Source organism: Planktothricoides sp. SR001, from assembly GCF_001276715.1.
In the GTDB taxonomy this organism is placed as follows: Bacteria; Cyanobacteriota; Cyanobacteriia; order Cyanobacteriales; family Laspinemataceae; genus Planktothricoides; species Planktothricoides raciborskii.
Genome location: NZ_LIUQ01000019.1, coordinates 24,441 through 82,111 on the forward strand (window position 1 = coordinate 24,441; position 57,671 = coordinate 82,111).

Sequence of the window (57,671 nt, forward strand, 5' to 3'; positions counted from 1 at the left end):
CCTGAAGCTCCTGAAGCTCCTCATCCCCTCCGCCCCTCTGCACCTCTGCCCCGAAAGCTCCGAAAGCTCCCCATTTAAAATATGATTCAATTTTGCCGTTGCTTTAGAGCCGCTTGTAGCTGGTGCAACAAAGTGTCGGCTTCGACGTGGAGATGCAGCAACTTAACCTGATGATCGGCTTGGTAAACGGATCTCATCAAGTGAATGAGGCGATCGCCCTCTGCGCCATGACCAGAACCGTGACGATGCTGCGGTGTGCTAACGGTGGGTGAAGTTTCTCGGCTTGATAAGACAACGGTAGACATTTGCGTTTTAATAGTAATTTTTACTTATTTACAATAGTTAAATATTCTACAGCGATCCGCGAAACATTGTGCAACAAATTTGTCATTTTGCCAAATTCTTTGCCCCAGGCTTCAGGGGAAACCGGGCAAAAAAATATAAAATAAATGTTGCAAAAATGTAAATTATAAAATTTATCCTAATTTTTACGCCTGATCCAAGGGAGAACGCCCGCGATCGCGGTACACTAAAAATAGACTTCGATTGTATCCAAGTCTATGTGAATTCGACCCCCAACATGAACTACAGTGACCCTGAGTTTATCTACGACTGAATCTAACGTATCTACTTCTAAATCCGGCGCTGGTGCCACATCAGCGCATTCCGCATGGCCAGGTTTAATTGAAGCCTATCGCCCGTATCTGCCGGTGAGTGAAAACACGCCGGTAGTCACCTTAAAAGAAGGCAACACCCCACTGATTCCCGTGCCAACGATTGCCGAAATCATTGGCAAGCAAGTAAAAGTGTTTGTCAAATATGATGGCCTCAATCCCACCGGCAGCTTCAAAGACCGAGGCATGACGATGGCCATTTCCAAAGCCAAAGAAGCCGGAGCCAAAGCAGTCATCTGCGCCAGTACCGGCAATACTTCCGCAGCCGCAGCCGCTTACGCCCGACGGGGTGGAATGCGGGCTTTTGTGGTGATTCCCGATGGCTATGTGGCTTTAGGAAAATTAGCCCAAGCTCTACTTTATGGCGCTGAAGTGCTCGCGATTAAAGGAAATTTTGACCAAGCATTACAATTTGTGCGGGATATGGCCAATGATTACCCAGTCACCCTGGTTAATTCCGTCAATCCCTATCGCCTGGAAGGTCAGAAAACAGGGGCTTTTGAATTGGTGGACGCTTTGGGTGATGCTCCCGACTGGCTTTGCATTCCCGTGGGCAATGCAGGCAACATCACCGCCTACTGGATGGGTTTTTGTCAATATCATCAACTAGGGAAAAGCGATCGCCTCCCGCGAATGATGGGATTTCAAGCGGCAGGAGCAGCGCCCATTGTCAACGGGGCTCCCGTAGCACATCCAGAAACCATCGCCACGGCGATTCGGATTGGCAACCCCGCCAGTTGGCAACAGGCTGTGGCGGCGCAACAATCAAGCAAAGGTGAATTTAACATCGTCACGGACGCCGAAATTTTAGAAGCTTATCGCCTCTTGGCTTGCCAAGAAGGAGTCTTTTGCGAACCCGCATCGGCGGCATCGGTGGCTGGCTTACTCAAAGTCAAAGACCAAGTGCCTCAAGGGGCGACCATTGTTTGTGTCCTGACGGGCAACGGACTCAAAGATCCTGATACCGCCATCAAGCACAGCAATAACAATTCCTTTAAACAAGGTATTGAACCTAATCTAAAGGCGGTAGCTGAAGCAATGGGCTTTTAACCGACTCCAAAGCAGTGGCAGGCCGATCGCTGGCAGGAACAGAAGATCCGGGGAGCGTTGGTTCTGGACGTTTCTTCTTTGCGGCAACAGTGGCTTGGGTCAACAGTTCTACCGTATCACCCAAGGCTGTGGTTAGACTTTTGCGGGTTTGCTCGTGAGCGATTTGCTCTTGCCTGAGGGCTTCCCGCAGTCGCTCCGCTTCTGCTTTGCCTTGGTCGATTTGGGCGATCGCCTCCAAGAGTTTCTGTTTAATTTCGTCAGTTTCCAGACGGTTTAACTCCTGCCAAAGCTGCCGCTCAGTGGCTGCTCGCTCCTCTGGAGATTTTCCCCCCTGTTTCAACAATTGGATTTCTGATTGTAAAGTATCGATCCTGTCTTGGTAGACCTTAGTTTCTTTCCGCCGCTGTTCCGCTTCTTGGTTATACAATTCTCTCCAGCGATCAATTCGCGATTGCGCCTCCTCATACTCTTGTTGTAGTTGAGCAACTTGTTGTTGTAAAGATTTAATTTCCGCTAACCATTGGGCGATATCCTGACTCATAACCGGGGAAATTTAAGAGTTTAAAGAGCTTTTAGAAAGATTTTACCGCTTTAAAGACGAATGGAAAATTAGTAATGGTTGATTGTTGATTGTTGATTGTTGATTGTTGATTGCCAACATTTAATAATTAATATTTTTTCAATCAACAAATAACCAATAACAATCAACAATCAACAATCATGCACATTATTTGTGCCATGATTTTCTCAATTTTAGAGCCAAGAATGAGTCCCAGGAAAAAATATTAACCAAAAATATTAATAGCGTTTGGTGGCCGAAAAAAGAGCGATCGCTCCCAGACCCATTGATAACAGCAACAACACCCAAATCACCCCTGATGAGAGGAAAGGCAGAATTTGTAACCCCCGAAGCACCCAAACAAACAGGGTAATCAGCAGTAAACAACCAAACCAGCAAAACCAAATGAAAGTTTCAGACTTGTTAAATTGAGTCATAAGGCAAAATAGTCGGTTTTAGAGTCAAGATAAATTTCAGAATATTTTATGATTTTTGCATACAAATCAGTTGCATAATGAAGATAACCAGAGTGTTATATTTCAATAGAGCATGAATCAGGGATGCGACTCAGCCGTCGGTGGGCGATCGAGATGCAAATTCGATATATCCGCTTTGATTGGTTATGGATTCGTGGTTATGGGAGCGAAACAACCAATAACTAATTCGTAATAACTAATTTCTGATCAACAATCAAGCAAAAAAAATGACTAAATCTTGGAGGTCGTTCCAATCTCTGACGATTTGCGATCCTGAAGAACCTTAAGTCCAGCCACGCAAATCTGTGCAAATCTGTTGATGTCTGTCAAGGTTTGCTGAAAAAAGTTGGCTGTTTGTTATCAGTGATTACACCCTTGACAGTTAACATAACTTCATGCAACGCTGTCATCTAAAAATATATATAGACCAGTTATGTCAGAAGCAAATATCCGATTCAGTTTATTACCCAATTCCTTATCAGATACAACGTTTGTTGACTCATCGGTCAATCAAACTAGCATCTCCGAGGAAACTGAAGTATATTCTACCAATGATCGTCAAACGGAAATTCCTCGGCACAGGGGACCAATGACCTGGGAAGATCGCCTCCGTGAAATTGGTCGAGAATTCGCGGAAATCCGCACAGCCCAGGGAATTTCTGTCTATCAGCTTCATGCCCAAACCCTCGTGCCATTGCATACAATCCAAGCTTTGGAAAAAGGGGACTTCAAGCGATTGCCGGAGAAAATCTACGTCCAAGGGTTTGTACGGCGGATTGGCGATTACCTGGGCTTCGATGGGGCTAAACTGGCGGATTCTTTACCTCCAGATGAGGCGATCGCCCCTGTGTCACAACGGAACCATTTCTGGACATTTCAGGGATTTTACTTCACCCGTTTTCATTTATACCTGAGTTATATTGCCCTGTTGATTGCCGCAGTCAGTGCTTTGAGTGCGATCTCGAATCCATCACCCCAAGAATCCTCGGCACAAAAATTTATCAATCCGGTGACTGATGCCGAAACACCAGCCTCAGAACCATCCGGCGCCAAAAAATCAGGAACAGAAACATCAGGAGCAGAAAAACCATCAACAATTAAAAAATAATTCGCCCTAACTATCTATACCGGATTGGCGGTTGAGGAAACCTTATGGTTTTTCTCCGTAGTCATAATGAGAGGATTCGGAATGTATTTTTCTAAATCTTAAGTAATAGCTAATTGCTTTTATATAGAAAAAAGAAATGGAGATTTAAATTGAGTCGAATGAGTCAAAGTCATATACTTAAATTTGGTCTAATTCCAGCGATCGCGATCGTCACCCTTGTGGCTACGGCTCAAGGGTTGACAACTTTATCAGCCGATGGACATGGGCAGACTGCCAGCCAGCCTAATGTTGAAAAAACTAAAGTATTCAGTAGTTTGACCACTGCTCGTGGTTCGGATAAATCTCAAACCGAATCGGCAATTATTCAACCATCAGTGAAAATTGCGGCGGAAAAAAATAATTCTGTCGAGCCAAAAGTTGAGCAAAAACAAGAATTATCCTCGGCAGAGATATCGGCGGGAAAAAACAGTGCCACGAGTTCAACGAACCCCGGACAAAAGTTATCCGCAGTTCCATCAGCAACAACCCCGGTTGCCGATAGATCCAAACCAGAACTCCCGGAATTAACACCGGGTAAAAACCCTCTACCAGAAAAAGATGCCCCAAAATCTACCCCGCTAAAATCTCCGCAGTCTGAGTCCCCAAATCCATCTGGGTCGGTGGAAAAACCCCATACAGTTTCAGATTCTCAACCAGAAACTAATTCTCTGGATAGCCAGAAACCAGCAAGCAGCCCGGTTGTGGTTCCCTATCGGGAACTGCCTCCGATGCCGCAGCCACAAACCACACCTGTTGTGGTTCCATATCGGGAACTGCCTCCGATGCCGCAGCCACAAGCCACTTCAGAAACAAATTACCATAAAATTATTCCGACAGATTGGTCGGAAAATAATGTGCTGTTTGAGTTATTTGCGACTCCTGATGCTCCTGGGGTGCTGGCGATTGGGACAGCCGAAGGAACAGTCACGGCCAGCGGTCAGTTAAATTCAAGCTATTGGGGTCATACAGATCCGGGGAATGGCGCAAATAATTTGGGGACTTTCAGTTACCAACATGGAGCACCTACACCGAGACAGGCTGATTGGCGTCAGCTTAGACGATTGCAGAGGCAGGTGGAAACGATCCTGGGTCAAGCTCAAGAGCAGAATGTTAAGCTTTCCGCCCTGGAGTTGGTTGCGGGTGCGGATTTGTTGAACCAAGCACCGGCAGCGGGGATGAGCTATGTGGAGAATTTAAAAAAGGCTCGCGCCAGGGGTAATCAAGGAATTAATGCCGTGTTAGAAGCTCGTGTGATGAGTTTTGTTAACCCCGAAACCGGAGTTCTCGAGGCATCCGGTTTTGGCAATAATTGGGAAGTGCTCAGACAAGACCAATGGCGTCGGTTAGTGGAATTGCACCAAACTTTGCAGTTGCATGGGGCGATCTAAAGCAATATTTTAAAATCTACCGGGAGCAAATTTGTTTAGAGCGATCGCCCATGTGGAGCGATCGCGAGCGCGTTGCGTAGCAATCTCGCCATATTGTTTGGAATTGCCGTAATCCTAAGCGCATCCGCGCCGCGATAGCGCTCCGCGAACGGTTAATTCTGAGGATTATCCAATGGTAAAGACGGAGGAGTTGGCGGGGCCACGGGACAAGATAATGTGACTTTATGGCTTTCTCGTTCCGTCTGCATTTCCACCGCGATCGCCGTAAGCTCAATTTCTACTGTCCCATAAGGAATCAGCAACTGCATCGTTGCCTCCATATCCCCCATTCCCGTAGCCCAAAAATCCGTAATCCAGTGCGGGCCATCCAGCAGAGTGCGAGTTTGCCGGTCATGCAGCCATAATTTCACATAAATGCGGGGTTCCAGTTCTGGCAATAGCACCAGCAACTTTACCGGACGACCGGCGATTAATTCCCCTGGTGGCAACTCCAGGTGTGGGTTGGGTACGGGTTCATCTTCGGGCAAAAGTAATCCCACACTCGACAGATTGGCTTTCTTGTCGCCCACGGAAAGCTGAGTTTGGCTAGTGACTTCCGTTTCCAGTTCATCATCCACCACAATCTCTTGATCTTCAGAGTCGATCTCCTCCTCTTCAACTTCAGAGTCGATCTCCTCTTCTGGCGGATTTTCCACCCCCATTCGATCGGCCACCGGATGTTCCTCAGCTTGGGGACTTTCTAGCTCAGAAAAATGACTCTTTAACCATTCAGATAACTCATCATCACTCGCCAAAGCATTGAGGCGAGAGAAAAATCTTTGTTGTAAATTTAGCTTTTGAAAAGCTGTTTCTAACAAAGAAGGTTTGCGAGGTTCTGGGGTAGAAGGTTCCGGGGAAATTGTCAGACTATCTGACGAAAAAGACTCAAGAGATTGATCTTTTTGTTTGGCTTTTTGCTGAATTTTTTTCGTAAAGTCAATCACATTGGTCGCCTCGGCAGTTTTCTCTGCGGGCAATTCCGGCTCCGGTTCTGGGTCAGGAGACTGAGCCGGATCCTCTGGAGGATTCTGATTTTTCACCGGAAACTGTGGTTGACGAGCAAACACCGGAAATTCAATCGATTTAAATGGTGAAGGTTGATCCGGCGGCAATGGTAGGTCTATTTTGGGGGGAATTGCCGGTTTTTTCACCCGTTGAAATGATATGGGTTCAGGATTTTTCAGGGTTTCTACGATATTTAAAAAAGCTTCATCAATCCTCGTTAAATTATGTTTAATGGTCGATTCTCTGGATAAGTCTAAGAGTTCTTCCTCGATTAAATTATCAGAAATTTCTTCCATCAACTGATTGACATCGGCTGTAATGGAAAACGATGCACTGGCTAAGGACACAGGGGCATCCTGTTGATTTGATTCTGCGGGTGCATAGAGGTTGACTTCTCCTAAAAGTAAACTGGTGTTGCACTTTAAGGGAATATCCACGTCACAGGAAAAGGGTACTGGTAGCTTTTGGGCAAATAAGGGTTGCTGTACTTCGGCTAACCATTTGCCGGTTTCCGGATTGCGTAAACCAATGTGCAGTTGACCTGTAACCACAAACTCGCCTTGCTCGGTGGTATCGGCCTCAATTCGACCAGAGAGGGTAAACCGTTCGCCGCAATTGACGATATAGGACTGACGCGCTAGGGTCAATTTGACTCCTGGGGCTGCCAAAAAATTTTGAACTTGGGGCGCGGGAGGTTTCCCAGATGATGGGCTGGGTTCTGGATCGGCAGTGGAATCAAAGGATGAGTCTTCACCGTTGCTGCTTGGGGCTGTTTCTGGCTGATGGATAGTTTGATTTGTCCCCTGGGTGGGAGCCGGTTCAGATAAGAAGGTGGGGGGCTGTGTTGGTTCTAAATCTAAGTGCTTCCGCACCGCTCCGCGAACGTCCAGTTCTGCATCTTCATCAATGGGTAAGACCTGTAAACGCACGGATTCTTGCCAGGTTTCTTCCTGGCCATCGGGGTTTACGTCACCGACACAGCGCAGTTCCCAAATGCCCGGTTTGAAGCGCATAAATGGAATGACCACCATTAATCCTTCGGGACTGGTGCGATTGGTTCGTTTTTGGACTCGACGTTTTGGCGGGAATTCTTCCGGGGGAGTTTGATGGGTAATCCTAATTTCTACGGGCACGTTGTGCCGACTCGATCGCGCAACCAGCCGATATCTACCTTCTAAAATTTCCACATCAGCGGTTTCTAGAGGTAGCCAGGAGCGATCGCCCTCTTTTTGTATGAGAAATTCCCAGTAATCCATTGCTTGCCGTGGAGATAGTGTCTGCCTGACAGGTGATCAAAATTTTCCTGAAGCCAGTGTAACCTAGTTTTGCCTGATTGCGTCTGCCACCGGATTCTTTTCTGGGGCGAAAGCGCATCCGCGCCGCGAGAGCGATCGCCCGATCCTATAGGCTTTGACAAGTTCGTTGGTTCTAAAATCGAGTGTTAATTATTAATTGTTAATTGTTAATTGTTAATTGTTAATTTTTGACATGATTGGTGATTTTGCTTATGTTTCCAGGTAAAGTTAAGTCAATATTTACCCGTTAATTTTTGCCTGTTTAATTAAATTCAATTTAAATAATTGAATGGTTTTTTTTTATTAACTCAAACATATTTATTTTTTTAAAATAAACTTAACAAATACTTGATAAATAACCCCTATAAATTAATTGTTCGATATGTCGTAATTCCTATGCCGTAAGTCCTATGGCTTTTTGAACATACAAATCATTCTGAAAACATTGTAGCATAAAAATGCGGTTAATTTATGCATATTAAATTACATGAATTAACCGCATTTTTTCTTAGTTGGATATTTCTAGGTTAGGATGAAATGTACTCACAACTATACGCACAACTAGGATAGAAAAGTTATGATCGACCAATACCGACATAACGGAAACCGGCGGCTTCAATGGCCTTGCGATCGAGGAAGTTCCGGCCATCAATCATCACCGGATTATTCATCGATTTAGCCATCGACCCATAGTCTAAATGCCGGAACTGGTTCCAGTCAGTAATTAAAACTAGGGCATCACAGCCAAAAGCCAGTTGTTCGGCGTTGGTTTCCACAAGTACCCCAGAAAGTCCTTGACCAATCCCACTTTGAGAGACAATTGGGTCATAAGCTTTGACTTTTGCCCCTAAGCGGTTGAGTTGTTCAATAATATTCAACGCGGGGGCATCGCGCATATCATCGGTATCGGGTTTAAAGGTCAAGCCTAACAAACCAACAGTTTTGCCTTTGAGGATTTTCAGTTCATGCTGAAGTTTTTCGATCGCAATCACTCGCTGGTGTTTGTTGACTTCCACAGCGGACTTGAGTAGCTTGGCATCATAGCCATAGTCGTCAGCAGTGTGAATCATCGCCGAGACATCTTTGGGGAAGCAGGAACCACCCCAACCAATGCCCGCTTGTAAGAATTTCGGGCCAATCCGAGAATCTAAGCCAATGCCTTTGGAGACTTGTACCACATCGGCGCCTACGCGATCGCAAATATTGGCAATCTCATTAATAAAGCTAATCTTCGTAGCCAGGAAGGAATTCGCCGCGTATTTAATCATCTCCGCCGAACTCAGGTCTGTTTTCACCACCGGCACTGGAGGCAACGAAGGATCTTCGCCAAACTCCCGCTGAATTAGGGGTTGATAAAGTTCTTCCATCAGATTCAGCGCCCGCTGGCTATTGCCACCGAGGACAATTCGATCCGGATTAAACGTATCGTAAATCGCTGAACCTTCGCGCAAAAATTCGGGGTTGCTCACCACATCAAATTCAATTCCCAATTTAGCGGCGATTTCATCCCCGTTAGCGCCAGATTTTTCGCGTTCGGCCAGTCCATCGAGGACAATCATCCGCACCCAGTCCCCAGAACCAATCGGCACCGTGGATTTATTCACAATCACCTTGTAGCCTTTTTGCAGGTGACTACCAATCCCACGGGCTACCGCTTCCACATAGCGAGTATCGCTTTCTCCCGTGGGTAAGGGTGGAGTTCCCACGGCAATAAATAAAATTTCTCCGTGATTTACCCCAGCGGCTAAATCACTGGTAAATTCCAGCCTTCCCGCACTGGTAGATGACTGCATCAGTTCTGAAAGTCCCGGTTCATAAATCGGGGACAGTCCAGATTTCATCATCTTGACTTTTTCTTCGTTGTTATCCACACAGATCACATGATGCCCTGTATGAGCCAAGCAAACACCTGTGACTAAACCAACATATCCTGTACCAATGACGCAAACGCGCATATATGGGTAACTCCTCATTTATTATCAGTGAGCGGTTCTTAAGCGAAAAGAAGCCTGATTTCCGATTATTGACGATTGATGAAGTGGAAAAAAACGATGCACCTGTATTTCTGTGATTCTCAAGCCCTCGAATTATTGATTTTCAAGGGTGTTTCCCGGGCAGTTCCCGAAGATGAGCGATTCCTTCCGGGACGCTTCGCGAAGGGATCGTGACTTTTTGCCAGAAACCATCTTTACTGGTCGCTATTATATGACTCAGGATGCCGTAAAAAGCAATTGTTAAATTAAGTCGAGGAAAGGCGATCGCGGAAATCTTGAATCATCAACTCTAACCCTTGATCCAAAGGCACCGTCGGCTGCCACCCTAGGTAATGCTTGGCCTTAGTAATATCCGGTTGGCGCTGACGAGGATCGTCTTGGGGCAGGGGCTTAAACTCAATTTGGGCATCGGGATTAATCATCTTTTGAATCTTCTCGGCCAACTCTAAAATAGTATATTCGCCCGGATTTCCCAGATTCACCGGCCCAATATAATCCCCATTCATCAACCGAATCAGTCCTTCGACTAAATCCGACACATAGCAGAAACTGCGGGTTTGGGAACCATCCCCATACACCGTCAGAGGAATTCCCTGCAAAGCTTGCACCACGAAATTACTCACCACTCGTCCGTCATTTTCCAACATTCGAGGGCCATAAGTGTTGAAGATTCGCGCTACCCGAATATCCACATTATTTTGATGATGATAGTCAAAAGCCAGGGTTTCTGCGACTCGCTTCCCTTCGTCATAACAGTTACCGCACCAAGCAGCCCGTCCGTTGCGACGCACGCAGATCACATGATTACGGACATTCACGCAATACACTTTGCCCACATAGCGAACGCGGTCGGGGGAAACCAGGTGAGCGTCAACAGCCGGTCGAATATTAACGTGATAAATATCCCGTCCTGCGGCGTGGGAAACTACTGATGCCGCATATCCGCAACGCAACGCTAACTCTTGCACATCGTCAGCAAGCTGCTTTGACTTGGTGTAATAAGTGTAACAATTGCCTCTTTGGGAGCCATCTCCGAGAATCAGCGCTTTTAGCAAAATCCAGGACTGTCGCGGTGATAGCTGAAGCAGTTCTCGCGGAATGTATTTGTCTCCTGACTTGCCAAATGGCAAGAGAATTTCCGCCAGTTGCTTGCTGCAAATTCTAAACTGGTGGTCGTCGGATTGGAAAAATTTGAAGCCCAGACGACTGAGACAAGCCGCTATTTTTGCCCGTCCTTCTGGGTTTTCTTGAGCAATCAAGATGTTGTAGTCAGCCACATCGTAGTCGGATCCATTGACGACGCGCCCCCGTTGGCGGACATGGACGCATCCTTCAGAAATGTAGTAACCGAAGAATTCCAGCCAGTCATCCATCGCAATGCGTTCTACGCTGACTTTGGCATTTCGAGGAGGCTGACCTAGCTCAAACCATTCTGGTTCTTCTCCGACAAACTCCCCACCTGTAAGCACGCGCCACGAATGCCAGTGTTTGTCTTCATCAGCGCGGACAAACTTCAGAACGCCGGTTTTACTACGGACGTACATCCAGTGATTGGGGGTGACGCAAAAATCGAATTTGGCATTGGCAAAATGTAGCAATTCGCCAATATAAGGCTGCTCGATATATTCGTCCGGGATATGGTATTCGACTTGGTTATTTGGATCTAGGGTGGCTACGCGAACCCCCGGTTTTAAATCCGGGAAAGCTACCCAGCCTTCCTCTGTTAAAATTTCGGTTTTTGAGTCGTAACATGATCTCGGTCCAATACAGTTCACATTGCCCCGATACTCTTCGGTCTGGGGATGCACATCCGGGTCGCCATAGACCTCAGAGGTAGACGCTAGGAGAAATCGCGCCTTAATCCGCTTGGCTAACCCCAGCATATGCATCGTCCCGATTACGTTGGTTTTAATCGTTTTGACGGGATTGTATTGATAGTGAACTGGGGAAGCGGGACAAGCGAGATGATAAATCTGATCTACTTCCAGGCGAATCGGTTCGGTGACATCATGGCGAATCAGTTCAAAGTAAGGATTATCCATCCACTTGAGGATATTCCGCTTATTGCCGGTAAAAAAGTTATCTAGGCAAATAACATCGTGTCCTTGCTCCATTAATCGGTCGATCAAGTGGGAACCAATAAACCCCGCCCCACCCGTGACTAATATTCTCATGCTTTTCAGATCCTAAATTGCTGAATGTAGCAGACTCTAGGATAGCAATTCTCAGGGGGTTATTCATAGGATTATATTTAACAAAACAATTACAGGCGATAGAATATCTAAGCAAACCCTGTTGGGGGAGATTGGTAAATTACGGCAAACGGATGAATCAATTAAACTACGCCTTTACTCTGTGGATGAGTCTTTTAGTCGAAGCAATTCCTTTCTTGCTGCTGGGGGTAATCTTCTCCAGTGTGCTTTTGTTGTTTGTGGAAGAGCGCAAGCTGATCGCGAAGTTGCCGCGCAACCCGATCCTCGGTGCGTTTGTGGGCAGCTTGATTGGCTGTATCTTTCCGGTGTGTGAATGTGGGAATGTACCCGTGGCCCGTCGATTGTTGGTTCAGGGCGTCCCACCCCCGGTGGCGATTGGGTTTTTGTTTGCGGCGCCGACGGTAAATCCGATTGTGGTTTGGTCTACTTGGACTGCGTTTCGGGAGTTGCCGGAAATGGTGGTGTTGCGGTTGGGCTTTTCTTTGGCTATTGCCACTCTGTTGGGCTGGTTGTTTAGTGTGCAGCAAGATTTACGACCATTTCTCCAACCAGCGGTGATTCGGGCGATGCCAAAGTCGATGAGTCCGGCGGATTTATTCGGGGCTAAATCGGACAGTGGCGCATCTCAGGAATCTCAGGACGAGCCGATTTCTCCTCTGTTACAGTCTGGCAGTTTTTTGCTGGGGGAAACCGGCGGTCCTCAAAGGTTAGAAACGAATATTTTGCAGAGTGGCTGGACTGCGGTGAACGATAGCGGTCAAAATTTCGGGTCTAAATTGTCTCGTCGGCCCCGTTGGGTGCAGCAGTTGCCGATGGTGGTGGATAATATGGTGCTGGAACTGCGGGAACTGGGCGGGGTGTTGATTCTGGGTAGCGCGATCGCGGCGATCGTTCAGATTTTCGTCCCCCGTGAAATTATTATCAATTTGGGACAAGGCCCCGTCAGTTCGATTATTGCCATGTTGATTTTGGCCACAGTGGTGTCCATTTGTTCAACGGTTGATGCGTTTTTTGCTCTATCATTTGCCTCTACTTTTACCACTGGTTCCTTACTGGCCTTTTTGGTTTTTGGGCCGATGATTGATATCAAAGCGATTGGTTTGCTGTTGTGGATTTTCCAGCCGAAAACCGTGGCTTATTTAATGATTATCGCCGCGCAACTCACCTTTGTGGTCTGTCTGGCCTATAACCTGAATATTAGCTAAATTAGCTAACTCTCCGTAAGACAATCCCTAGAACAAATTTCATCATGGCTATATTTAATGAATCAAACTCTGCTCTCTGGAAACAAGTCCAACCTTGGTTAGACGTTGTAGCTATTTTCGCTTGGGGAGTGTTACTGATTAAACTCTGGGTGACTGGGGAGTTAGCGATGCTGATCCATCCCAATTACTTTGGCCTGACGGTGTGTGGGGGTCTGGGGTTAATCGCTATTGCTGGCTTCAAAGCATGGCAATTTGTACTTATGGGTCGCCGTAAGCAGAAGACTCAGAGTTTAAACACCCCAAGTCCGATGCCACATCTCAGTTCAAAAGCCTTGGGTTGGAGTGGTGCGGTGTTTTTGGTGTCGGCTTTGGTGGGTTTTATGATCAAACCGACGGTTTTTGCCAGTGATAAAGCTCTGCAACGACAGGTGACGGATTTCGTGCCTTTGGCGGGTCAGACTGTCAGTGGTGATTTGACGGCGCTTACCAAACTCAGACCCCAAGCTTTTAATGGGAATAATAAGCCGGAAGAGCGATCGCTCATTGGCTGGGTTAGGACACTGACGGTTTATCCCGAACCCGATGCTTATACGGGTCAGCCGGTGAATGTTCAAGGGTTTGTGATTCATGCCCCGGAACTGCCCGAAAGATATATTTTATTGTCCCGATTTATTATTACTTGTTGTGCCGCCGATGTTTATCCCGTCGGTTTGCCGGTGAAACTGAAGGAAAATCGCAGTGCTTATCCCCCAGATACTTGGTTAGAAGTCAAAGGGGTGATGATTACCGAGAAATTTGGCGATCGCCGACAATTAACTATCCAAGCCAATTCGATTACACCCATCCCCAAACCGAAGAATCCTTATGATTCTTAAAAGTTATTCCTTTGCCAATGTTTAACCCGTGCCAGTAGTTCCTTTAATTGCTGGAGTAATTGCGGAATCTCTTGCGGTTTATTTTGTTGAGCATACTTTTGTACCTTGGCAGCAATTTCTGGCATGAAACGCACCCCGACCGTAGATGAACTGCCCTTGATTTGGTGTGTACGAAGGGCTAAGGTTTCCATATCGTTACTGGCAAAGGCGGCGATCGCTTGTTCCAGATACATTTCTGTATTGCTGATAAATGCCCCCAGCAATTTTTCTAGGAACTGTCGATCTCCAAAGCTAATTTGTTGTAGGCGATCGCTGTCTATAATGTTGTCTGTAATGCTGTCTGTAACTTTGTCAAGGATTAAATCATCAGCCGTTGCCGTTGTCGAGCGAGCGCCTGGGGGTTAGGTTGTTTGCCACCGAGAAATTTTCCCTAAATGCTCCCTATATTCTGCCGATGAACCATTCCGTAACTTTAAATCAGCCACATAATTCTTTAACTGCTGTAAAAGACTATTTAACTGATTTAACTCACCGATTAACCCATCGGCAACTTTGATGTGATGGGATTTAGCATTTGCTTGCAAACTTCTGGCAATTTCTGCAATATCTTCGATGCCAACATTCGCACTAGCCCCTTTAATTTGATGCGCCAGTTTAGCCACCAATACCGCATAATAATTTATCAAACCTTTCTTTAAATCCGCCAAATATCCTTCAGTTTGTTCCAGATAAATTGCCAGTAATTTGATTTCAAAAGCTTTATCCCCGCCGCTAATTTCTGCCCAACGATGGGGATTAATCAAAGCTAATTTTTCTCCCGGTATTGTTGGGGAATCCATTTTTGCAAAAGCCAAGCTCTTGAGTTGTCACAGGTTTAGTCAGATAATCATCCATTCCCGCATCCAGGCATTTTTCGCGATCGCCTTTCATCGCATAAGCCGTAAAACCCACCACCACCCTAGGGGCATTTTCTCCTTCCCGTTGCCGCAGCAACCGAGTCGCTTCATATCCGTCCAACACCGGCATATGACAATCCATCAATACCAGATCATAAGCTTGTAAAGCTAACCGATCCAGGGCTGCTTGTCCATTTTCCACATCATCCACTTCATAAGCAGGTGAACATAATTAATTGCACTTTTCGCTCCCTGGCGTAAATCCTTGGATTCCCGCCTGTAGGAAGGAGAGAGAATAGAGAAGAGAGAGTAGAGAATATATTTCCTCTTTCCTATGCATCCTCTTTCCTCTTTCCTCTGATGGGGTCTGTGGTGAATTTATTACATCTACTTATCCTAGTTGTTTAAGTTGATTTCGGGTTAATTTTCGATTTATGGGAATATCTTCAAACAATAAAATTTTGATTGAGTCATAATCTTTTTGGCGGTCAAAATCAGTCAATACATAGTCAGAATAAATAGAAATTTTGCTGGAATTTGTTAACATAGTGTCCTCCGGGATCAACCCCTTACTGGCATTTTGATCGTCCCTCACTCCCCCTGACTTTTAATTCTGGGGAATTATGGAAGATCGATGATGATTGGATGTTGTGATTTAGGGCATTTTTGGGGTTTCACTGGATTTGGTCAATTTTACTGAATTCGCCCTAACTCAATTTGGCTGGGTTAATCCTTTTTTTTGATTCAATATTAATTGAACGTATTTTCTCTTTTTTTTACCTTAATTTACCAGACTTTATTAAAAAATTAAATAGATATAATAATTATATTTATCTACCGATAAAAACAAGTTATGTTTACCAATTAAATTTAAATAAAACAATAAAAATCACGAATTAATTCGTAAAAATACTATCAGTAATAATCCCAAATTGATTAGACTAAATACGGTCAAACCAGCCGGGTAAAGGCGCTGGATAAATTTGTGATGTCTCCTCCCTATATCGATTGATTTTTCCGGGTCTTAGCAGGGGAGGAGTTAGGAGAGCAGTTAGGAGAGGAGTTAGGAGAGGAGTTAGGGGAGGAGTTAGGGGAGGGAGGGGACACCTCTTTCTTAAGCAGCAGTGGGGGTTGACTCCTGAGAAAGAACGTTGGGGCATTTGGTAGGTTTGAACCAAAAGTGAAATGGATCGAACAAATAGGATTTTCCAGCAGTTCTGTGTGGTGAAATCTTCTAAGACCCGTGAGTCAGGGGATGAATTGTGCGGCAACAAGGTAAAAGTCCAGTGGGCGATTCCCTCGCCTGAGCAACGCGCGATTCCCTCGCCTGAGCAACGCGCGATCGCACCCCCCGATTAAACCCACCATGAAAAGTCCACTCCCTGAGTCATGGTCAAAACCAGATCAATCTATCAATCTATCTACCAATCTATATATATGATATATATGTGGCGTTTGTTGTTGAAGCCTGGATAAGTTTTTTCCGTATTTTTACTGAGTTAGCAACAACTGTCGATGATAAACCGGGTTATGCGATCGCGCCGACCGGATTAACCCGATGTGATTAAATGGATCGCCAGACCATAAATCTTGGTTGACCCAGGAAACTGTCTGATTTTTCCCCAATCATCATCCAGCCCAGGGGCGATCGTTATAGGACGAACCCCTCAAATCTTATCGGTTAATGTCAGCAGTTTGTGACGATAGTTTTGCCCGTCGTCTTGGTTGGATCCCATCAGTCTGCATCGGCAAAAGTTTTAGGGCTGACCATCATTACTCGGAGATTTATTAGCCTCCTCCCCTGGGTTTGCATGGGACAATTCTCTGCGGGGATTTGATGATTGCGACTGAATCAGCCCCTTGACCATTGCCACTGAATCAGGGGATGATGTGGAACTGCGTAACGCCTCCTTCTAGGCGATCGCACCTCAAATGCCGCCGCTGAAAATATCTTTCTATCGCTATTTTTCTCTACTGGAACCTCTCGGACAGGGAATTGCCCAACCATCACTGGATCGTTGGACTGATTTTGCCCAGATTCTCTTTAGCTTTCCACGTCTGGGTTGTTTCGCCTGATTCGGTGGTTTACTCCATCCGGGCTAAATTGTTCCAAAAAAATATTGATGGATAAATTGGATAAATTTTTACAGAATTAATGATACAATACTTTCAGTTGTCGAATAGGAAATCAAAAAATGTCTAATCAACCAACCCCGCTTACTGGAGAAGAACTGCTCAAAAAAGTTAAAGAGTTAGAAAAAGCCAGCAAAGAGGAAAAAGCCAAAGCAGCCGGGTACTACACTGTCACCAAGAATGGTCTGGAACGGGTGAATATGATGGCGTTTCTGAATGCTCTAATTGATGCTGAGGGCATTACTTTAGATAGTACCGGCACTGGAGAAGGCCGTCGGGGAGGCCGTCAAGCCAGCTATCGGATTACAGTCCAGTCCAATGGGAACTTGTTAATTGGCTCTGCTTACACCAAACAGATGAATCTCACCCCAGGAGATGAGTTTGAAATTACCGTCGGACGTAAGCATATTCACTTGAAACAAGTTGAGCCATCCTCAGACAGTAAATAATTTAGTTGTGGCGCTAAATAATTGTTAAACTGGGATTCCCGTTTTTTAAGCTGCGATCGCCTGTTATACCTGTAGGTGTTTTCAGTCCGTTGTCATGGTTTGTTGCGTTTTAAGGATTTTCTGGACTATTCTTGGCCAATACTCGACGATGGCCTACAGGTAAACAGAGAATGCGGATTCCTAAATCACTCAAAAGTCTAAACATAATATCCACATAAGCACCAATAGAGGTACAAACAGTACCTCTATTGGTGTTGGGAATTAGATCCCGTTGTCCATCTGTCGATCATATGTCGATCTTAGGACTTACGGAAATTTTGTGATTTTTTCCTTTGATCCATTTAGGTCAGGAGAATGACTTCATCTCATAGAAAGCAAAAATACTAGGGAACAGTCAGGGTAGCGAAGGGTGGGGGGGGGTGGCAAGAGTGGGGATTTTATTAGTGTTTTTGGTTAATCACACAATTGAGATACTCCAGGGGCAATTGAAGAAGATTCTCAATTGACTGAGGAACAAAATTGAATCTTTGATGGAAACATTGAGGGAATTAGGGACAAGGCAATAGGGAATTGTCCGTCATCAACCAGAGAGGGACTATATGAATGATACAGAAGCAATCCGGGTCTTGGTGGCAAGTTCTATCAAGAAAAATGGTTGTTTAGGGGCGTATGCAATACGCCCCTAGAAACCGACCTTGACGGGGGCTGGGTTATAAATCAGCGGACTATTACCAGCGAACAGCGAACCATTACACCAAACCCTGATGAAAAAGCGGATGCTTCAGCAAAGTCTAACAAGTAATTTTAACCAGTATTTTAACCATTAATTTTCTTTGATCCATAAGCGAGACAGGCAATGAAAACCACTGCTCAGTTAAGATTAGCTGCCGCAGCTTTGTTTATTTCTTCGACGATCAGTTTGGGTTCTGTGTATTATTTTCTTAATCAGATCAGAAATGTTGTCCGAGGGGTGAATACAGCGGGAATTGTCAGAGGTAGGACGCAGCGACTGGTTAAGTTAGAGTTAGCTGGGCAACGGTCTGATGAGTTAATTGCGGAAATCGATCGCCTGACTGCTGGACTGATTAACGGGGATGTCAGTTTGGGGTTGCCTCGGGTTCAGGATCCAGAGGTTTTGCAGCAATACCAGGCGATCGCGAAATCTTGGCATAACCTGAAACGATTTATTGCTGATTTCCGCACCAATCCCACTGCCAAAGATAGTTTGATAAATTACAGTGAGAATTATTGGGAGATTACTAATGACGGGGTGACGGCAGTAGAAAATTATTCTAGCACTAAACTTTTCCGGTATCAAGTCAATATCTTAATTATATTTGCCCTTAACTTAGTGGTTGCATCCGCCCTGGTCGGGATAATTTTTCATCTGCAAAATAACTTAAAAAATAACCTGAAGACTTTGGCCAATTATTCTACGGAAATTGCCAGCACGATTATAGGCCAAGAATTGCTAACCCAAAAACAGGCGATCGCGGTTGACCAAACTAAAATAATCATGGGGAAGCTGAATCATTTTTCTCAAGATTCAATTGAGCAGGTAATTCAAGTAAATTATAGGGCGGAGGAAGTAAAAAATTTAGTTGAACATAGTCATAAAACAGAAGAAAAAATTTTGGCTGATCTGGTTGTTTTAAGCGATAACATAGAAAAATTTTACACGGAAATTGTCGATATACGGGAGCAAACGAAACAAATTGCCACCATATCTGAGTTAGTCAGTGAACTGGCAAATCATACGAATATGCTGGCTTTAAATGCTTCAATGGAAGCCACTCGTGCCGGGGAAAAGGGGAAAGAATTTGCCTTGGTAGCTAAAGAAATTCGTCAGTTAAGCAATCAAAGTCAAAAAGCTGGAGAAAAAATTTACTTATTGATTGCCCAAGTTAAACAAAATATTAAGTCTACGGTGAGTTTCACCGATAATAGTCGGCAAATTTTTCAGCAAAAACTTAAGATAACGAGGAAAATGCTCAATGAATTTGAGCAAATTGTTGAGGCAATGAATGCAGTGTTTCTTAATAGTGAAGAAATTACCGCGATCGCCCGACAGCAAGGGGCAATTGTCCAAGAAGCCTTGGCCGCGATTCAAGAAATTAATCGCGCTGCCCAAGCAAGTGCTGCGGGTATGAGTGAGGCGAAAAAAGAAATGGAGCAGTTGGAAAAGGTGGCGAGTAATTTAAAGGCGATTATTTAATTTTTATTTATCCACGGTTGCTAAGGCTGGACAAACGACGGACAACAGACGACGGACAACAGACGACGGACGACGGACGACGGACGACGGACGGCGGACACTAGATGTACTATTAAATTAAATCATATCCTCTCAAATACCTGACCATGCTGACTTCAGAAACAACCACAGCCACGATGACACCAAGGAACTGGAAACCCATCATCCAAGAATTTGAACGGGCGATCGGTAAAGATGGGGTGATCCAGCGGAAAGAAGAATTGCTGACTTATGAATGTGATGGGTTAACCAGCTATCGGCAACGTCCAGCCCTGGTAGTCCTACCCCGGACTACGGAACAAGTCGCCGCAGCAGTGAAAATCTGCGATCGCTACGAAATCCCCTGGGTAGCGCGAGGGGCAGGAACAGGACTATCTGGAGGCGCCTTACCCGTAGAAAACTGCGTCCTTATTGTCACCGCCCTCATGCGGAAAATCCTTTCCGTTGACCTAGAAAACCAGCGGGTGGTGGTACAACCGGGAGTAATTAACAACTGGGTCACACAAGCAGTCAGCGGTGCCGGATTTTATTTTGCTCCCGACCCGTCCAGTCAAATTATTTGCTCCATTGGCGGCAACATTGCCGAAAATTCTGGTGGAGTTCACTGTTTAAAATACGGCGTCACCACCAATCATGTTTTAGGGTTAAAATTAGTCCTCCCCGATGGTTCAATTGTCGATGTGGGCGGCGAAATTCCCGAAATGCCCGGATACGATCTAACGGGTTTATTTGTCGGTTCCGAAGGCACCCTCGGTATTGCCACAGAAATCACTTTACGCATCCTAAAAACCCAAGAATCAATCTGTGTTTTATTAGCGGATTTTACCAGTATGGAAGCGGCGGGGGCGACGGTTTCTGATATTATTAGTGCGGGCATTATTCCTGGTGGTATGGAAATCATGGATAACCTGAGCATTAATGCCGTAGAAGACGTAGTAGCCACTGGCTGTTATCCCCGTGATGCGGTCAGTATTTTATTAGTAGAAGTGGACGGTTTGCAAGTAGAAGTAGATGCAAATAAAAAGCTGATTACGGAAATTTGTCAAAAAAATGGGGCGCGTAATGTCACCACTGCCAGCGACCCGGAACAACGCTTAAAACTATGGAAAGGAAGGAAAGCGGCTTTTGCGGCGGCGGGGCATATCAGTCCAGATTATTATGTGCAAGATGGGGTAATTCCTCGGACGCAACTGTCTTATGTCCTCAAAGAAATTGAAGCTCTCAGCGAAAAATCCGGTTATAAAATTGCCAATGTGTTTCATGCCGGTGATGGCAACTTGCATCCGTTAATTCTTTACGATAATTCCGTGCCGGGTGCTTTGGCAGAAGTGGAAGAAGTGGGGGGCGAAATTCTGAAAATTTGCGTCAAAGTTGGCGGCAGTCTGTCTGGTGAACATGGCATTGGGGCTGATAAAAAATGCTATATGCCGAATATGTTTACGGAGACGGATTTAGAAACGATGCAATGGGTGCGAGAAGTTTTTAATCCCAAAGGTTTGGCTAATCCAGGGAAAATGTTCCCCACTCCGCGCACTTGTGGGGAGTCTGCTAATGCTCAAGCCCAGAAAAAGTTTGAAGGAGTTGATTTATTTTAAGACAGCAGTTTACTCTGCTATACATCTCGATCCCCCAACCCCTCCTTCAAAGGCGAAGGGGGGGTTGGGGGACTTTATTTGCGTCCCTATTGGCTGGCCCCCGTTCCCCGTTCCCCGATCCTTCCCTACACTTGACGAGAGGATTTCCCGATCTGACGGGGAGCAGGTGTAGATTATTCTAAAGATTAGATGGTAAAGGTTAGATGCTAAAGATTAGATGCTAAAGATTAGGCAGCAGATCGCGCTGTTTTTTCACCGATTACGTTTATATGTTCCTCTCTCACACATAAATCAAAAATATTGTTATGTTTCGTCGATGTTTAATTCTGTTATTAACCCTATCTTTGGGGGCAACCCCCCAAATAGTGACGGCTCAATCCGTTGAAAATTACAGGGAAGTTTTATCCCTGGAAAGTTTGCTTGAAGCGGGTAAGTTGGCTCAAGAAGCAGGTAATTATGAGCAGGCAGAGTCTTTGTGGCGTAAAGCAATTTTCCTGGATCAAGATAATGCGATCGCTTATTATAATTTGGGCAATAGTCTTTATGCCCAAAATAAATTAGATGAGGCGATCGCGGCTTATCGAGAAACGATTAAATTAGACCCTAATTATGCCCCAGGTTATTATAATTTGGCCAATGCACTGCATAATTTGGGTGAGTTCGATGAGGCGATCGCCAATTATCGTCAAGCGATTTCCCAAGATGCAAATTATGCTCAAGCCTATAATAATTTAGGCAATGCCCTGAGAAAAAATGGTGAATTAGATCAGGCGATCGCAACTTATCGCCAAGCCATTGAACGCCTGCCCAATTATGCTGCTGCTTACTATAATCTGGGCAATGCTCTTTACAATCAAACCAAAATTGAAGAGGCGATCGCTGCTTACCAGAAAGCTTTAGAATTTGAACCGAATAATGCCCCAGCTTATTTTAATTTGGGGAATGCCCTTTATAATCTCAATCGGATGAGAGAAGCAATTGTGGCTTACCAGGAAGGATTGAAACTAGACCCCAATCATACCTCTGCTTATTATAATTTGGGCAATGCTTTACGACACCAGGGGAACTTTGCGGAAGCGATCACCGCTTATCGGCAAATGTTGGCGATGAATCCTGATTTACCTCAAGCTTATGTGGGGTTGGGGATTACTTTCAAACATCAGGGGCAATTGAATGAGGCGATCGCCGCTTATCAACGGGCAATTGAGTTAGATCCCCAGGAAGGTTTAGCCTATTATCATTTAGGAATTGCTTACAATGAACAGGGAAAAATTACCGAGGCGATCGCAGCTTATCGTCAAGCCATCCAAATCAATCCCAATAATGCCGGTGCTTATGGAAATCTCGGTTTGCTGCTGCGAAAACAGGGCAATCTTGCGGAAGCAGAAGCGGCATTTCGAGAGCTAATTTTGCTCAGACCCAACTTACCTCAAGCTTACAATGATTTGGGAGAAACCCTGAAATTGCAAGGTAAATTATCGGCAGCGAGGGCACAGTTTGAGCAAGCTTTAGAAATCGATCCGAACTTTCAATCAGCCCAAAGAAACCTTCGTACTCTTCAGTAGTCTTCAGTAATCGTCAGTATTCATGGAAGTAGTAGGGTGGGCAAAATTTTGCTATAAAATAAAGTATCTATTCTATATTCAGTAGAAAAGTAGGGGCAATTCCTAAAGGCGGTGGTTGCCCCAAACATCCCCGGTTGCCCCAAACATCCGTCCGTGGTTGCCCCAAACATCCCCTGCCCCCAATATCCCCCAATATAGAATCAATAGGTAACTCCTGAACAAGTTAAAATTAAGTTAAAATTAAGTTAAAATTAAGTTAAAATTTTCATCATGCGACAACTCTACCGATTTTTGCTAACTTTATCCCTCACCTTGACCCCTTCTGTGGTCGGTGCTCAATCTCTCGATCAACTGTGGCAAATGGGTTTGGAAGCTGCTAATGCCCAAAATTACGCTCAAGCGGAATTGATTTGGCGTCAAATTGGTCAAAGTCGTCCCACGGATCCAGGGGTTTATAATAATTTAGGTTTGGCGTTAATGAATCAAGGGAAATTGGATCAGGCGATCGCCTCATTTACTCAAGCCATTCAGCGCGATCGCACCCTAGTAGCCGCCTATAATAACTTAGGTTTAGCACTGGCTCAACAGGGAAAATTGAATGATGCTGGGGCTATTTATATGGAAGGAATTAAGCTAAATCCTAACTTAGCAGCCCCTTATACAAATGTGGGTGATGTCCTCAGAAAACTCGACAGAGTTGAAGAAGCAATTTCTGCCTATCAACTGGCACTAAATTTACCAGATATGATGGGAATCCCGGCTAGTTCTCATACTTTAGCCCATTATGGTTTGGGTTTATTGTACCAAAAACAAGGGCAATTATCTCAGGCCATCGCGGAATTTCAGCAAGCCTTGAAAATTAATCCTAATTATCAACCCGCCCAACAAAGTTTGCGTCAGATTCAACCGTAAAATTTTTAGTCACTTTCATTAGTCAAGTTCAAAAGTCACCTTGAAGCATCAAGTTAAAATTTTTTCATTTTTTCGTCAAAGCAAATTTTTCTGCATTTGTTAATGTTCTCCAATGGCTATTATTAGGACAAAATAAATGCTGGTTTTAACCTTTTGGTTAATCATCCAAAGTTTATAACTTTTTAGAACTATTAATTTGGGCGATATCTGAAATTAAAACTAGAATTAAATCCGGATTAATTGTCCTAAAAAAAGAGGTGAAAAAGAAAAAAATTAAGATGTTTTTGTGGCAATTGCAGGTGATGTTAAGGGCGGTATGGGAAGTGGTAGTTCAAGGGGTGTGGCTACTGGTTCAGGTTATTTCTTTAATTCTCTGGGCGGTGGAACTATTTCTAAAATCTCGTTCTGGCCCCAAAAAATAAACCGGGTTTCTTCTGTGAATATCAACAGTTATCTGTGGGATGAAAAAAAACCCGGTTTCTAGGTTCATTCACAGGCGATCGCTAATGGTAAAATTTTGGGGATATAATTGGGGATATAATATTGACATTAATATTTGGATATGGCAAGTTTAGCCGGGAGGCAAGCATGGGAACGCATCATACAAGCTGTGATTATAGGTAGTCAGCCAAAAGCCAGTGACTTTATCATTTGGGCTGAAGCGCAAAAAGGCTGGCAGCCAACTCAAACCCCGAACGGGCCGTTAAAATATGTTGATAAAAATGGAATCACCAGATTAACTTTAAAACAAGGAAGTCAGCGAACACCTGGAAGCCATCATCCCCATGTTGAACTAAGAAATGCTAAAAATCAGCGCATCGATCCACAAGCAAATCTTGTTTCCAGACTATAGCTAATCATACTCCGATTAATTGGGATATTTAACCATGCAACACTTAAATTATTGGCAGTTTCCGGGATTTGAAAATATTTATTTATAAGATAGCTATGTTCTCGGTTGTAAGGCGAAAAAAGCCTCGGTAGAAATCTTTATTGAAGCGGTGATTACGGAAAATCATCCGTTATATAGTCAACCATTACCAGGGGAAGTCTATTGTTATCGACGGATGAAAATCCAATTTCCCCGATCGCAACGCTATCATTTAATTCCTAATCCGATGAATCCTATTCCCAATGCAGATGGTAGCATTGATTGGGGCAATATCGATGAATTTTTTCTCGCTGATGATGGCACATATCACCTGATCGGAGAATGGGGAGAAATTGCGATCGCTTCCGAAGACCCTAAGCTGATTTTGGATGCAATATTAGTCAAGAATGGGGACGATTTAATTCAAATTGATAAAGATAAAATTCGTGCCTTAGAATGGAAAGCAGAAGGGGCGATCGCTTTAGTTTATGAGGACGATTTGGGTAATCCTAGATCCGCGCAGATCGATCGCCACCAAAATGCCGAAGCATTTGCCGCCGCTTTAGGATACTTGGGCGAACTTCAAGGAGGATTTGTCACTGATTTTACTGGGGTTACAGAACTAACCTTTTCTAAATAATTCAATAACCTATCCTAAGAAAAGAAACCGGGTTTCTGCTGTGAATATGTAGGGGCGTCCTTGCGGAGCCCATGCCGTCAGGCTATATGGCCATTCGCCCCTACTGTGGCATGAGAAAAAGAAACCCGATTTCTAGGTTTTGTTACGCAAAACCGATCGCCTCTATCGCCGCTTCCAGAGCGATCGCGACGTGAGTCCAATGAGTACCCCCTTGGCAAAACACCACATAAGGTTCACGCAAGGGTCCATCCGCCGAAAACTCCGACGTACTGCCATCAATAAACGTCCCTCCAGCCATCACCAACTCACTCTCATATCCGGGCATGGGGGCGGGAATTGGATCTAAATATGACCCAATCGGCGAATACTTTTGAATCGCCCGACAAAAAGCAATTAACTTATCTGGAGAACCTAATTTAATCGCCTGAATCACATCACGCCGAGGGGCAAAAGGATCGGGTTTTACCGGATAGCCTAACTGGTCAAACACATAAGCAGTTAAATGAGTACCTTTCATAGCTTCTCCCACCATTTGGGGGGCTAAAAATAAGCCTTGAAACAATAGCCGATTTTGATCCAAAGTTGCGCCCCCACTACTGCCAATTCCCGGCGCCGTCAACCGACAAGCCGCAGCTTCGACTAACTCAGCCCGTCCTGCCACATAGCCCCCAGCAGTAACAATTGTCCCACCGGGATTTTTAATCAAAGAACCGGCAATTAAATCCGCACCCACTGCGGGCGGTTCCCGGTCTTCAATAAATTCCCCATAGCAGTTATCCACAAAACAAATAGTCTGGGAATTTTGGGCTTTGACAATTTGGACAATTTTTTCAATATCTGCGATCGACAAAGAACTGCGCCAAGAATAACCGCAAGACCGTTGAATCAACACCAAACGAGTATTTGACCGGACGGCGGTTTTCAACCCTTCCCAGTCAATTTCTCCCGTATCCGTTAACTCCAGTTGTCGATATTGAATCCCAAATTCCATCAGGGAACCTTGGCCTTGTTCCCGCAAACCAATCACTTCCTCTAAAGTATCGTAGGGCGCACCAGCTACCGCCAGCATTTCATCCCCAGGACGCAACACCCCAAACAAAGCAGAGGCGATCGCATGAGTACCGGACACAAACTGGATCCGGACTGCTGCCGCTTCCGCCCCCATCACCTCAGCAAACACTTGGTCTAACGTATCGCGGCCCAAATCATCATGGCCATAGCCGGAAACACTAGCAAAATGATGGACTCCCACACGATAACGCCGCAAGGCATCCAGCACTCGTTTAAGATTTTGCTTGACCTGAGCATCAATTCTAGAGAAAATAGGTAAGAGCTCTTTCTCTGCTTCTCGCAGCTTTTCGGAGCTATTCATTTCAGTTGATAATTCTTCCTTGGAAACGATCAAAAAGGATTTTACACGAGATAGTGACAGTCCGAAGTGAAATCTCTAGGTCTTCCCTGGTTGATTCTCTTCTAGTTATTCGTGGAAAGGTTAATTTAATGACAATTGCTCCTGCAACAAACGCAGAAAAACAGACTGCCCCTGAACCATTAGACTACAACTGGCCGATCATCATTTTTATGCTGATCGTTCATGCCGGTGTCCTATTGGCTTTGATTCCCGGCACTTTTAGCTGGGCTGGAGTTGGGGTAGCTTTATTTCTGCACTGGGTAACAGGCGGTTTGGGGATTACCCTGGGATTTCATCGCCTAGTTACTCACCGCAGTTTTGAATCTCCCAAGTGGTTGGAGTATTTTCTGGTTTTGTGCGGCACCCTCACCTGTCAAGGGGGGCCAATTGATTGGGTAGGACTGCACCGCATCCACCATTTATATTCAGACCAAGCCAACGATCCCCATGATGCCAACAAAGGATTTTGGTGGAGTCATATCGGTTGGCTCATGTATGAAAATCCCAGTTCAAAAGATATCCCTCGGTTCACCAAAGATATTGCCGATGACCGTTTTTATCAATTTTGCCAATCCTATATGTTACCGATTCAAATTGTCTTAGGTGTGCTGCTCTACTTTGTAGGCGAAGCTGTTTCACCAGGACTCGGATGGTCTTTTGTGATTTGGGGCGTTTTCGTGCGTTTGGTGTTAGTTTACCACTGCACCTGGTTTGTCAATAGCGCCACCCATAAATTTGGTTATCAAACTTATGATGCTGGGGATTTGTCCACCAATTGCTGGTGGGTAGCTTTGACCACTTATGGCGAAGGCTGGCATAACAATCACCATGCTTTTCAATATTCTGCCCGTCATGGCATGGCGTGGTGGGAAATTGACATCACCTGGATGACCATTCAGTTGCTGAGTTTAGTAGGTCTAGCCAAAAATATCAAACTGCCTAAAACAGAATCCTAATCATTAAGATGATTTAGTTTACTGTTGACGGTTCACAGTAAACTGTTAACAGTGAAACCTTAACAGTTTACTGTGAACCGTCAACAGTAAACTGTTAAGGTTTCACTGACAAAAAATTACCAAAACATAATACCCAATTCATCAAACATTCCCCCATCCTCCCTATACTCCCCATCCTCCTTATTTCGCTTCACCAATTAAAGTAAACGCCGCCCAATAGAAGGCGGGGGTTTAAACGTTGGCGGCCTCATAGCTAAAGTCGGTTGAAACCGACTGAAAATTCGATTTTTCATGCTTCATAACAGTCGGTTTTAACCGACTTGCGCTATTCGCCAGGGATTTTAATCCCTGGCGGTCTTTCTCTTCTTTCCCTGGGATTTTTCCCGAAGCCATCCCGACGGCCAAAGCAGATGTTGCAGAAAGGTTTCCTGTAGGCGTTGGGCTGGCTCGTTCAAAATATTTGGCTACTCAAATATTTTGAACCTTGGCCGATCGCTCTACTTGGCGAAAAGGTATCCTACTCTCCGTAAGCTACCCAATTAGTCCAGACCGAATACAGAACCGTATCATACCAGGTTTTGTATTCCACTACAAACCCGCTTTCCGTTATATTCTTAGCCGTCACTTGCACGCGATTATTCTTAGTTCCATCCACATCTAGCCCACTCAGTCCAATCACAACTTTGGGCGGCTGCGCGAATTTCGACTCAAAGGTCACAGCCCGCGTGAAAATTCGCTCTCCCACAGGCCCTTGATTGAGCTTCCAAGTATTATCTTGATAGGAGCCGTTGTAGGTGTTGCCGGATTGCAGCTTCATAGTTTAATACCTCTTGGTTTGTGAAAATCATACATATGCCCCAATCATCACCAAAAACTGGTTATAACGATACATTTGGGGCGGCAGAAAGCGATGATGTTTTGCGGTCTATTCTCCGAATGCCATCCAGTTAGTCCAGACCGAGTAAAGAATCGTATCATACCAGGTTTTGTATTCCAGATCGAAGCCGGATTCGGTGATGTTTTTAGCCGTCACTTGCACGCGAGTATTTTTGCTTTCATTCACATCCAGTCCGCTCAGATCCAGGAAAATCTTGGGAGGTTTTGTGAATTTGGACTCAAATTGTACGGGTCGGTTGAAAACCCGCTCTCCCACTGGCTCTTCGTGCAGCTTCCAAGTGCTATCTTGATAGGCGCCGTTGTAGGTGGTGCCGGATTGAATTTTTAGAGCGGAGGCGCTCACCCCCGACCAGTTGACTGTGATGGAACCGCTGTTATCCGAGTAGCCCCCCCACATATCATTGAGGACAAAAACTAAAGTTTCACCCGGTTTGACAGGAATGGTTGTGGCTTGCGACACTTCCCCCACCACAGCACCCGTTGCTTTATTGATTGCCAGCAGGGCAAAGGGGGTATGGTTAGCATATCTCATGTACTGTCCCAGCCCGCCCGGGACAACATCCAGAATCCCTTGCTGAATTTCCGGAGGATAACCTTTGACACCGGCAGCCGTACATCCTGACAGACTGGGATTGTTGACGTTTGGCGTCCAATTGCCGCTCGGAGTAAATGTGTAAGCGACTTCTGTGGTTTGGGTGTTGGTAAATTCGATGCCAGCTTCCGACGTACCGGGAACTTGAATTTGGCCATCTAATGCTGTCATAGGCTTTGGTTTTCCTTCAGTTGTTAGTTATCTGCTATGTCTGTTTGCCCTGGGATTTTTCCCGAAGCTCTCCCGACAACACAAACAGGAGTTGGAGACCAGTTTCCTGTCGGCTTTTGGCTGGTTCGGTCATACTTTTGGCTATCCCCAACGCACCGGGTCTGTCATTGGCAACACCTAAATCCCTGCCCATTCTGCCTGCACCCAATTCCAGACTTTAAGTTGAGAATTTGCGATGTTTACTACCCTGAAATATTTTGGCTCTTACTCAAGATAACTTAGTCCAGAGGCACACAAGAAATTTTATAGACCAGATCTTGCCTGTCCCTATAACTCTTCTGTCTCTTGGCGTATTCCACGGTGCGGGGATTACTACCATTTATATGAATGTCCTGCTGAGATGCTGTATTCGGGCCGCAGGGTTTGTCACCGATGGCAAATATAGCGCTATCTCAACAGGTTGTCAATAAAAAAATCCCTCAAAAATTGAATAAAATGCCGTTGATGCGGATTGATTTACGTCCGGCGTTGTGTGGCAGAGATGTCCGGCGAGCCCCTACTGGTATTGATAAAATCAGGACGGGCTATTGCCCGACGAATTGACAAAAGTTAAAAATTGGGCGTTGCACACTGGTGGTATGCTATAGAGACAGGGTTGGCAATGGCTCTCCAGAGTAAGTCAATGGAATAGGTACATTTTTATGCCTTAAATAATAAATCACTAATCTGACTGATAGTTGCAACATTAAGAGAGATTTAGAATAACAAAGGGTTTTTCTATGTAACCGATCGCTTGTAATGTCTTAGTCTTGTATTTTCTCCTTCCACACGATTCATGTATGTTTTACTAATAATATGAGCGGTCTCGTCAATAAATTGGGGATAAACAACATAACCATATTATGTCACATCAAAAAATGATTGCCATCCTTTAATAATTTTCCACAATGGTTTAAATGTTGCCGCCGAACGATCGCCTATTACATAAGCTAAAATTACGGCCAACCCTTTGTTTACCGCATTCCTCAGCCATATTTGATTTTTTTTACCTATATAAGTCTGTAATTCATCTATTTGAGTCACTTCGGAAATTTCCTGATAATCGGGTTGTTCTGGCAAGCTTAATGCGGCGGCTTTTATCCAATTAATAACTGTGTTATGACAAACACCTGTTAATCGTTCTATGGGACGAAGACCATTTCCCTCAGCATAAAGATGAAGGCAATGTTCCTTGACATGATCTGGATAGCCTTTCGGAGAATAGCTATCAATAAATTGACGCCCACAATCCTTACAATTTACAATAATGATTTTGTTTTCCTCTTTTATGGCCGTTTTTCTTAATGTTTGTAGATTGGCATACAGGACAAATCATCGCCATTTTTTGTTTTAATGTTAATCCTTAGCATACTACGAATGTGCAACGCCAAAAATTGAGCAGATATCTGGGGGAAGTCTGGTAATATTGTGGAAATCCAAGAAAGGTTGATTGAGCGCGAGGTGAGATGGAAAATCAAATCGCAGGCAAAGCAAATGCCACCACCGAAATCGAAACCCTTAACAGTAAAGGCAAACACATTGTATTGACAACATTTGGCTCCCTGGGTGACTTGTTACCCTACATGACGATCGCGCAGGAATTGCAGGCGCGGGGTCATCGAGCGACGATCGCCACCTGCTCCTGCCACCGCCGCTACATTGAAGCCAGGGGGGTTGAATTCCATCCCGTCAGACCGGAGAGTGTCGCCAAACTCCAACAGGACTGGGAGTTTTTCACAATGCTTTCCGACAGCCAGAGGGGTATGGAATACCTGATTAGCTACCTGTTGATGCCGCACCTGCACGCTAGCTACAGCGACCTGATGGCCGCCTGTGAAGGCGCAGACCTGCTGCTGACGCACCCGCTCACCTTTGTGGCAGCCCTCGTCGCCGAGAAAACCGGCATTCCTTGGGTGTCGAGCGTCCTCTCACCGGCTTCGTTGGTGTCCGCCTACGATTTGCCTTCCGCTGCCGCTGCCGCCTCCTTTTACGAACGGGCGATCGCCGCCGTGGCAAAAGATACCGCCTTGCGCAACTTCCGCTGGCAGGCACGCTTGTGGAGCGCTCCCGTGCGGCAACTGCGGGCCAAACTCGGCATGAAGCCCAGTGGTGACCCGCTGTTTGAAAGCCAGCACTCCCCCAACTTGCTCCTAGCTTTGTTTTCCCGCACCCTGGCGGCTCCTCAACCTGATTGGCCGCCCCAGACGCTGGTCACGGGCTTTCCCTTCCCAGAGCTAAACACCGGCACCTCCCTTACAGATGAGCGGCTCCCTCCCGAACTGGAGAACTTTTTGAATTCCGGACCGCCCCCAATTGTGTTCACCCTCGGCTCGACAGTGGTGTGGACGCCGGGGAACTTTTATGCAGAAGGAGCTACAGCCGCCCAACAGCTTGGCTACCGCGCCGTCTTGCTTATGGGAGAGGGAGCGCGCCACATCCCGCCCAACCTGCTGCCAGAGGGGGTAGCCGCCTTTGAGTACGCCCCCCACGGCCAAATCTTTCCCCGCGCTGCCGCCATAGTGCATCACGGCGGCGTAGGAACCACTGGGCAAGCCCTGCGATCGGGTCGCCCCATGCTCGTCGTCCCCCACAACTACGACCAGCCCGACAATGCCGAGCGCGTTGTGCGTTTGGGTGTAGGGCGCACGCTCTCACGCGATCGCTACAGTGCGGCAACTGTGGCAGCCGAAATCCATCGGCTCTTGTCTGACCCCAGCTATGCAGCGCGTGCGGCGCAATTAAGTCACGAAGCCAGGGCAGAAGATGGCGTCAAAGTTGCCTGCGATGCTCTCCTTTCTCTGACCAGGTGACAGCCAGATTATAGAAGCCACTGGGGTTCCGCATCCCCCCAGTCCCCCAATGAATCGGGGGGTCAGTTTAGTTCCCAAAGTCATGGTGTTTGACGGGGAAGCCGATTATGTCACACTGCCAGCGATAAGTGTCAAGCGGGTGGTCTAACTGCGGATGTCAAGCATAATTATGTTCAGAAATATGTGAGTAAGGATAAGCTTAAAAAGGGGGGGCTTGAAATTGCTCCCCCCCTTAAAAAGAAAGACATGGCATCGAGAAAATTAAAACCATTGGCGATGCTTATATGGTGGTTGGGGGGCTGCCGGTACATCGCTCGGATCATCCGGAGGATATCGCGCTCATGGCTTTAGATATGCAGCAAGAAATTAACCAATTTAGCGCCGGGCGAACCCTTTAGCATTAGAATTGGCATCAATAGTTGGCCTGTGGTTGCCGGAGTCATTGGCTTAAAAAAGTTTACTTACGATTTATGGGGAGATACCGTAAATATTGCCAGTCGTATGGAATCTCATGGCATCCCAGGATCGATTCAAGTCACCCAGGAAACTTATGATATTTTAAAAGATAAATTATTATTTAAAAAGCGGGGTATAATTCATGTGAAAGGCAAAGGATAAATGACCACCTATCTACTGATTAAACCCCTTTATCCCAGTAATTTTTTCCTAACTGGCGCTTAATTTTTTCCGAGCGTAATTCAGTAATTAAGCATGAGGGCGATCTCGCCTCACTCAGTCGGAAAATAATCAGCATAAAATTTATTTACCACAGAACTCTGTCGGACACAAAGAAAGATTTTACTCTTTGTCCTTTGTGGTTAAATATCGAAACTAATGGATTCCTAAACTAGGGAGCGGACATGGGCGATCGCTCCTTATTTTTTTGGTAGGTATGAACCGGGAAACTATGAGAAAAGTTACCGAGAAAATTTACCACAGAGACACAGAGGACACAAAGGGAGATTTCCTTTGTGTCTTCTCTGTTGTTAAATATGGAAATGAATGGATGCTTAAGCTGGGGAATATTGTTGACCCAGTTCTCGCAGTAATTTAGTCAGACTATCCTGCTCTGATTCATTGCTTAACATTTTGACTAAATCTGCCATCTTGAATAAGTCCTGCTTAAATTGCTCATCAGATAGCTGTGACACTAATTTTTCTGGGAAAAAACGGACTAAATCAGGATTATTAGACCATAGTTCCAGGAGATTCTTTAATTGGGGAAATTTCTGAATTGACTGATTGTTAGTTAAAACAACTAGAGCATCTTTTAGCTTAGACAATTGACCTTTGTTGATTTGATCGGAAACCAAATCGCCTAACTTCGGTTGAGCATCGGTAATCTTGACTAATTTTTGGAGCTTCCGTAAATTACTTTTGTACTTATCGTCATATCAAATGTCAATTACCTGGCTCAAATGAGATAATTATTCTTGTTTTTTTTGTCAGCAAACAGAACACCTAATTGTTTTTATGTCTTGACAAATGTGGCTAAATACTGGTAATTAATATTAATAGATTTATTGTTCCAGATAATTCTGTCATCAGTAAATGCAATTCCTCCTGTAAACCCAAAACTACTGGTATCTATCAGAGCAATAAATTTTTCGTTATCGTTGTTGATAGATAGCCATTTTTATAAAGCCTTTGAGAGCTTATGCAAGGGAATATTAGGAGCAGAGAAAGTATTAGTAAAGCTGTATCTAGGCTATTCTTACTGCTGACTGGCAAACAGACCATAGAAACCGGGCTTTTAGCAAGTCTTACCGGATGAAAGCCTATATTTTGCGTTGATTTACTCGATTTTTCAGTTAGTTCCCGGATCCAAATGACTAAACCCATCCATAGCTATGTTCTCATAAAAAGTGACATAAATGCTATTAATCTATTAAGTTAGCAAATTCTATGGATAAATTCTACAATAGGATTTAGGCAACGACTCTATATCTGGGGTATTGGTGCGTTACTGCTGGGAACAACACCCTACAGATAGCTCAACCAGCCTTTGAAATCCCCGCGATCCGGCGGGGATTAAAATCCCCGTAGGGGTCAACGGCCGTTGACCCCTACAGGCGGTTAAAACCGACTAGGAAGCTGATATTAAAAGCATTTTAGTCGGTTTCAACCGACTTGATGTGTTAGGAATTGATTTTAATCCCCGCCGGTTGTGGCGACTGGTGCAATATTTCAGATATTTCCGATATTTAAATTTACTAGGTATTCTACCATTTATTTGTGATTGTTGAGTAGAAAAAAATCAACTATTTTTATATGATATCACCGTAAATAAATCAGTCTATGGTTATATAGCACTTGTCAGAGTTATGAAGTACAAAAAACCTGTCATTCCCGCGTTAGCGAAGCATGCGCGTCAGCGCTATATGCGGGAATGACATAGAATACAGCAGATAAATGCTATAATTAACTATAATTAAAGTGAAGTTATTATGAGAAGTTAATTATGATCGCTATTCCCCAACAACCGGCAAAAATGACCGTCGAGGAATATTTCCAGTGGGAAACCCAACAATACCAGCGCTATGAATATGTTAATGGCGAAGTCTTTGCGATGACTGGAGGGACAATTCCTCATAATGATATTGCCTTAAATTTATATAGTGCGTTGCCCCCTCATATGCGATCGCGGGGTTGTCGGGCAAATGTGTTCGACGTGAAAGTACAAGTCAATGATCAAGGCCGTTATTATTATCCTGATGTGGTGGTTAGTTGTGCGTCCCAAGACCAAAGTGATCGTGAATTTATTCAATACCCTAAACTGATTGCGGAAGTGCTTTCTGAAAGTACCAGCGCCAGAGATCGGGGAGAAAAATTCACCAATTACTTGACAATTACCAGTTTACAAGATTATCTTTTAATTGATTCGGAAAAAGTCTCCGTTGAGGGTTACTCTCGCGGGGAAGGGAGAATGTGGCTTTATTATCATTATCTGCCGGGGGATGTGATGAATTTATCCTGTTGTAAATTAGATTTGCCCATTGAGCTTTTGTATGAAGGTATTGTTTGGGAAAACGAGTAAAATTTTGATATTTTTATTTGTTTTTTTCACCCTAAAAGACGCAAATAACATAAAAATGTAGTTATTTCAATTAAGATTAGTACAATTATGTAGGGGCGCAAGGATTGCGCCCCTACAGCAAATCAACATATATTGTAGGGGCGCAAGGATTGCGCCCCTGGCAATGCTTGCGCTTCTGCCAATGCTTGCGGCCCTAGATAATTGTATTAATTTTAATTTAAACAACTATAAATATCCACAATTAGCTACGGCAATCAGGAAGCGATCGTGCTATTCTGATGATTCACAATGCCTGAATTACTTTTTCTTAGGATACATGGTTACTCGCACGTCCGATCGCGTTTCTGCCCGTCCTTTTCTCAAATGGGCTGGGGGTAAAAGACAGTTGATTCCCCAATATGAGCGCTACATCCCCCAAACTTTTGGCACCTATTATGAGCCTTTTTTGGGTGGAGGAGCGATGTTTTTTCATTTATTACCACATCCAGCGGTTTTAACGGATATTAATGAAGAATTGATTAATACTTATTGTTGTGTACGGGATAATGTAGAGGAGTTAATTTATCTGTTGTCAAATCATCAGGAAAAGCATGAAAAATGCTCCCATGAGTATTATTATAAAATCCGCGAATCTCATCCGAGGGATAATTTGAAACGCGCTGCTCAATTTATTTATCTGAATAAAACTTGCTTTAATGGGTTATATCGGGTGAATTCTCAGGGAAAGTTTAATGTGCCAATGGGTCGCTATAAAAATCCGAAAATCTGCGATCGCGAAGCATTAATAGCCGTATCGGATAGATTGCAGAATGCTACCCTGGAAGTTGCCCCATTTACGGCAGTTTTGGCAAGAGCGATCGCCGATGATTTTGTCTATTTTGACCCACCTTATCATCCCATCAGCACCACCAGTAATTTCACCGCTTATAGTCGTTATGCCTTCAATGAACCAGAACAAATTCAACTGCGAGATACCTTTAAACAATTAGCAGAAACCGGGGTCAAAGTAATGCTATCAAATTCTGACTGTGACTTGATTAGAGAAATTTATGCTGAATTTAAAATTCATAAAATATCCGCATCTAGGGCGATTAATTCTCATGGCAAAAAACGCGGTAAAATCTCAGAAGTTTTAATTACTTCTTATTAATGTTTGTTGTTGCTTAAGGGAACGGGAAACGGGGTGTAGGGTGTAGGGGGAAGAGAGAAAAGAGAATAGAGAAAAGAGAATAGAGAATTTTCCTATGCATCCTATGCATCCTCTTTCCTATGCATCCTCTTTCCTATGCATCCTCTTCCCCTACACCCTACACCCTACACCCTACACCCTATTAAAGATGATTATTCGCCCAAACCATAAATGATGACAGGTCATAGACCGCGAAGAGATTGGGGTTGGAGGGAACTTGTTCTTTTAACCAGGCGATCGCCCCTGGTTTCATCCCGCCCCCATCAATCAAAACTATGGCTGGGGCTGAATAACATTTTTCAATATTTAAATTCACATAAGGCAGCTTTTCATCCACCGATCCGCCACTTTGCTGCCACTTACATTCAATAATCAATCCTTTCGGGTATTTCTCTGCATCAATCAGATAAAAATCCACAAAAATATCCGTGTGATAAATGCCCAATCCGATATAAACCTGCTGGGCATATCGTTTGGGGTTTTCATGGCTATTCAGCAACCAAGTTAATCGCTGTTTTTTGGGCAGATTAGGACAAATGGGGACATAACCATGACCGTCGAGCACGGCAGCGACAGTATTTTCTAATACATTACCCGATTGATTCGCCCTAGCACCTGCGGTCATGGTTATTTCCGGCTAAAGATTTAATAGATTTATTCTAAGTAGGTGAACATAATTAATTGCACTTTTCGTTCCCCGCCAATAGGCTTTGGATTCCCGCCTTCGCGGGAATGACAGCCTTTCTTCTCGTGGGGTCTGTAGTGCATTTATTTCTGCCCACCTACTTAGCTTTTTGCCGTCACGAGAAATTATTTTAATGGCTATTTTAATGGCCACCAGGAAACTTTATCTCTCGTGGCACTATAGACGGCTTTTAACGCTTCTGGATCCATCACTTCGACTAAATCCCCGGATGCATCACTATCTTTGATCGCTTTTAATAGACCAATCTGCTGCATCCCTTTTAACACTTGTTCCACGGTCCGCTGATTCAGTTGACAAGCGCGGGCGATCACATCCACCGGCAGATCAAAAGTATATGTCTGATTGGGGGTGGGTTGGTTGCCCAGTTCTCGTTCTTGGTAAATCAGGCCACGCAGGAGGGCCGCTACTGCTTGCGGGGGGTAGCTACTACAGTTGAGCATATGATACTGAAATTTCGTCCGCAGTTCAAAAAGCAGATGGTAGCGATCGCGGAAAGTCTCGCTTTCCTGATAAATCCGCTGCACAGTCTCCAGGGGAATTTTGATCACTTGAGTGGTTTTGTACGCTTCCACCAGACTGGGAAAAGCCCGGTACGCCATCCCATAACTAAAGGGTAAATTTCTCATGCCAAAGCATCCCCCCGGATAGCTAATGGCAATAATCCGGTCAAGCGGGGTGCTGCGGGTAATCACCAGCCCCTCATCCAGAATCACATACAACACATCCAGATATTCATCGGGCAAGTAAGCCGTGTAAACCGGACGGTTAGAAAATAATTTCTCGATTTTCAGGCTTTCCGGCGGCAGATAGTCTCTCAGCCACGCTTCATCTAAGCCTCGAAATAAAAAGTTGTGCTGGATCATCTGCTCCAACAGATTGGGTTCTTGCTGTTTGGCTCGTTTTGCCATCCCTGCAACCTTGCTGAATCTCCCTTCCATCATGGCATAAAGCCCGATCCATTACATTTTTTCTTAAAAATTTCTTAAATCACTTTCAAAATGTATTGCAAAACATTTGAACTTGATATATAATTTAAATATAAGCTAGGGATTTGGCAAGCAAACCCCTACGGACAAACATCCGTGACCTGTCAGCAGAGAAACAACCATGCAGAAATACTTACGCTTTACCAGTTGGGTCTTAGTCGGGTTATTGGCTAGTGGTGCGATCGCTGCTTGCAGTAACTCCGGGCAACAAGCCACCCAAGACACCGGCAATACCGCCAAACCCGTGACCATCACCCTGGTTTCCTACGCGGTGACTCAAAGTGCTTATGAAAAAATCATTCCCAAATTCGCCCAAAAGTGGGAAGCGGAAACCGGACAGAAAGTTGAGTTTAATCAAAGCTACGGCGGATCCGGTTCTCAAACTAGGGCAGTGATTGATGGCTTAGAAGCGGATGTGGTGGCTCTCGCGTTAGCTATGGATACGCAGAAAATTGAAAAAGCCGGACTGATTGACCCCGGATGGGAGCAAGAATTCCCCAATGAGTCGATTGTGCATAAATCTGTAGCGGCGATCGTCAAACGGGATGAAAACGTCCAAGTCAGCAAGTGGTCTGATTTAGCCAGCGACCAGATCCAAGTGATTACCGCCAACCCCAAAACCTCTGGGGGCGCCCGGTGGAACTTTCTCGCCCTTTGGGGTGCTGTGACCCAAGCGGGAGGAACTGCCCAAGAAGCGGAAACCTTTGTAGAAACCGTCTTTAAAAACGTGCCCCTGTTACCGAAAGATGCCCGGGAAGCCAGCGATGTTTTCTACAAACAAGGACAAGGGAATATCCTGATTAATTATGAAAATGAGTTAATTTTAGCCCAACAAAAAGGAGAAAAACAACCTTATTTTGTGCCAACAGATTACAATATTTCTATTGATAGTCCGGTGGCAGTTGTCGATAAAAATGTTGACAAACATGGCACCAGAAAAGCCGCTGAAGCGTTTGTGGCATTTCTCTTTACTCCCGAAGCCCAGAGGGAATTTGCTCAAGTGGGATTTCGTCCCGTAGATCCTAATGTGGCCACAGAATTTACCAGCCTATATCCCAAAATTGATAAGTTATTTACGGTAAAAGATTTAGGCGGTTGGGATGCAGTCCAAAAGCAATTTTTTGATGATGGGGCAACTTTTGACAAAATCTTAACCCAAGCAGGCAAATCTTAATTACTAAATACCTTAATCCCTTGATTTGATCCGTGATGTCCGATTGGACTGCAACAATCAATCAGTGAATCATTTATTACCTTTACGGAAAGGATATAAACATGGATAAAACCAATTCTGTAACCCATGATGTGGCTTCTGCACCTCGCTCTACTCAAGTTAGATTAATCGTGAGAATACCTAAAGATTATCATCACGATCCGGTGATTAGTAATTTGGCGTCTCAGTATCGTTTAGATGTGAACATTTTAGGCGCAATGTTAGGCGCTCAAGCCCAGGGAGATGGCTGGTTTGATCTGCAATTAAGTGGGAAATCCGCCCAAATTGATAGTGCTTTGATTTATCTTTCTGATTTGAATGTTGAGATTCTCAGTCGCAGCGATCGCGAAACTGACGGTTGGTAGTCAAGGAGTAAGTAGAGATTTTATGTCTACAAAGTCAAAAAATGATAGAAAAATTGAATTACCCCGTGTACGATAATTTATTCAATGGATTAAAGCGAATTTTCGGTAAACTGCCCAAAATTTCCCTACCTTGGGTAGTTATGCTGAGTTATTTAGTGCTGATGCTGTTGCTACCGATCGCCGCTTTAGTCACCAAATCACTAACATTAGGAATCGGTGAATTTTGGCGCATTGCCACCCAGCCGATCGCCTTATCTGCTTATGAAGTAACATTTATTACTGCATTAGCGGCAGGCATCATTAATGGGTTCATGGGCACCCTGGTGGCTTGGGTATTAGTCCGCTATAATTTTCCCGGCAAAAAAATTATTGATGCGGCAGTTGATTTACCCTTTGCCTTACCCACTTCTGTGGCCGGTTTAGTGTTAGCAACAGTGTACAGCGATCGCGGTTGGATTGGACAAATCTTTGCCCCCTTTGGCATCAAAATCGCCTTTACCCGCTTAGGGGTATTTGTGGCCATGCTGTTTATTTCCTTGCCCTTTGTGGTTCGCACCTTACAGCCGGTGTTACAGGAAATGGAACAGGAAATCGAAGAAGCCGCCTGGTCGTTAGGTGCCTCGCAATGGCAAACCTTTCGCCGGGTGATTCTGCCCCCATTAATTCCGCCAATTTTAACCGGAATTGCCCTAGGTTTTTCCCGCGCTGTGGGAGAATATGGCTCTGTAGTAATTGTCTCGTCTAATATCCCTTTCCGCGATTTAATTGCCCCAGTTTTAGTGTTTCAAAGACTAGAACAATATGACTATGCCGGGGCAACGGTGATCGGTGCGGTACTCTTAATTGTGTCACTGGTGCTGCTATTGGTGATTAATTTCTTGCAACAGTGGGGGCGTCGTTATGCAGTCCGCTAAACCTTCAAATCAATATTATAAATTAATCCTTATTTTCTTAGCTGTAGGCTATCTAGCGCTGATTCTGTTTATTCCCGCTGTCACTGTGTTTTATGAAGCCTTTCATCAAGGATTTAATGCCCTAGGAGAAGCGATCGCCAGTCGAGCTTTTCAATCCGCTGTTTTTTTAACTATTATTATTACCGCGATCGCGGTTCCTCTGAATACAGTTTTTGGCCTTTGTACCGCATGGGCGATCGCCCGCCATCAATTTCCCGGTCGTACCTTATTAATGAGTATTATTGACCTGCCATTTTCTATATCTCCAGTGGTTGCCGGGTTAATGTTAGTCCTATTATATGGTAAGAACGGCTGGCTCGGCGGAATATTCGACGCAATGGGCATCAAAATTATTTTTGCCCTACCGGGAATGGTCTTAGCCACCCTATTTGTCACCCTACCTTTTGTCGCTAGAGAAGTCATTCCCGTGATGGAAGAAATGGGAGAAGAAGAAGAAGAAGCCGCCCGGACTCTAGGGGCAAAAGATTGGCAAGTTTTTTGGCGAGTTACTCTCCCGAATATCCGCTGGGGATTACTATACGGAGTGCTATTAACTAATGCACGGGCAATGGGAGAATTTGGGGCGGTTTCTGTGGTATCCGGGAGCATTATTGGTCAGACTTCAACCCTGCCGCTTTTTGTGGAACAAGCCTATAAAAATTATCAAACCGAAGCCGCTTTTAGTGCCGCCGTAATTTTGGGTTTACTTGCCGTAGTGACTTTGGTTTTAAAAGAAATTTTAGAACGAAAGACTGGACATAAGCTGGAATCTTAACTCTTAACTGGTAAGGGCAAAGCACTCGCGTAGACATTTCGGTAAAGCCCCCCCTTTTTAAGGGGGGTTGGGGTGATAGAGATCAGTATGAAAGCATTCTTGTCTAATGTCTACGCGAATAATCAGGGCGAAGCATTCGCGCATAAATATTTCGGTTTAAATTTCGGTTTAAACAATCTTATGTCTACGGGAATAGGGCGAAGCATTCGCGCATAAATATTTCGGTTTACATAATCAAATTTATACGCGAATGCTTCGCCCCTACACCCAAACCCGACACCCTACACCCTACACCCCAAACCCTACACCCTACACCCTACACCCTATATAAATTGGAGAACAACTAACATGAGTATTAACATTCAACAAGTTTCTAAACTCTTTGGTGACTTTCAAGCCTTAGATAATATTAATTTAGAGATTAAAGACGGGTCATTAGTGGCTTTATTAGGGCCATCAGGTTCGGGAAAATCTACCTTATTACGGGCGATCGCTGGGTTAGAAACTCCTGACACTGGCTCCATTTGGATCAACGGTCAAGACACCACTTATTTAGATGTCAAAGAACGGAATATTGGCTTTGTTTTCCAACATTACGCCCTATTTAAACATCTCACCGTCCGGCAAAATATTGCCTTTGGATTAGAAATTCGCAAAACTCCGGCTAAGTTAATTAAAGAACGCACTGAAGAGTTATTAGAATTAATTCAACTCCAAGGATTAGGAAATCGCTACCCCAACCAACTCTCTGGAGGACAACGGCAACGAGTTGCCCTCGCAAGAGCTCTAGCGGTTCGTCCTCAAGTTTTACTCCTCGATGAACCCTTTGGCGCTTTGGATGCCAAAGTGCGGAAAGAATTACGGGCTTGGTTGCGACGCTTACATGATGAGGTTCATGTCACCAGTGTTTTTGTCACCCATGACCAAGAAGAAGCAATGGAAGTTGCCGATCAGATCGTGGTAATGAATCAAGGCAAAATTGAACAAGTGGGCACCTCGACCGAAATTTACGATCATCCCGCCTCCCCGTTTGTGATGAGTTTTGTCGGAGAAGTGAATGTTTTACCCAGTCATACTAATTTAGTAAATATCCATAATTCAAACCCCAATACTTACGCTTTTATTCGTCCCCACGAACTAGAAATTCATCGGGTTGAGAATGGAAATAGCACAATGGCCGTTGTCCGGCGAATTACCCATTTAGGTTGGGAAATTCAAGTGGAGTTAATGTTAAGCGATCGCCTTGAAGTCATTTCCCACCTGAGTCGAGAAAAATTTGCCCCGCTAAATTTAGAAGTGGGTCAAAAAGTATTTGTCAAACCCCGGAATACCCATTTTTTCCCCAAAGCCGCATAATCATTGAGTAAGGGCTTTCGCATTTAGATAACAAATCTTGGCTTTTCATCCATAACGGAATAAGGGCGAAGCATTCCGGTGACAAATCTGGGCTTTTCATCCATAACGGAATAAGGGCGAAGCATTGCGGTAACAAATCTTGGCTTTTCATCCATAAAATATCTGCCGCAATGCTTCGCCCCTACAGGATTATATAGAAATTGTCATACTTAGAAAGTACAAAAAAACCTGTCATTCCCGCGCAGGCGGGAATCCAAAAAACTCTGTACTTCATTCAATAAAAACCGCTATAAGGGCGAAGCATTGCGGTAACAAATATTGGCTTTTTATCCATAAAATATCTGCCGCAATGCTTCGCCCCTACAGGATTATATTCTACAATTTTTAATAAAAACCGAAAAATTACGGGAATAAGTTAGGGTTTTTAACTAATAACATATCCCCGTAAAAATTAATTAGTTAATTAACTAAGTAGGTGAACATAATTAACTGCACTTTTCGTTCCCCGCCGATAGGCTGTGGATTCCCGCCTTCGCGGGAATGACAGTTTTTTTCTCATGGGGTATGTGGTGCATTTATTTCTGCCCGTCTACTTAATTAAGCTTCTTAAGCTTCGCAACAAATCCGTTGCCAAGCCACCCATTCAGTTTCTTCCTCATCATCCTCATCGTCATAAAAATTTTCATCGGTATATTCAACTAAATAGGTATCCCCTTTGATTTTTTTGATTTCTGCTTCATACCATTCCCCATCACTGTAAAGAACCTCAATTTCATCTCCCACTTCATAGTTACTGCCAGCGGGAGCAAGATTGGTTTGTGCGATCCATTCATCATCACTCGGATCGTTATTATAAAGATAACGGATTAAACAGAGATTTCCTTGCAGTTCCCGAACCGTCCCTGCATACCAATAATCTTCACTGAGAACATCCACTAATTGTCCGACTTTAAATTCCCCATTACCAGAAGCTTGAGAACCAGAAGCTTGAGAACTGGAATCTGGGGTAGATGCTTCTGATTCATTTTTTACGGATTCGTATGCGGCTAAAATTAAGCTGCGGGCTACAGTTTGAATCCCGGTATGTTCATAATAGTTAGTCGTTTGGTCAAGGAAAGCCGCCACAAAATCTAACTTATCATCGGCAATTTGGATAAAGCTGCCAATACTTTGTAAAATCGTGTCTGGGGTGACACCCGTTTTACTAATTAAACTATTCATCCAACCTTGAACGGCGTTGAAACTTTGGGTAATAAAACCGAATTTAGACGCCGGACTATCTCCTGGTAATGAGTTACTAATTGAGCCAAAAACCGGATTATCTTTAACGATGGCCGCATCCCCACCATCAATAATCGAGTGAATTTTCTGTAAGAAATCTGGACCTAAAGGCAGAATCCCATCTAGGCAAACTAAAGCTGCCATCCGCATTAAAGATGCGTCAGTATAGTTGTTAGTTAAAGATTCCACAAAGAGTTGGGGATTGGGTTGAGGAATGCCATTTATTTTACAAAAGGCGATAATTTCAACGACAATTTTTAAGACTAAATCAATGGTTTGAGCGACATCAGCTTTAGGAGTGACTCGATTGAGAAATGAGAGAAATTCAATTTTTTCCCCGATTTTATTCGCTAAGGCTGCTGTTGCCATTGCTGTATCGGCTTTGTCAATAAGTTGATATAGAGAAATCGCTGATTTATACCCGGTTTTGTTGTCTTCATAGAGTACCAAGGCACGTTCTTTAATCCGCTGTACCTTCTTGGGGTCATTTTCCCCGGTGACAACCCGAATTGTTTGGTCAAAACCAACGGTATTTTGCCATTCTCCAGGGGCAACAAAGTCTAGGGCTTTGAGCACTTTAACGGTAATATTATCTTGCGGGAGTTGATCTACCAGTTGAACTATTGATGAACTCATGGTTTGAGTTTAAATCCTATTTGATGAGTGTGGTCAGCGATTAGCTATGAGCATTGATTATGCACTTATGACTATGCACTTATGACTATGCACTTATGACTATGCACTTATAAGTATGCACTCAGTTCTAATTATACTTCACCCATTCTGGGAGATCCGGTAAAGTTGAGATTTTTCCTGCTTGCTGATGGCTAAATCCTGACTTTACGGTTACATTAAGAATTGTTACGATTAGATGCGTTTAGATGCTGTTTCAGACTTGTGCGATCGGCGAATTATTGTTGAGTAATTATACTCGTACTATTTCTAATGAAAGATGTAACATTAGGGGCGCAATGCTTGCGCCCAAATTAACCTCAAAATCGTAGCAATAATTTTTGAAATTGGTATCAATTAATGCTTTGGCGATCGCAATTATTGGGCAGTATGGGTTAACTATGCTGTAAGACAAGAACACTTTTGTCGTTAATTGTGGTTTTTTCAGAAATCAATCTTTTTACCAAGGACTCCCCACTAAGGTAAATCCAGCCCAATAATAAGGATGCTGAAAAGTTTCTTGGTCTACGGTAATTTCCGGGGGTAAAAGAATATCATCATCAGAATTTAGAGCAATTAAATGACCATTTTCAATCCGCACATCTCCCCGCAGCATGGCGATTTGGGCTTCGCGCAATATTTCTGCTTTTAGCTTGGATTTTTTGTCAGTTTCTCCAGGATTTTCGCTGTCTTGAAATGCCAGCCGAATCTGCCGATACAATTCACTCATTAATCCCAAGGTAGCGCGATCGTCCACATACCAAATACTGCCAATGGCGGATTTAACTTTAGCCTGCACTGCCAAACCAGCAAATCCTAATTCTGATGTTTCATTACCAAGAGCAGAATGGCAAGCCGACAAAATCATTAAATTAATCGGGGATGATCTCTCTAACAGAAACTCTCGCAGTTCACTCAAACTTAACTTGCGATCCCATAACTGAATATAAGAATCACTGGGGGCGTCTGGGACAAATTCCGCATGAGTCGCTAAGTGGACAATCCCATAATTATGTTGACTAATTTGGTGGTGGAGATTTTCCCAGGTAAAAGCTTCATTCAGAAACGAGTCACCAGACCATGCTTGGGTAATAGTAGAAACTTCCAAAGGAACTCCGGGCAAATCAGCCAGATTATGTTCTTTAAATGTAGAAGAACCCATTGCTAAAAGTTTGGCATTGGCTAAACTTTGATAGCTAGTATCTGTTAAATTTACACTAGGAATTAATCCCAGACTATACTTTTCAATTAAAAACTTTTCTCCATCATGTAAAGCTGCTAAAGGAATGCTGCGTAACTGAGCATCCATGACAAATACTAAAGTGTCAATATTGAGTTGTTCTAGGTCAGGTTCAATTGGTTCAATCATCCATTGATAAAGTTGCTGCGCTGATGCTAGATATCGATTGTTTTTTCTGTATCGAGGGCTGGTTATTTTCTCCATAAAATCTTTGACTACTGGCAACATATTCTTTCGTCCAGCATCTCTGATTGGTCGATAGATGGGAGCGCCATTAATAGGTACTAAAATTACATCAAGTTGTTCATCCCGGATCACCGTATAAACCAGCGCAAATTTTTTCTGAGTCGCTACGGAAATATTTTTTAATTCCTCTTGAATTGACTCAAAAGAGTTTAACTGAGGTTGGCTGGTTTCAACCTGACTTCCTGCGATGACTTCTTCCGTAAATACGCGATCGATAAAGGGAACAGCTTCCGATATTTCACCGGCATCAATTCGGTTAGCGATTTCAGTTTTGATCCCTAGAGGAATATTCCTTAGTCCAACTTTGATTGAATTGTCCGGCAATATTTCCCCTACTGTGGTATCGCTGCTAGAGTTTAAAACCGTCTGACTGCTATTCTCTGTACTTTCACTTCCAGTCAATACATTAGCAATTTCAGTGGATGAATCTGATGAGATGACAGATTGAGAATTATTTTGTTCGATCGCAGGGTTTGACTCTACGATAGTTGGTGAATTTGTACTCTCTGGGACGGTTGAGACCGATGGTTCTGCGATCGCATTAACGGTGGTTATTTCTGGTTCTTCTGCCTGAGATGTTATTTCTTGGGTAGGAGTTTCTTCTATCGGAGTTTCTTCTATCGGAGTTTCTTCTATCGGAGTTTCTTCTATCGGAGTTTCTTCTATCGGAGTTTCTTCTATCAGAGTTTCTACGGTGGTTTCCTCTGTAGGAGTTTCTACGGTGGTTTCCTCTGTAGGAGTTTCTTCTGTGGTTTCTGAATCAATGGGGACTGCTATATCTTCTTCTGGTGGTTCTGAAACTGGATTAGACGTTGTGATAATTGTGATATTGCCTTGAGTGTAAATCCCATCATCATCAACAGGCACCTCAAAGGTGGGTGAAATGGTTTCCGAACCCGTAGTTAATGCGGCTGCGGTGCCATTGGTGGTGGCATTTCCGACAATAAATGGTGTTTCGCTGCCTCCTGGGTGTCTGATGCTAATTGACCCACCACTGACTGTACCCGCAGTAGAAATGCTGGCGGTGCGATTATTTTGATCTACAAAACTGCCACGGGCTTGGAAAAAATTGCCTGCATTAATATTAACATTGCCGCCAGTTCCATCACTCGCGAGTCCTTGAGCATCGATCGCAAATATGTCAACATTTGTTAATCCATTAATCGTCACATTGCCGCCATTATCAGCACTAGAATTTAACAAGCCCATAATTTGCATATTACCCTGGGCAAAAAGATTAATATCTCCTCCTTGGGTGACGATTCGGTCAATGATTAATTGGCCGCCTGAGTTAATAATCACCGGCCCCCCTGGAGTGGAAATCTGACTCACAGAAATATCCCGATTAAGTTGCTCGGAGTCAGAGAGAAACGCGGTGTTTATCACGGTCAAATCCGGGGGAATATTCGCCGGATTAGTCAGACTAGAAACGCCGGATCTTAAAATTAATGCTGGGGAGTTGGCCAAGATTTCCGCATCAGGATCCGGCAAACCGGATAAAGTCACATCTGGGTTAGTAATAGTGATATTCCCGGCATCAATTCCTCCCGTGGCTTCTACTTTTAAGGAAACCCCAGTATATTCATCAAAACTCACATTACCATCAGCACTAATAATTGGGTCATAATAACTGATAAAATCACCGAAATCGCCAGCTACAGTACGAATAAAGAAATTGCCCTCCGTGGCAAAATGAGCATCGGTGGCAATATTTCCCCCACTAATTAAGGTAATATCACCCCCTGCCTGAAAAGTTGCGCCTTGGTTGACAGAATTCAGGGCGAAAATATCAATTTTTTGCAGTCCAGTTAGATTCATATTTCCGCCTGCGATCGCGGAAAATGGGTTTTGACTATCCCGAACAATCAGCGTATTTTTCGCCAATAAATTTAAATCTTGGCTAGTTTGGATTTCACTCCCGAATAAACTTAAATTATTAGCAGCGGATAAAGTAGCATTTCCTGAGATAATTGTTGCCGATTGATTTGATTGATTCGTGGGTTGAATCACCACATCCCCATTGCCTATCCCCAAGGCAGAACCGGATAAAACTACTTGTCCCGCTTCATTGAATGTCACCTGGTTGGCATCAATAATATTGCCACCCCCGGTTAATAATTCAGGGAGAGAAAGTGGATTAAAAGCCTCGGTTTTTAAATTGGATAAACTCACTTCTAAACTCAGTAAATGTCCGGGCTGACTAATCCGCAAAATACTTTCCCCTGGAACCGCAGTAATAATCAGATTCCCTTGGGGTGCAGCGAGAGACCCGGTACTGAGTATGGTTCCGCCAATCAAAGATAAAGATTGTCCTGATCGCACCGCTAAATCGGCAAAATTAATCAGACTCCCTGGCTGAATATTGTCAAAAGAAAAATAAATCGGATTCCCGACTAATGTGGTATAATTATTATTGCCGAATACTTGCAATATTCCGGCATCAAAGCCTAAACTGGTGGCAGTGGTGGCGGTAAAATCACCGAGGACATTTAAGGCAGCATTTTGACCAAATACTATGCCTGCCGGATTGAGCAAAAAGAGGTTAGAATTTCCACCATTAACTTGAATTAAACCATTAATTAACGATGGATTACCCCCAGAAATTTGTCCGAGAATATTGACAATTTCTGGACGGGATAAAAAGTTGGCAATTTGTCCATCACTCAGTCCAAATTCTTGGAAATTGTGAAATAAATTTGCCCCATCTCCAGAGGTTTTACCCCCGGTAATGTTAATCTGATTTCCCTCAGTAGTGACAACGGTTCCCGTCCCGTCTGTTGCTGGGGTAATTGTTTGGGCAAAGACTAGACCCTTATTAACTCCTAGGGTCAGGAAAAGGACTAAGAAGAATAAGGGATAAAAGGGCGATCGCCCATCAAAATTAGTAATTCTTCTTTTCATTTCTCTTCTCTTGTGTCCTCTGTGTCTCTGTGGTTAATATCTTAAATAAACTGAATTAAGCTAATTTCACTTGGCTGAATTCCTAATAAAATGGCTATATATTCCCCGGTTGCTTGATGCTGAATGATTAGATCGTTAGTATAATTTCCCGTTCCTTGGGTAATATTTAAGGATTCAGAAGTTAAGCCCCCTGCGGTGGCAGAATCCATTAAATCGATAAAATCTTCCTGCACATTAAAATCAGTAATAACATCTGCTGCTTCTAATGTCAATCCGTCCATGCCTAAACCGATCGCAAATACATCCCCCGTCCTTGCCCTCCCGTGAGGGTATCTGCACCTAAATCCCCCGATAAATAGTCATTATCTTTATGACCCAATAGCCGATCGCTGCCATCTCCTCCTAACAGGCGATCGCTGCCACTTTCCCCAAACATTAAATCATTGCCTGCACTACCTTCAATATAATCATTGCCCTGACCGCCCCAAATTTTATCATCGCCATCCCCTCCTAAAATATAGTCATCATTCTCCCGACCATATAGGCGATCGCTCCCCCCTTGAGCATCAATAAAATCATTGCTTTCTCGTCCATGTAGAATATTCATTTCCACAGTTACAAGGAGGCGATCGTTCAAATTAGTTCCGGCCAAATTTGGGCGATCGTCACCTTGAAAAACCTCTCCTAAATCATCATTGTCGCTCACATTAGCGGTTAAATTCACCGTTAAATTATTATACTGAGAATCGCTACTGGTGATAGCATGAGTAATCTGACTATTGTGCGGCTCTTTAGGACTTATGGTGATAAGTTTCTCTAATTTAACATGAGTATTTGCATAAAATTAAAAGGTGAAATTCATATACATGAACGCTTCTAGCTTCTCATGTTGAAAAAAAAGAGTCTTATAAGTCCGCCAAATCCTGAAAAAATCATTAAATTTAGTTGCCAGGCTCAAAGTTAAGCCCTAAACTGATAAAATTTAGCTGTTTTGTGAAACTCACCCTTTCACCCTAAAAATTTTTGAGCTTAGGTTTATGGAAAATCATCTCAATGTAATACTGGGCTTACCTGAAGTGACCGTTAGAGAATTTACCATGCTAGAAGATGGGATTTGCCTAAAGATTAAATTGACCAAGGAACACACTGTCCTTTATGTCAAAGTTATACCACCGAAATCAATCAAAATCGTCCCATCCTAGTCCGAGACCTTCCTTGTTTTGATAAGGTCAATTATTTACATGTCCCCCGTCGGCAATTTTATTCTCGTCATTGTCAAAAGTATTTCACCGAAAAACTGCCTTGGATAGAGGGGAATCGGCGCCATACTTTGCGATATGAAAAAAATATTTTTGAGCGCGTAAAGTCATTAAATATATCTAAAGTTTCATTAGTTGATGGGCTATCTTTTGATGAAGTTCAAGGAATATTTAATCACCGGACTTCTAACATAGCCGAGGAGCAGTGGCTCGAAGTTAGTCGGATAAGTCTTGATGAAATTGCTATGCGTAAAGGGCATAAAAATTATAAAGCGGTGGTCTGCGATTTAGATAAAAATAAGCTTATAAAAGTCATTGATGGACGAACCCAAGATTGTTTGATATCAAAGCTTTCAGAACTTCCGCTCCAAGTCAGAAAAGCGGTAAAAGAAGTTAGTGTTGATATGTGGCATGGCTTTCCAAAAGTTATTTAAGAAATTTTCCCCAATGCTCAAATTGTGACAGACCGATTTCATGTGATGAGACCTCTCATTGAAGAATTAAAAAAAATCGCTAAATCTTTAGGAGTTAAAAAACATGAAAACCTGTCTCTAATTTTGAGAAACAAAATTGATTTGGATAATGGAGAACTCACGGAACTGGAAAACCTCTTATCCTCATCTAAATCTAAGCGGTGAAAAGCCGCCTATGAATATAAAGAAGAATTTCGCCAGATTTATGAAACCAGTCAAACCGTTTTGTCAGGCCAAAAGCGCTTTCAAGAATGGTTACAAAAAGCTCGAAAAATTTATGGCAAAGTTATTCAAACTATAACCGAAGATATGCCAACTATTTGTAATTACTTTATTAGTCATTCTAACAGTGTAACTATGGAATGGATTAAGAACAAGATAAAGCTGATAAAACGCCAAAGCTATGGATTTAAAAATTTTGAAAACTTTCGGTTACGTCTTTTATCAGCTTTTTGATGAGACTCCTTATAAATTACAGATTTAGCCACTCAAAAACATTAAAAATTTGATAACTTGATTAGATAAACTTACCACCGTAAGTCCTAAAGAGCCAACCATTGGCGATGCTTATATGGTGGTCGGAGGTTTATCAATTCCCAACGAGAATCATCTGATCGCGATCGCGGATATGGCCCTGGATATGCAGCAGGCGATCGCTCAATTTCAAACTCCCCAAGGAGAACCTTTTCAAATTAGAATTTGCATTAATTCTGGGCTGGTGGTTGCCGGGGTAATTGGGTCGAATAAATTTATTTACGACTTATGGGGCGACACAGTAAATGTGGCTTCTCGGATGGAATATATGGGAATTACTGGTTAAATTCAAGTAACAGAAAGCATCTATGAACAGCTAAAAGCATTTTATGAGTTTGAACCCAGAGGTTTAACTCCAGTCAAAGGTAAACGTGAAATGATGACTTACTGGCTTAAAGGTAAAAAAAATTCGCCACGGGTTTAAGCCGTGGCTACTGACCGCTGACTGCTGGTATTTAAGGTTTATTTAAAGCTTAAATTACAAACCAGGTCGATCCACCATTAAACGGTCTAATTCTAACTGCATATGATAGCGGACTTTTTCATAACAAATATCGACATAATCCCGGTCTTTGGCCATTTCTGCCCCATAATATTCAAATTCAATAGGCCGACAAATGCGAGTTTTAATTTGCATCGGTAAGGGGAAATTTGGTAGGGGGCCAATGCCAATAATCCAAGGCAAACCTAAGTAAATGGGAAATACTTCTGGGTCAACATCAAATAACCACGGCATCCCCCATTGATGAAGTTGCCGTATTTGTTCGTAGAAGTCCCCTAAGACAATTAAAGTGTCGTGAGCCCCTTTGGAAATCACCGGGACAATGGGCACTTCCTGCCGCAGGGCTAGTTTAATAAAGCCTTTGCGTCCGGCTAAGTGAATGCGATCGCGATTATGATGGGGCCGAAACACATCTTGCGCCCCACCGGGATAAACAAACACACTTGCCCCTTTCTCGAAAGCCGCGATCGCCATTTTCGGATGAGCAATTACAGCCCCCATTTGGGCCGCCAATGTCGTCAACCGAGAATCGACTTTCCAAGCATTCCGGTGCATCAAACCATACACCAGACGCTTCGTCCCAAACCGCCGAAACCAGTCATACATCACCATCGAGGTATCTGGGGAAGCCAGTCCGCCATTATGGGAACCCACAAATAAACATTGACCCGTCCTGGGAATATGATGCCAACCATCGCTTTCCACCCGAAAATAGTAGCGATAAAACCATTCCCAAATCGGCATCCAATCTAAAATCACCCGCTCATCGCGCAGGTCTAAAGTCCAACCGGGCTGGTTTTTTGCAGGCTGGTTTTTTGCAGTTTTGCTCTCAGTCATAGTCAATTAAATTTGTCAAAGGGTGAAAGACAATGAGGTTTTTTTATATCCTATCTCATGGATCAATTATTGGGCGATCGCGAGCGATCGTCGCTGATTTTTCAGGCAATTCTCGTCATCCCTGACTGATGTTATACCAATTTTCGTAAATTCCGCAACAAATTCCGCAACAAATTCCGCAACAAATTCCGCAATAAATTCCGCAATAAATCCAAATTTCTGCTTTTTAATGCGGTTTAGGTGGTGGATTAGTAGTAATTATTTTTTTTGGTTAATCTTATTGATTATTTCGATAAATTTGATAAATTTAATGGGTGAAAAGCAGCATTAATTTATGCGACATTTTTTATCACTCTTTTTCTTTTAGCAATTACATCATAGGGGACATCCCAATAAGCTGAAGCCTGCCCCATATTATAGGTCAAATATTGACTATCAATTTCTGGCAATTCGCGAATTTCTAGGGTATTTACATCAATATTGAGACATTCAATAATTTCATCGCCCAAACATTTAGATAGCATCGGGATTACCGCATTGCCAATTTCTCTAAAGCCATGCCAAATCGTGCGATGAAATTGAAACCAATCGGGAAATGTATGCAGTCTCGCAGCTTCTCGAATTGTAATACATCTCGGTTCGCGATAATGAATCGGTCTAGGGGCAGTATGCGCCCCTCGATCGCTGCTTGTACCTGCCCGGAGGGTATTACAAAGTCCTGAAGGTGAAAGCTTAAAAAATCTACTGGTTTTTTCTACAGTTCCCGGTTCAGTTAATAAAAATCTGCTGATAGAGTTGGCGGTATGATTAGAGCCAATATGCCCCCATACTTGGCCATCGGTTTTCCGTTTATGACAAAGATGATAAGCTGCCGATGGATGCAAAGCAAAGCTTTTTCTAAAGCCAGAATAATCTAGTTTTCTGGCATCAATGCCTCTATCTTGATTCACAAAAGCCGGTATATTAGCTAAATCGGCAATAGCATCCCCGACCGTATTAACCGGATTAATATTTGCCTCGGTTTCCTGATGGGTTTCTAGAGGATAATGGGCTGGCTTTACATCTTTACGACTGCCAATCAGAATTAAGCGTTTTCTTTTTTGGGGAGCGCCAAACCGGGAGGCATCCAAAATTTTAATTGGTTGAGCAATGACGTAACCAATTCGCTTAAATTCGCTGATTAATTCATCCAAAAATTGCCGATGTTCACCAGAGGCGATACCGGGGACATTCTCGAAAATAAAATATTTGGGTTTGATGTCTTTGATAATTCTGACATATTGAAATACCAGCGAATTTCTGGGGTCATCTAACTGCCGTTTGCCAATATGAGAAAACCCTTGGCACGGTGGCCCACCGGCAATTAAGTCCACTTCACCGCTAAACCCTTGCTGTTTGATTTGAGCCATTAACTTTTGGGTTTTTAAGTGATTAATATCTTGGCAAATACTGACACTATAGGGAAAGTTAACATGATGAACTAGAGTATGAATTGGATCCAGTTCTACGGCGGCAGCAATATCAAATCCAGCCGCCTCAAGTCCCAGAGACATTCCCCCACAGCCTGAGAATAAATCGATCGCGATCGGTCTTTGCATTTGTCATCCTTTAATTTAATCAATACTTTTGATATTATCACAAAATTTTGCCGGAAAATATATTAATTTTCACATAAAAAATATAATTTTGTAAATATGCCAATAAGTATGCAATCCACCCCTATACACGCGCCATTGAATCATCAGTGCCTCATCAGAAATATGATTAAGTGCCTGCCACACTTCTTTCAGCAATTCTGGTTTATCTACAAGCACTTTGGCAAGATCAAGTTTAGGATACAACATGAAATAAACACTGGTAGTCGTTGCCTTTAAAACCATTAATGTTCTCTGTTTCTAGTCGATCGAGATTGGGCAAGTAAAAATGGTCGTTTTCGCTGATAAACTCCGAGAAGTTATTGGCGATCTTTCATCCTAACTAATAGGGAAAAAAATCGCGATCGCTTGTAATTTATATCAAAATAATGTGTATTGTTCGTCATTGTTCGTCACAGAAATTGTTTTACAGATGCTACACTGTAAGCAATTAACTATTTCACCCCTAATTCTTATGATGGAGATTTCCCTATGCCCCAAGCCCTGAAAGCGATTTACCATAGTGGTACGTTTACCCTTCAAACAGCCTGTGATTTGCCTCTACGGTGTTGAGGTTGAGCTTTTTGTCAAAGCACCTCAAGTCATTCCCCCCAAGATTACTGATATTGCAACTAGGCAGAAATTTTTAACCTTACTTGTTGAGCGAATGCAACAAAACCCCATTCCCTCTAACGCTCCGCAGTTTACAAGAGATATGCTATATGAACGCCGTTGACACAAATGTTTTAATTTACGTCAATGATTCGCGTGATCCACCCCCCATACACGCGCCCTTTACTCATCAGTGCCTCATCAGAAATATGATTAAGTCCCTGCCACACATCTTTAAGCAATTCTGGCGGATCTAAAAGCACTTTGGCAAGAACCCGATCGCAATTTTTCGAGTTCCCAGTTTTGCCAAAAAAAATCAGCACCCGATTTTTAGGAAAAACCGGATGCCTGTTATCTCTGCATGGATTCAAATTAATCTAAGTCTTGGGGGAATTATTCTGCTGCCATCATGGAGCTTTTGCCGGATTTTTTGTAACGATTAGTAATCATTTTTTCTGGATCAATCCCTTCAAAAGTTGGCGGAATCCAGGCACGCACTAAGAGCAATCCGGCTAAAACTATTAAAAATGATCCTGTAGCCAGAATTTGCACCCAAGGGGTTTCTAACACTCCTCGCACAATCACTTCTCGCAAAACCGAAACAATAGAAACTTCCACCGCAACGCCAATTGAAACCCGCTGTTCTTGTAAGTAAATAATCAGCAGGCGGAATAATTCAACTAAGATTAATAAAAACAGAATATCAGCCGTTACCTCTTGAAATTCGATGGGAGGCAAGAGGGAGAAAAACATTTCTCGCAACTCCAACACCATGAAACAGAATAAGCCAAGACACAAAGAAATAACGATCAAGTCTTGGATGGTTTCTAAAAATCGCACAATCTTGGTGCGATTTAACCAGGCGTAAGATTTGGAGGCTGGATTATCTAGGAAATTTTGCATGGATGTAACCTTGAGAATGTGATAATTTGAGCATAATTCAAAGGGTGGTTATTTTTTACCTGTTGAATGTTTAATTTAGTTATGGGTTTGATTATTAAAATTACGCCTGACCGTGAAACAAGGTTTTCCAGGGGTTTAGACCTGCCTCTCATTTTCACATCCCCAATCAAGCAGAGGGGCAAGGAGGCAAGGGAGATGGGGAGATTCTGGAAATAGGACTCGCTTGTTGCCAGAAAAAACACGCTTCGATGCCCCCGAACTTGATATGACTGGCAATATTCCGTAAATAATTAGCAATAGCTTTTTTCCGATTTGCCCGTTCTGACAAATCAGGTGGCGCATCTTCTATAGCAATCCTATTTCAATCGTAATATTTTTGTAGGGGAAACCGGGGGGACTGCCCCTACAATTACCACAACCCCTGCACGGATTGCTATAGCAAATGTTCGGGATGTCCCCCCAACCTTTTCTTTATCCAATTCTATACTTAGTATGACAAACTCTGAGCAATGTGTATTTAGAGAAAATTTTAACCTATTTTCGCTATTTTCATTATAAAATAGCTGCAACCAAATGGTTTTTTGGTTTCAACCAGCTTATGCAGTATAACCCCATAGAGGCGATCCTCACTTATTAGTGTTTTAGCAGAAATTTGATTAAGTTTCTGCCACACTTATTTACGCAAATATAACTACTTTGCAGCGGTTTTCAGATTACTGAACCACGCTAGGGCGAAGCCCAAGCGGTATTTAATTTAATATTTTCAGTAGTAGGGGCGCGATCTTTCCGGCAGTCCATTTAATATTTTAAGCATCTTCTGGGGCGAATGGCCATTCGCCCCTACACTAGCGGAAAGATCACGCCCCTACACTGCCGGAAAGATCGCGCCCCTACAGGTATTTGTGGTTTACTCGCGGAGAAAATTGCTGTAAAAGCAATTTTTCAAGAGGTTGATGAAGATATTGTGTCCTTCTGCTGCGATCGCGTCTGTCCCCCACAGCCTGAGCATAAATCGATCGCGATCGGTCTTTGCATTTGTCACTCTTTAATTTAATTAAAAATCAACTAAAAAATTTTTTTTAGCGCAAAATATTGCCAGTAAAATTATCAAATTTTATAAAAAAAATTACTTAGTAAATATGCCAATAAGGGCGAAGCATTCGCGGATAAATCTTCACTATCAACCCAAAAATTATCGGCGCTAATGCTTCGCCCCAGCACAATAGACATCTCCAATAATTGCCCGTCACAAAGCCATATCAAGGCTTTATATCTGATTTATGGAGATGTCTAATGGTGAGAACCGTGGCAAAACCGTTACTCACTCGCTGTTTATTCAGCAGTGCTAGATTCTGGGGTGGGATTCGTGGATGAACCAAAGGCAACCCGTAAAAAAGGTGGAGCCAGAAAAGTGGTCAAGATCACCATGATAATAATCGACACCTCCAAGGGCTTATCCAAAATGCCGCTCGCCGAACCAATCCCCGCAAACACTAGACCCACCTCACCGCGAGGGATCATGCCAACCCCGATCGCGAGGCGATTGATGTCGGGGATGCCAAATGCTGCCCAGCCGGTTATCAGTTTGCCAGCGATCGCCACTGCTACCAAAAAGACAGCAATCAATAGTCCCGCCCGATTCTCCGGTACTGCCGGGTTCAAAACACCGAGGTCGGCACGCGCTCCCACCGTCACAAAGAAGATGGGTACTAGCAAATCGGCGATGGGTTTGATTAATTCGTCTAACTCTTTCCGGGCATCGGTTTCATCCAGCACCAAACCCGCTGCAAAGGCACCCAAAATCGCTTCGAGATGAATGGCGTTGCCTAAAAATGCCATAAAGAAAGCGAAGATGAATGCTGGAATAACGATATTCCCACGGGTTT

At 43.7% G+C, this 57,671-nt stretch carries 47 protein-coding genes and 7 pseudogenes (1 of these 54 only partly in view); 26 read left to right on the forward strand and 28 right to left on the reverse strand.

Annotation, left to right across the window (positions count from 1 at the left end):
- Nucleotides 1–86 precede the first annotated feature (86 nt).
- Complete coding sequence (locus AM228_RS32520; protein ID WP_156331741.1) at nucleotides 87–305, reverse strand: hypothetical protein; 219 nt, start codon at nucleotides 303–305, stop codon at nucleotides 87–89.
- A 285-nt stretch (nucleotides 306–590) separates the two neighbouring features.
- On the opposite strand from AM228_RS32520, the gene thrC reads away from it, so the two are divergent.
- Nucleotides 591–1,724 (forward strand): threonine synthase, encoded by a 1,134-nt coding sequence (gene thrC, locus AM228_RS13135; RefSeq protein WP_072160763.1) that lies wholly within the window; start codon nucleotides 591–593, stop codon nucleotides 1,722–1,724.
- Here the strand turns inward: thrC and AM228_RS13140 are convergent.
- Together AM228_RS13140 and AM228_RS13145 are read right to left on the reverse strand one after the other, a co-directional pair.
- A complete protein-coding gene (locus tag AM228_RS13140) occupies nucleotides 1,687–2,265 on the reverse strand; it encodes a hypothetical protein (RefSeq protein WP_054466566.1) in 579 nt (192 codons plus the stop codon). The two genes, thrC and AM228_RS13140, sit on opposite strands and share 38 nt — an antisense overlap.
- 257 nt (nucleotides 2,266–2,522) lie before the next feature.
- Entirely contained in the window at nucleotides 2,523–2,720 is a 198-nt protein-coding gene (locus AM228_RS13145; RefSeq protein WP_054466567.1) for a hypothetical protein, read from the reverse strand.
- Nucleotides 2,721–3,192: 472 nt separating this feature from the next.
- Here AM228_RS13145 and AM228_RS13150 point away from each other — a divergent pair, with 472 nt between their 5' ends.
- Both AM228_RS13150 and AM228_RS13155 read left to right on the forward strand, forming a co-directional pair.
- Entirely contained in the window at nucleotides 3,193–3,867 is a 675-nt protein-coding gene (locus AM228_RS13150; RefSeq protein WP_054466568.1) for a helix-turn-helix transcriptional regulator, read from the forward strand.
- A gap of 158 nt (nucleotides 3,868–4,025) precedes the next feature.
- Nucleotides 4,026–5,294 (forward strand): hypothetical protein, encoded by a 1,269-nt coding sequence (locus AM228_RS13155; RefSeq protein ID WP_054466569.1) that lies wholly within the window; start codon nucleotides 4,026–4,028, stop codon nucleotides 5,292–5,294.
- A gap of 152 nt (nucleotides 5,295–5,446) precedes the next feature.
- On the opposite strand, the gene AM228_RS13160 is transcribed toward AM228_RS13155, so the two are convergent.
- The 5 genes and pseudogenes from AM228_RS13160 to AM228_RS35245 all read right to left on the reverse strand — a co-directional run.
- Complete coding sequence (locus AM228_RS13160) at nucleotides 5,447–7,594, reverse strand: hypothetical protein (protein WP_054466570.1); 2,148 nt, start codon at nucleotides 7,592–7,594, stop codon at nucleotides 5,447–5,449.
- A gap of 614 nt (nucleotides 7,595–8,208) precedes the next feature.
- Nucleotides 8,209–9,588 (reverse strand): UDP-glucose/GDP-mannose dehydrogenase family protein, encoded by a 1,380-nt coding sequence (locus tag AM228_RS13165; protein ID WP_054466571.1) that lies wholly within the window; start codon nucleotides 9,586–9,588, stop codon nucleotides 8,209–8,211.
- 284 nt (nucleotides 9,589–9,872) lie between these two features.
- Nucleotides 9,873–10,487 (reverse strand): annotated as a pseudogene (locus AM228_RS35235) (GDP-mannose 4,6-dehydratase); the annotation flags it as partial.
- Between the two features lie 30 nt (nucleotides 10,488–10,517).
- Nucleotides 10,518–11,171: pseudogene (locus AM228_RS35240) on the reverse strand (LAGLIDADG family homing endonuclease); the annotation flags it as partial.
- Nucleotides 11,172–11,369: 198 nt separating this feature from the next.
- Nucleotides 11,370–11,801: pseudogene (locus tag AM228_RS35245) on the reverse strand (GDP-mannose 4,6-dehydratase); the annotation flags it as partial.
- Between the two features lie 152 nt (nucleotides 11,802–11,953).
- Between AM228_RS35245 and AM228_RS13175 the strand changes: the two are divergent.
- Together AM228_RS13175 and AM228_RS13180 are read left to right on the forward strand one after the other, a co-directional pair.
- Entirely contained in the window at nucleotides 11,954–13,045 is a 1,092-nt protein-coding gene (locus AM228_RS13175) for a permease (RefSeq protein ID WP_054466573.1), read from the forward strand.
- Between the two features lie 44 nt (nucleotides 13,046–13,089).
- Entirely contained in the window at nucleotides 13,090–13,920 is an 831-nt protein-coding gene (locus AM228_RS13180; protein WP_054466574.1) for a TIGR03943 family putative permease subunit, read from the forward strand.
- Here AM228_RS13180 and AM228_RS13185 read toward each other — a convergent pair.
- The 4 genes from AM228_RS13185 to AM228_RS32525 form a co-directional block, all read right to left on the reverse strand.
- Nucleotides 13,917–14,183, reverse strand: a complete 267-nt coding sequence (locus tag AM228_RS13185; protein ID WP_255353194.1) for an Hpt domain-containing protein — start codon at nucleotides 14,181–14,183, stop codon at nucleotides 13,917–13,919. The two genes, AM228_RS13180 and AM228_RS13185, sit on opposite strands and share 4 nt — an antisense overlap.
- Before the next feature lie 138 nt (nucleotides 14,184–14,321).
- The gene (locus AM228_RS13190; protein ID WP_082348872.1) at nucleotides 14,322–14,759 is read right to left on the reverse strand and encodes an Hpt domain-containing protein; all 438 of its coding nucleotides are present in this window, start codon (nucleotides 14,757–14,759) and stop codon (nucleotides 14,322–14,324) included.
- A complete protein-coding gene (locus tag AM228_RS13195) occupies nucleotides 14,716–15,027 on the reverse strand; it encodes a response regulator (RefSeq protein WP_054466577.1) in 312 nt (103 codons plus the stop codon). Before AM228_RS13195 ends, AM228_RS13190 begins: the two co-directional genes overlap by 44 nt.
- Nucleotides 15,028–15,207: 180 nt before the next feature.
- The gene (locus AM228_RS32525; RefSeq protein WP_156331742.1) at nucleotides 15,208–15,363 is read right to left on the reverse strand and encodes a hypothetical protein; all 156 of its coding nucleotides are present in this window, start codon (nucleotides 15,361–15,363) and stop codon (nucleotides 15,208–15,210) included.
- 1,648 nt (nucleotides 15,364–17,011) lie between these two features.
- Here AM228_RS32525 and AM228_RS13200 point away from each other — a divergent pair.
- From AM228_RS13200 to AM228_RS13230, 8 genes are all read left to right on the forward strand, one after another.
- Nucleotides 17,012–17,398: an AbrB family transcriptional regulator gene (locus tag AM228_RS13200; protein WP_054466578.1), complete on the forward strand. Its 387-nt coding sequence runs from the start codon at nucleotides 17,012–17,014 to the stop codon at nucleotides 17,396–17,398.
- A gap of 856 nt (nucleotides 17,399–18,254) precedes the next feature.
- Complete coding sequence (locus AM228_RS13205) at nucleotides 18,255–19,613, forward strand: methyl-accepting chemotaxis protein (RefSeq protein ID WP_054466579.1); 1,359 nt, start codon at nucleotides 18,255–18,257, stop codon at nucleotides 19,611–19,613.
- A 146-nt stretch (nucleotides 19,614–19,759) separates the two neighbouring features.
- The gene (gene glcD / locus AM228_RS13210; RefSeq protein WP_054466580.1) at nucleotides 19,760–21,247 is read left to right on the forward strand and encodes a glycolate oxidase subunit GlcD; all 1,488 of its coding nucleotides are present in this window, start codon (nucleotides 19,760–19,762) and stop codon (nucleotides 21,245–21,247) included.
- Nucleotides 21,248–21,552: 305 nt separating this feature from the next.
- The gene (locus tag AM228_RS13215; protein ID WP_054466581.1) at nucleotides 21,553–22,812 is read left to right on the forward strand and encodes a tetratricopeptide repeat protein; all 1,260 of its coding nucleotides are present in this window, start codon (nucleotides 21,553–21,555) and stop codon (nucleotides 22,810–22,812) included.
- Nucleotides 22,813–23,082: 270 nt separating this feature from the next.
- Entirely contained in the window at nucleotides 23,083–23,724 is a 642-nt protein-coding gene (locus AM228_RS13220; RefSeq protein WP_054466582.1) for a tetratricopeptide repeat protein, read from the forward strand.
- A 286-nt stretch (nucleotides 23,725–24,010) separates the two neighbouring features.
- A complete protein-coding gene (locus tag AM228_RS32530) occupies nucleotides 24,011–24,208 on the forward strand; it encodes a hypothetical protein (RefSeq protein WP_156331743.1) in 198 nt (65 codons plus the stop codon).
- A 78-nt stretch (nucleotides 24,209–24,286) separates the two neighbouring features.
- On the forward strand, nucleotides 24,287–24,577 hold the full coding sequence (locus AM228_RS13225; protein WP_054466583.1) for a hypothetical protein: 291 nt from the start codon (nucleotides 24,287–24,289) through the stop codon (nucleotides 24,575–24,577).
- 148 nt (nucleotides 24,578–24,725) lie between these two features.
- The gene (locus AM228_RS13230; protein ID WP_054466584.1) at nucleotides 24,726–25,235 is read left to right on the forward strand and encodes a hypothetical protein; all 510 of its coding nucleotides are present in this window, start codon (nucleotides 24,726–24,728) and stop codon (nucleotides 25,233–25,235) included.
- Nucleotides 25,236–25,377: 142 nt separating this feature from the next.
- Here the strand turns inward: AM228_RS13230 and AM228_RS13235 are convergent, their stop codons facing one another.
- Complete coding sequence (locus tag AM228_RS13235; protein ID WP_054466585.1) at nucleotides 25,378–26,607, reverse strand: methionine gamma-lyase family protein; 1,230 nt, start codon at nucleotides 26,605–26,607, stop codon at nucleotides 25,378–25,380.
- Between the two features lie 128 nt (nucleotides 26,608–26,735).
- Between AM228_RS13235 and AM228_RS13240 the strand changes: the two genes are divergently transcribed.
- On the forward strand, nucleotides 26,736–27,602 hold the full coding sequence (locus AM228_RS13240) for an acyl-CoA desaturase (RefSeq protein WP_054466586.1): 867 nt from the start codon (nucleotides 26,736–26,738) through the stop codon (nucleotides 27,600–27,602).
- Between the two features lie 517 nt (nucleotides 27,603–28,119).
- On the opposite strand, the gene AM228_RS13245 is transcribed toward AM228_RS13240, so the two are convergent.
- The 3 genes and pseudogenes from AM228_RS13245 to AM228_RS13255 all read right to left on the reverse strand — a co-directional run bounded on the left by AM228_RS13245 (nucleotide 28,120) and on the right by AM228_RS13255 (nucleotide 30,637).
- Nucleotides 28,120–28,419, reverse strand: coding sequence for an H-type lectin domain-containing protein (locus AM228_RS13245; RefSeq protein ID WP_054466587.1), 300 nt, complete (start codon nucleotides 28,417–28,419; stop codon nucleotides 28,120–28,122).
- Nucleotides 28,420–28,527: 108 nt separating this feature from the next.
- Nucleotides 28,528–29,262 carry an H-type lectin domain-containing protein gene (locus AM228_RS13250; protein WP_054466588.1) on the reverse strand — a complete coding sequence of 245 codons (735 nt, stop codon included), beginning with the start codon at nucleotides 29,260–29,262 and terminating at the stop codon, nucleotides 28,528–28,530.
- Nucleotides 29,263–29,903: 641 nt separating this feature from the next.
- Nucleotides 29,904–30,637, reverse strand: a pseudogene (locus AM228_RS13255) (IS1 family transposase).
- Between the two features lie 130 nt (nucleotides 30,638–30,767).
- Here AM228_RS13255 and AM228_RS13260 point away from each other — a divergent pair.
- Both AM228_RS13260 and AM228_RS29665 read left to right on the forward strand, forming a co-directional pair.
- Complete coding sequence (locus AM228_RS13260) at nucleotides 30,768–32,111, forward strand: glycosyltransferase (protein WP_054466589.1); 1,344 nt, start codon at nucleotides 30,768–30,770, stop codon at nucleotides 32,109–32,111.
- A 239-nt stretch (nucleotides 32,112–32,350) separates the two neighbouring features.
- Nucleotides 32,351–32,729 (forward strand): annotated as a pseudogene (locus tag AM228_RS29665) (adenylate/guanylate cyclase domain-containing protein); the annotation flags it as partial.
- 392 nt (nucleotides 32,730–33,121) lie between these two features.
- Here AM228_RS29665 and AM228_RS13270 read toward each other — a convergent pair.
- The gene (locus tag AM228_RS13270; protein ID WP_156331744.1) at nucleotides 33,122–33,394 is read right to left on the reverse strand and encodes a hypothetical protein; all 273 of its coding nucleotides are present in this window, start codon (nucleotides 33,392–33,394) and stop codon (nucleotides 33,122–33,124) included.
- A gap of 1,178 nt (nucleotides 33,395–34,572) precedes the next feature.
- On the opposite strand from AM228_RS13270, the gene AM228_RS13275 reads away from it, so the two are divergent.
- Nucleotides 34,573–35,148, forward strand: coding sequence for a Uma2 family endonuclease (locus tag AM228_RS13275; RefSeq protein ID WP_054466592.1), 576 nt, complete (start codon nucleotides 34,573–34,575; stop codon nucleotides 35,146–35,148).
- A gap of 316 nt (nucleotides 35,149–35,464) precedes the next feature.
- Nucleotides 35,465–36,298, forward strand: a complete 834-nt coding sequence (locus tag AM228_RS13280) for a DNA adenine methylase (protein ID WP_054466593.1) — start codon at nucleotides 35,465–35,467, stop codon at nucleotides 36,296–36,298.
- Nucleotides 36,299–36,479: 181 nt separating this feature from the next.
- Here the strand turns inward: AM228_RS13280 and AM228_RS13285 are convergent, their stop codons facing one another.
- Nucleotides 36,480–36,962 (reverse strand): PD-(D/E)XK nuclease superfamily protein, encoded by a 483-nt coding sequence (locus AM228_RS13285; RefSeq protein WP_054466594.1) that lies wholly within the window; start codon nucleotides 36,960–36,962, stop codon nucleotides 36,480–36,482.
- A 197-nt stretch (nucleotides 36,963–37,159) separates the two neighbouring features.
- Nucleotides 37,160–37,951, reverse strand: a complete 792-nt coding sequence (locus AM228_RS13290; RefSeq protein ID WP_054466595.1) for a Crp/Fnr family transcriptional regulator — start codon at nucleotides 37,949–37,951, stop codon at nucleotides 37,160–37,162.
- Nucleotides 37,952–38,150: 199 nt separating this feature from the next.
- Here AM228_RS13290 and AM228_RS13295 point away from each other — a divergent pair, with 199 nt between their 5' ends.
- From AM228_RS13295 to AM228_RS13315, 5 genes are all read left to right on the forward strand, one after another.
- Nucleotides 38,151–39,203 carry a sulfate ABC transporter substrate-binding protein gene (locus AM228_RS13295; protein ID WP_054466596.1) on the forward strand — a complete coding sequence of 351 codons (1,053 nt, stop codon included), beginning with the start codon at nucleotides 38,151–38,153 and terminating at the stop codon, nucleotides 39,201–39,203.
- Nucleotides 39,204–39,304: 101 nt separating this feature from the next.
- Complete coding sequence (locus tag AM228_RS13300) at nucleotides 39,305–39,607, forward strand: NIL domain-containing protein (RefSeq protein WP_054466597.1); 303 nt, start codon at nucleotides 39,305–39,307, stop codon at nucleotides 39,605–39,607.
- A gap of 41 nt (nucleotides 39,608–39,648) precedes the next feature.
- Entirely contained in the window at nucleotides 39,649–40,521 is an 873-nt protein-coding gene (gene cysT, locus AM228_RS13305; RefSeq protein ID WP_082348873.1) for a sulfate ABC transporter permease subunit CysT, read from the forward strand.
- Nucleotides 40,508–41,335, forward strand: coding sequence for a sulfate ABC transporter permease subunit CysW (cysW, locus tag AM228_RS13310; protein ID WP_054466598.1), 828 nt, complete (start codon nucleotides 40,508–40,510; stop codon nucleotides 41,333–41,335). The genes cysT and cysW overlap by 14 nt, the downstream gene beginning before the upstream one ends.
- Before the next feature lie 348 nt (nucleotides 41,336–41,683).
- Nucleotides 41,684–42,691 (forward strand): sulfate/molybdate ABC transporter ATP-binding protein, encoded by a 1,008-nt coding sequence (locus AM228_RS13315; protein WP_054466599.1) that lies wholly within the window; start codon nucleotides 41,684–41,686, stop codon nucleotides 42,689–42,691.
- 606 nt (nucleotides 42,692–43,297) lie between these two features.
- Here the strand turns inward: AM228_RS13315 and AM228_RS13320 are convergent.
- The 4 genes from AM228_RS13320 to AM228_RS13335 form a co-directional block, all read right to left on the reverse strand.
- Entirely contained in the window at nucleotides 43,298–44,608 is a 1,311-nt protein-coding gene (locus tag AM228_RS13320) for an agenet domain-containing protein (RefSeq protein WP_054466600.1), read from the reverse strand.
- A gap of 496 nt (nucleotides 44,609–45,104) precedes the next feature.
- Entirely contained in the window at nucleotides 45,105–49,031 is a 3,927-nt protein-coding gene (locus tag AM228_RS13325) for a CHAT domain-containing protein (protein WP_054466601.1), read from the reverse strand.
- Between the two features lie 41 nt (nucleotides 49,032–49,072).
- Nucleotides 49,073–49,312, reverse strand: coding sequence for a hypothetical protein (locus tag AM228_RS13330; RefSeq protein WP_054466602.1), 240 nt, complete (start codon nucleotides 49,310–49,312; stop codon nucleotides 49,073–49,075).
- 2 nt (nucleotides 49,313–49,314) lie between these two features.
- Entirely contained in the window at nucleotides 49,315–49,755 is a 441-nt protein-coding gene (locus AM228_RS13335; protein ID WP_054466603.1) for a calcium-binding protein, read from the reverse strand.
- Between the two features lie 471 nt (nucleotides 49,756–50,226).
- Between AM228_RS13335 and AM228_RS34220 the strand changes: the two are divergent.
- Nucleotides 50,227–51,219, forward strand: a pseudogene (locus tag AM228_RS34220) (ISL3 family transposase).
- A gap of 88 nt (nucleotides 51,220–51,307) precedes the next feature.
- A pseudogene (locus AM228_RS31000) lies at nucleotides 51,308–51,721 on the forward strand (adenylate/guanylate cyclase domain-containing protein); the annotation flags it as partial.
- A gap of 54 nt (nucleotides 51,722–51,775) precedes the next feature.
- On the opposite strand, the gene AM228_RS13350 reads toward AM228_RS31000, so the two are convergent.
- The 4 genes from AM228_RS13350 to AM228_RS13370 all read right to left on the reverse strand — a co-directional run bounded on the left by AM228_RS13350 (nucleotide 51,776) and on the right by AM228_RS13370 (nucleotide 55,785).
- Nucleotides 51,776–52,636 (reverse strand): lysophospholipid acyltransferase family protein, encoded by an 861-nt coding sequence (locus AM228_RS13350; RefSeq protein WP_054466605.1) that lies wholly within the window; start codon nucleotides 52,634–52,636, stop codon nucleotides 51,776–51,778.
- Nucleotides 52,637–52,968: 332 nt separating this feature from the next.
- Entirely contained in the window at nucleotides 52,969–54,234 is a 1,266-nt protein-coding gene (locus AM228_RS13355) for a DNA cytosine methyltransferase (protein WP_054466606.1), read from the reverse strand.
- 69 nt (nucleotides 54,235–54,303) lie between these two features.
- A complete protein-coding gene (locus AM228_RS13360) occupies nucleotides 54,304–54,516 on the reverse strand; it encodes a hypothetical protein (protein WP_054466607.1) in 213 nt (70 codons plus the stop codon).
- A 759-nt stretch (nucleotides 54,517–55,275) separates the two neighbouring features.
- The gene (locus AM228_RS13370) at nucleotides 55,276–55,785 is read right to left on the reverse strand and encodes a phosphate-starvation-inducible PsiE family protein (protein ID WP_054466609.1); all 510 of its coding nucleotides are present in this window, start codon (nucleotides 55,783–55,785) and stop codon (nucleotides 55,276–55,278) included.
- Between the two features lie 826 nt (nucleotides 55,786–56,611).
- Between AM228_RS13370 and AM228_RS32550 the strand changes: the two genes are divergently transcribed.
- Nucleotides 56,612–56,839 carry a hypothetical protein gene (locus tag AM228_RS32550; protein ID WP_156331746.1) on the forward strand — a complete coding sequence of 76 codons (228 nt, stop codon included), beginning with the start codon at nucleotides 56,612–56,614 and terminating at the stop codon, nucleotides 56,837–56,839.
- 278 nt (nucleotides 56,840–57,117) lie between these two features.
- On the opposite strand, the gene AM228_RS13375 is transcribed toward AM228_RS32550, so the two are convergent.
- On the reverse strand, nucleotides 57,118–57,671 hold the 3' end of the coding sequence (locus AM228_RS13375) for a cation:proton antiporter (protein WP_369817727.1). It continues 793 nt past the right edge of the window; only the last 554 of its 1,347 coding nucleotides appear in the window; its start codon lies off the right edge, out of view; its stop codon occupies nucleotides 57,118–57,120.

Bases quoted from the DNA above. Each gene is read 5' to 3' on its own strand.
- AM228_RS13155 (WP_054466569.1), top strand. From the start codon at position 4,026: ATGAGTCAAAGTCATATACTTAAATTTGGTCTAATTCCAGCGATCGCG.
- AM228_RS13260 (WP_054466589.1), top strand. From the start codon at position 30,768: ATGGAAAATCAAATCGCAGGCAAAGCAAATGCCACCACCGAAATCGAA.
- AM228_RS13235 (WP_054466585.1), bottom strand. From the start codon at position 26,607: ATGAATAGCTCCGAAAAGCTGCGAGAAGCAGAGAAAGAGCTCTTACCT.
- AM228_RS13225 (WP_054466583.1), top strand. From the start codon at position 24,287: ATGGCAAGTTTAGCCGGGAGGCAAGCATGGGAACGCATCATACAAGCT.
- AM228_RS13355 (WP_054466606.1), bottom strand. From the start codon at position 54,234: ATGCAAAGACCGATCGCGATCGATTTATTCTCAGGCTGTGGGGGAATG.
- AM228_RS13300 (WP_054466597.1), top strand. From the start codon at position 39,305: ATGGATAAAACCAATTCTGTAACCCATGATGTGGCTTCTGCACCTCGC.
- AM228_RS13275 (WP_054466592.1), top strand. From the start codon at position 34,573: ATGATCGCTATTCCCCAACAACCGGCAAAAATGACCGTCGAGGAATAT.
- AM228_RS13205 (WP_054466579.1), top strand. From the start codon at position 18,255: ATGAAAACCACTGCTCAGTTAAGATTAGCTGCCGCAGCTTTGTTTATT.
- AM228_RS13180 (WP_054466574.1), top strand. From the start codon at position 13,090: ATGGCTATATTTAATGAATCAAACTCTGCTCTCTGGAAACAAGTCCAA.
- AM228_RS13150 (WP_054466568.1), top strand. From the start codon at position 3,193: ATGTCAGAAGCAAATATCCGATTCAGTTTATTACCCAATTCCTTATCA.
- AM228_RS13330 (WP_054466602.1), bottom strand. From the start codon at position 49,312: ATGGACGGATTGACATTAGAAGCAGCAGATGTTATTACTGATTTTAAT.
- AM228_RS13175 (WP_054466573.1), top strand. From the start codon at position 11,954: ATGAATCAATTAAACTACGCCTTTACTCTGTGGATGAGTCTTTTAGTC.
- AM228_RS13370 (WP_054466609.1), bottom strand. From the start codon at position 55,785: ATGCAAAATTTCCTAGATAATCCAGCCTCCAAATCTTACGCCTGGTTA.
- AM228_RS13190 (WP_082348872.1), bottom strand. From the start codon at position 14,759: ATGGATTCCCCAACAATACCGGGAGAAAAATTAGCTTTGATTAATCCC.
- AM228_RS13250 (WP_054466588.1), bottom strand. From the start codon at position 29,262: ATGACAGCATTAGATGGCCAAATTCAAGTTCCCGGTACGTCGGAAGCT.
- AM228_RS32525 (WP_156331742.1), bottom strand. From the start codon at position 15,363: ATGTTAACAAATTCCAGCAAAATTTCTATTTATTCTGACTATGTATTG.
- AM228_RS13295 (WP_054466596.1), top strand. From the start codon at position 38,151: ATGCAGAAATACTTACGCTTTACCAGTTGGGTCTTAGTCGGGTTATTG.
- glcD (WP_054466580.1), top strand. From the start codon at position 19,760: ATGCTGACTTCAGAAACAACCACAGCCACGATGACACCAAGGAACTGG.
- AM228_RS13160 (WP_054466570.1), bottom strand. From the start codon at position 7,594: ATGGATTACTGGGAATTTCTCATACAAAAAGAGGGCGATCGCTCCTGG.
- AM228_RS13140 (WP_054466566.1), bottom strand. From the start codon at position 2,265: ATGAGTCAGGATATCGCCCAATGGTTAGCGGAAATTAAATCTTTACAA.
- AM228_RS13325 (WP_054466601.1), bottom strand. From the start codon at position 49,031: ATGAAAAGAAGAATTACTAATTTTGATGGGCGATCGCCCTTTTATCCC.
- AM228_RS13290 (WP_054466595.1), bottom strand. From the start codon at position 37,951: ATGGCAAAACGAGCCAAACAGCAAGAACCCAATCTGTTGGAGCAGATG.
- AM228_RS13245 (WP_054466587.1), bottom strand. From the start codon at position 28,419: ATGAAGCTGCAATCCGGCAACACCTACAACGGCTCCTATCAAGATAAT.
- AM228_RS13165 (WP_054466571.1), bottom strand. From the start codon at position 9,588: ATGCGCGTTTGCGTCATTGGTACAGGATATGTTGGTTTAGTCACAGGT.
- cysW (WP_054466598.1), top strand. From the start codon at position 40,508: ATGCAGTCCGCTAAACCTTCAAATCAATATTATAAATTAATCCTTATT.
- AM228_RS13315 (WP_054466599.1), top strand. From the start codon at position 41,684: ATGAGTATTAACATTCAACAAGTTTCTAAACTCTTTGGTGACTTTCAA.
- AM228_RS13360 (WP_054466607.1), bottom strand. From the start codon at position 54,516: ATGGTTTTAAAGGCAACGACTACCAGTGTTTATTTCATGTTGTATCCT.
- AM228_RS13285 (WP_054466594.1), bottom strand. From the start codon at position 36,962: ATGACCGCAGGTGCTAGGGCGAATCAATCGGGTAATGTATTAGAAAAT.
- AM228_RS13350 (WP_054466605.1), bottom strand. From the start codon at position 52,636: ATGACTGAGAGCAAAACTGCAAAAAACCAGCCTGCAAAAAACCAGCCC.
- AM228_RS13215 (WP_054466581.1), top strand. From the start codon at position 21,553: ATGTTTCGTCGATGTTTAATTCTGTTATTAACCCTATCTTTGGGGGCA.
- AM228_RS13320 (WP_054466600.1), bottom strand. From the start codon at position 44,608: ATGAGTTCATCAATAGTTCAACTGGTAGATCAACTCCCGCAAGATAAT.
- cysT (WP_082348873.1), top strand. From the start codon at position 39,649: ATGATAGAAAAATTGAATTACCCCGTGTACGATAATTTATTCAATGGA.
- AM228_RS13240 (WP_054466586.1), top strand. From the start codon at position 26,736: ATGACAATTGCTCCTGCAACAAACGCAGAAAAACAGACTGCCCCTGAA.
- AM228_RS32550 (WP_156331746.1), top strand. From the start codon at position 56,612: ATGGCCATTCGCCCCTACACTAGCGGAAAGATCACGCCCCTACACTGC.
- AM228_RS13280 (WP_054466593.1), top strand. From the start codon at position 35,465: ATGGTTACTCGCACGTCCGATCGCGTTTCTGCCCGTCCTTTTCTCAAA.
- AM228_RS13145 (WP_054466567.1), bottom strand. From the start codon at position 2,720: ATGACTCAATTTAACAAGTCTGAAACTTTCATTTGGTTTTGCTGGTTT.
- AM228_RS13220 (WP_054466582.1), top strand. From the start codon at position 23,083: ATGCGACAACTCTACCGATTTTTGCTAACTTTATCCCTCACCTTGACC.
- AM228_RS32520 (WP_156331741.1), bottom strand. From the start codon at position 305: ATGTCTACCGTTGTCTTATCAAGCCGAGAAACTTCACCCACCGTTAGC.
- AM228_RS13200 (WP_054466578.1), top strand. From the start codon at position 17,012: ATGTCTAATCAACCAACCCCGCTTACTGGAGAAGAACTGCTCAAAAAA.